Below are 57,671 nucleotides of genomic sequence, written 5' to 3' on the forward strand. Positions count from 1 at the left end.
CCCATGGTATCGATTCCAGGCGGCGAGCCCCTGATACACAAGGAAATGCCCGAAATCGTCGCCGGCATCGTGGCACGGAAGAAGTATGTCTATTTGTGTACAAATGCGCTGCTTTTGAAGAAAAAGATTGACGATTATACGCCATCCCCTTTTCTGACTTTTTCCGTTCATCTGGATGGCCTGAAAGAGAGGCACGATGCCTCGGTTTGCCAGGACGGCGTTTTTGATCGGGCGGTTGAGGCTATAAAAGTAGCAGTATCGAAAGGATTCCGGGTTACCGTAAACTGTACCCTGTTTCAAGGTGAAACCCCGGAGGATGTCGCTGAGTTTCTCGATTATGCAATGGAACTGGGTGTGGAAGGCGCGACCATTGCACCGGGATTCAGCTATGAGCGTGCTCCGAGACAAGACATCTTCATTAAGGGAAAGGATACCAAGAATTTATTTCGAGATATTTTCAAGCTTGGCAAGACCCGCAACTGGAAATTAAACCATTCCTCGCTTTACTTAGATTTTTTGGCCGGCAACCAGAATTATCAGTGCACGCCCTGGGGTAACCCAACCCGTAACATATTTGGCTGGCAAAAACCCTGCTATTTGTTGACGGATGAAGGCTATGCGGCAACATTCCAGGAGCTGTTGGATGATACGCCTTGGGAAAAATACGGCAACAGCAGCAATCCTAAGTGTGCCCAATGCATGGCTCACTGCGGCTATGAGGCGACCGCGGTTGAAGATATGTTACAGCATCCGATAAAGGCTTTTATCACCTCCATCAGGGGGCCGAAAACGACCGGTCCCATGGTAGCCGAGCCGACCCCAAAATGGGCGACCGAGCAACTAAAACCCCGAAAGACGATTGGTGGTATTCCAGTCAAGGTAGAGCGATAATTATACTGCCAGGATATCCTCTATGAGCCGGCCGCCCGGTACGTCATCCAAGCCTATGCTGTTTGATGGCGTACCGCGGAGCAGCTGGTTCCGCTCCAGAATACTCAACATGTGAAATTATTCATTGCGGAGCAAGAATCTGAGGCCCCCTGGTCGCCGGTTGCGCTAGCAGTGAATCGAATTTGAAATAAAAAACTTTCCAGCATTAAAGCTCGATGCTGGCCTCTGACACATCAGCTAGTTCTGCACAAATTTGTACCCTGTGGCTGAGCCGTTCGGTTTAGGCAAGATAAATACACTTGGTTAAGGTTGTCGAGATGAGAGTCCTGCACAGAATGAAGTCCTTATTGCAATTCCAGATTATCGGGGTCATGGTGCTGATCGCGCCCTGCACTTGGGCGGAAGCGCCGGATGCCCGTGGTCCGGAACAGGTGGTGAATTATTTGCATGACTCACTTATCAAGGCAATGCGTGAAGGCGAAAAACTCGGCTATCGCGGCCGTTTTGATTTGCTGGCTCCTGTTGTTGATCAAACTCACGATCTCGATTTCATTGCACGCACTACCCTGGGGGCCAATTGGGCTCAATTGGATGCCGAGCAACAGCGCACTTTTTCAGATATCTTCCGCAAACTGAGCATTGGGACGTATGCGGGATGGTTTAAGGGTTACGGGGGGGAGCGTTTCGAATTTCTGGAGCGACAAGCCATGCCACGAGATCAGGTTATGGTGCGCAGCAGGCTGGTCCAGCCAAGCGGCGAAGTCGTACGTTTCGATTACATCCTACGGCAGGGGAAAGATGGCTGGCGCATCATCAATATCCTGGCGGACGGAGTCAGCGACCTCGCGCTGAAACGCGTCGAATACCGCGCCATTCTTCAACGCGATGGGTTTCCCACACTCATCGACATGCTCAAGAAAAAAATCGTCCTGACCGAGCAAGGCTAAGAAAACAACCGTCTAGCAGCAGGGACTGTTTGTCCAAAATTGCTTCCCAGAAGGATGACTCCTCCACCCCACGCTTCTTCTCATAGCCGCACCTACGAGCTCTTTGCCCACTGGTCAGTTATTTCGTACCGTTATGGCGGCTGGGTCCTTCTTATCGCTTTGCTGGTCGCCGCGGGATGCGGCATATACGTCTCGCGCCACCTCGGTATGAATACGGACACGACGGACATGCTCTCCGAGCACTTGCCGTTCCGCGTCAATATGAAGCACTACAATAAAACGTTCCCTCAGGACGTGGACACGATGCTAGCGGTACTGGAAGCACCCACGCCCGAGCAGGCTCAAATTGCGACAAAGCGTCTTGTAACCCGCCTAAAGCAGGACACCTTAAACTTCCACGATATCTATCCGCCCAAGGTTGACGATTTTTTTTCACGCAATGCCTTGCTTTACGAGAGCATCCCAGAACTGGAACGCATCACGGATCGTCTGGCAGCGGCCCAGCCGCTCATTGCACATATCGCACGAGACCCGAGCTTGCAGGCGCTTGCTGCTGTAATCAGCGGAGCAGTCGAGGAATTACGGAAAGGCCGCACCATGGAACTTCGCCCGGTGCTAGCGGGCGTGAGCGCAACAGTGGATGCGCGCCTCGCCGGTTCGCCCCGAGAATTGTCGTGGCAGACGCTATTTCAGGGTGAGCCCCAAAAAAGGAAATACCAGGAATTGATCGTAATAAAGCCCAGGCTTGATTATTCTCAACTATTCCCGGCTGAGCAATCCATTTCGGCACTTCGTGCCGCAGCAAGAGAAACCGGCGTAACAGATGACAGTCCCGTGCGGCTGCGCATAACCGGCGAGGTTGCATTAGCCGATGATGAACTCAACAGTTCGTTACGCGGCATGGAATTCGCGGGAGTTCTCACATTTGTTTTGGTCGGCGTGGTGCTCTACTTCGCGATGCGTACTGGGGGACTGATACTCAATGTACTCGTTTGTCTGACGATGGGCCTGATTCTCACCGCGGCGTTCGCTACTGCTGTCGTCGGTCACCTGAATCTGATTTCCATCGCATTTGCCGTGCTGTACATCGGTTTGGGGGCGGACTTTGCTATCCACTTTCTGCTACGGTACAGAGAGGTTCTTGAGGGCAGGGCTCTGCCGGCCGAGGCCATGCGCATGTCGGGCGGCGATGCGGGCGCCGCGTTGACCGCGTGCACAATCACCAACGCCATTGGTTTCTACGCGTTCATACCCACCGATTACAAAGGGGTAGCGGAGTTAGGGATTATCTCGGGTACAGGCATGATCATCAGTTTGCTGGTGACGCTAACCATAGGCCCTGCCCTGCTACGCTTTCTACCGAAACGGTTCCCAACGAAATCGGTTAATGGGAAGAGCCCGGTAGGGAAAGTGCTCGAGCTGTCTTTGAGGTGGCATAAGTTGACCTATGCCGTTACATTGGCGGCTTCAATTGCTGCGCTTGCGATGCTGCCTCAGGTTAGGTTTGACTATAACCTGCTGAATATGCAGGATCAGAACGGAGAAGCGATAAAGACGTTTCGGGAACTTCTTTCAGAACCAGACCATTCGCCTTGGCATGCGTTTACGTTGGCTAAAGACCGCAACGAAGCTGCACATTTGGCTCAGCGCCTGGCGGAACTTCCGGAAGTGAATAAAGTGGTCACCCTTCTTGACTTTGTGCCAAAGGATCAGGATGAAAAACTCATGCTGATCGAGGAAATGGCGCTCACGATGGGGCCGATTACCCTATCGACGGGGAAACGCGTGGCGGGCGAACATATATCGGCGCAACAGCGCAAGGCACTGAATGAACTGGCTGCCTCGCTGGATCAGCTGATAGCCGATCATCCTCACCATCCCGCTGCCGAGGCGGCACGTGCCCTCAGGGTCTCCCTCGGCAAGCTTTTTGCCCAACTTGATGCCGCTAACCCTGCCGAGAGAAATAATCTGCTGCGCTCGGTGGAGGAAGATCTGCTGGCGACGTTGCCTACCGCCCTGGAGAACCTCCGTGCTGCTACCAACGCTGCCCCGTTTGGTGAGCAGGATCTTCCGGAATCGTTAAGCCAACGCTGGCGCAGCCAATCGGGCGAGTATCGGTTGGCCATCTATCCAGCGGAAGATCTTAACGACAATGAAGCGTTACGCCGCTTTGTGCATGCAGTGCAGCGTGTGGCGCCGAACGCTACTGGCGCGCCCATGGTCAGTCTTGAGGCAGGAGAGGCCGTGGTACAGGCATTCATTCAGGCATTTCTGTTAGCTCTGGCAGGCATTATCGTGGCGTTATTGATAGTGTTGCGCAGCTTTAAATACGCATTGCTCGTATTGATTCCACTGCTGTTATCCAGCTTGTTCACCGCCGCATTCACTGTTTTGCTGGGTGTACCGTTCAACTTCGCAAATATTATTGCCTTGCCGCTGTTGCTTGGTCTTGGTATCGACAGCAGTCTGCACATGGTGCATCGAAGCCTTAACAATGAACTGGTCAGCGAAGTTCTGATTCATACAAGTACCGCCCGCGCAATTTTCTACAGCGCCTTGACTGCCCTGGTTGATTTTGCAAGCCTCATGCTTTCCTCGCATCAAGGCACTGCCAGCATGGGAATATTGCTTACGGTCGGCCTGACTTTTACCCTGATATGTACTCTTGTGATACTTCCGGTACTACTGCGGGCGCCCACCCGAAGTATCGGCGCGGGAAATTCCGAAGAAGCGAGGTCAAGGTCATGAGTTTGACTTTGGAAAGATTGAGCATGCCAAGCCTTCCGCCGGCTTTTTCAGTAACAGATAAAGTTATACGCGACTTGGGCAATTATTGTTTATAATTCGCACCTTGAGATAATTCAACCGGATTAAGAATTAAAAAGGATTAAAAAGAATTACGGGGGATCCAATACTATTAACAAGGTTGGCTCTGCGTCTTGCCTGATCATGAAAAGTACACCGATTCTCGCCTTATTGCTGGTATGTGCATCAGTGCTGGCAGGTTGTGCAACCATGCGCCCGAGCGACCCGAACATGGAGGCGCTCGAATCCCATGAGAGAATGGATTCCATTGACCCTAACGAGAAAACTAATCGTAAATTTTACGAATTTACCGATATGGTCGACCGGAATATTCTGGCGCCGGTTGCGGACGTGTATATAAAGTATGTGCCCAACCCCATGCAGCGTTCGATCGGCAATTTCTACGACAATGTCGCTTATCCAAACGTCATACTAAATGATTTTTTGCAGGGAAAGATACGTCAGGGGTTTCAGGACACTTTGCGTTTCGTCATAAACTCCACAATAGGCGGGGTGGGTCTTTTCGATGTGGCGGGGCCTATGGGACTGCCACAGCATGACGAGGACTTTGGCCAAACGCTCGGCGTTTGGGGGGTTGGCACGGGATCTTATCTTTTTGTTCCTCTGCTCGGCCCCAGCAGCTATCGGGACGCGCCCGGCATTCCGGTGAGTTTTTTCAGCAATATGCTGTTTGTCGCGGGAACATTCGCGAGTAGCGCCGTGATGGCGCCGATTTCCGTTCTAGGTATCATCGATAAGCGGGCCCGGTTATCGGGACCCATGCGTGTTCGCGACCAGGCAGCGCTGGATCCCTATCTATTTGTGCGTGAAGGGTTTTTACAACAGCGCAAGCATTTGATTTACGATGGCGACCCGCCACCCGAAAGCTATGATGATCCGATGAACCACGACATACCACCGAACGAGCCCGCAGCCGGAACTGTAGGCCAAACCATTAAACCGAGGCCGTAAGAGGTTCCAGATGGACATGACCCATTTGTATTAAGCGGCGACTCGTCTTTGCAGTTGGGATTTTCTCGCAAAACCATTTTCGTGATGATAGCAGCTACATATGACAATAATATGGATGCGTTGGGTAATTTGCGTAACCCGCTTGAGGGAGCATGGTAAAAACAAATGAAGATATTTAAAACCATAGCCAGATTGGCTTCGCACGATCGGTACGTCGGTTCGTCAAATACCAGTACGGATATAAAATCGCCAGAGGATGGGTTGGCTGCGGCGCGCAAGGCTCTGCTGTCTCTTCAAAAAGAAAACGGCCACTGGTGTTTTCCCCTGGAAGCGGACTGCACGATTCCGGCGGAATATGTGCTAATGATGCACTTCATGAATGAAGTGGATATAGGACTTGAAGGCAGAATTGCCCGGTTCATTCGTGAGAAGCAGGATCCCGAGCATGGCGGCTGGCCGTTGTTCTATGGCGGGCATTTTGATCTAAGCGGCACAGTCAAGGCATACTATGCCCTGAAAATTGCGGGCGACGCGCCGGAGGCCCCCCATATGGCGCGCGCCCGCGCGGCTATTCTGAATCATGGCGGCGCAGCCCGGGCGAATGTATTTACCCGCTTGATGCTTGCAATGTACGGCCAGATTCCCTGGCGAGGCGTTCCATTTGTACCGGTCGAGATCATACTGTTACCTCAATGGTTCCCGTTTCACTTGAGCAAGGTTTCGTATTGGTCTCGTACTGTGACGGTGCCGCTATCCATCCTTTGCAGCCTGAAAGCACGCGCAGCAAATCCTCGTAACGTCCATATTCGTGAGCTTTTCACGGTTGCCCCGGAACAAGAGCGAGATTATTTTCCCGTGCGCACTCGCCTCAACCGACTGCTCCTGCTCATCGAACGTACTGCTTCGCTATTTGAACCGTTCATCCCCCAGGCCTTGCGCCGTATCGCACTCCGTCGGGCAGAACGCTGGATAGTTGAGCGGCTTAATGGCGAATGCGGGCTGGGAGCAATTTTTCCGGCCATCGTAAACGCGAGCGAAGCACTTGCATTGTTGGGATATCCCTACGAACATCCTTATCGGGAACAGTGCCGCAAGGCACTACTCGGACTCGTGGTCGAAGAGGGGGAGCGCGCCTGGGTTCAGCCGTGCACCTCACCGGTATGGGATACCGTTCTGGCAACCCTTGCCTTACAGGAAGATCCCGACGTGGATCAGAAGCCTATAAGAAAGGCTCTTGATTGGCTGATTCCCAACCAGATACTTGACGCACCCGCGGATTGGCGGGGCGCTCATCCGGGATTGGCGGGGGGCGGCTGGGCGTTCCAATATGCAAATCCCCATTATCCGGATCTGGATGATACCGCTGCGGCAGCATGGGCGCTGCAGCAGGCAGATTCAGACGTTTATCGCGAGAATATAAAGCGAGCGGCAGACTGGCTTGCCGGCATGCAATCGAGTAATGGCGGCTTTGCGGCTTTCGATTCCGATAATACCTATTACTACCTCAATGAAATCCCTTTTGCAGATCATGGCGCATTGCTCGATCCGCCTACCAGCGATGTGACAGCTCGCTGCGCGGGCTTTCTGGCATTATATGGCGAACCCAGACACAAGCAGAACGTGGAACGGGGTCTTGAATACTTGTTCCGTGAGCAGGAACCCAGCGGTGCATGGTTTGGGCGCTGGGGGAGCAATTATATTTACGGCACCTGGTCGGTACTTGAAGCTTTCCGGCTAGCCCGCGTGGATATGAATCACCTCGCTGTTCGCCGGGCAGTACAATGGCTGAAGTCCGTGCAACGTGATGATGGCGGATGGGGTGAAGGCAATGACAGTTATTTCACACCGGCGCAGGCCGGACAGTTTAACCGAAGCACGTCCTTTCAGACAGGCTGGGCGGTGCTGGCTCTGATGGCGGCTGGCGAAGGGCATAGCCATGAGGTCCGCCGTGGTATCGAATACTTGTTATACGAGCAGGGCAGTGATGGCTTATGGCACGATCCATGGTTTACCGCCCCGGGTTTTCCCAAGGTTTTTTACCTGAAATATCATGGCTATGACAAATATTTCCCCGTGTGGGCCCTGGCCAGATTCCAATCACTGAGCCGCAAGACTTCTGTGTGAGAAAAATAGGAATTGTCACGGCAATGCGGATGGAGGCCCGCTGTATTACGCGGCGTCACTTGCCTTTTAACCAAAGAATCAGCCTGGGCCAGAGCGCGTCGATATGGCTCTGTGGTATGGGAGAAGAGGCGGCCCTGCAAGCAGCAGCAGGATTAAAGGCAGGCGGGGCGACTGCCCTGATGAGCTTCGGGTTTGCGGGGGCGCTGGATCCAAACTTGCGCCCCGGCGATCTGGTATTGCCAGAAGCTATTCATGCCGGCTATTCCATGCCCGTCGACTTAAGCTGGAGATCGCGTCTACGGCAGATGCTTCCCGCCTCCCTGAATGTCAGCGACGGTACATTGGCCACGAGCAGACTAGTGCTGAGTTCGGCAAGTGCAAAGCTCGAGTTGGCGCGCGCTACCGGGGCGTGCGCGGTAGACATGGAAAGTGGAGCAGTGGCAGAAGCTGCCGCTCATGCGGATTTGCCGTTCATGGCAGTGCGTGTGATCTCTGATGCGGTAGAGTTTTCGCCACCCGCTATTCTAATGGATGCGGTCCATCCGGATGGCAGCGCCAATCTCGCCCGTCTGCTGCTTTTGTTGTTACGAGGCTCTGTATCACTCTCAACTTTACTTCGTCTCGCGGTGGAGTCTCGTGCGGCGTGTTCCACTTTGTCCACCGTGGCGAAATATGCCGGCACGGAATTAGGGATCGCCTGAAGTCTCTGAACAGGTTGTCCCTCTATCAACGCAAGCGATAGCTTCGTTATTCAACCAGGCATCCACGGAAAACTTGTTCCGGGATTCCTTAACGAGTAGAATATCGCCCTTTCGCATCAGGCATTTAATGGAGAGCACATGCCAGTCACAACCGATCAAAAAGCACAGGTGGTGCGCGACTATCAGCGAGCCGCTGGAGATACGGGTTCCCCCGAAGTACAAGTCGCGTTATTGACGACGCGGATCAACGACTTAGCCAGTCATTTCAAAGCACACGTTAAGGATCATCATTCTCGTCGCGGCTTATTGCGCATGGTTAGCCGCCGCCGTAAATTGCTCGATTACCTGAAGCACAGCAGCACAGACCGATACCGCATGCTAATCGAGCGTCTAGGCCTGCGCAAGTGACATCTCTCTTCTGAAGGAGAGATAGCGAATTTGAATTGCTTTTTAAAAAGGCATTTTCAATAAGTCTGAGCTCCAAATGCTGGCCGAAACGACGAAATGATCTTATAGAAAGGGTACTAATTGAATTCGATAAAGAGAAGTATTGCCTACGGGGCTCATCAATTAACGCTGGAAACGGGCGAAATAGCAAGGCAATCGCACGGCGCTGTGATGGTTACCATGGACGACACCGTAGTTCTGGTTACCGTCGTAGGCGCAAAGACCGCTAAGCAGGGGCAAGACTTTTTTCCCTTGACTGTCGATTATCAGGAACGCACCTATGCCGCGGGTAAAATACCCGGCAGCTTTTTTAAACGTGAAGGCCGCCCCTCCGAAAAAGAAATTCTTACATCCCGCCTGATCGACCGCCCCATCCGTCCGCTGTTCCCTGAAAATTTTTATAATGAAGTGCAAATCGTCGCCACGGTTTTATCGTCTGATAACGAAGTGGACGCGGATATACCGGCCATGCTCGGCGCATCCGCAGCGCTCGTCCTTTCGGGCATACCATTTGATGGGCCTGTTGGCGCAGCCCGTGTCGGATACATCAACGGGGAGTATGTTCTAAATCCCACCACCACCGAATTAAAGCAAACGCAACTGAATTTAGTAGTCGCAGGAACCCAACAAGCTGTGCTGATGGTGGAATCCGAGGCAACAGAGCTGTCGGAAGACATAATGCTGGGCGCCATTACTTATGGTCATCAGCAAATGCAGGCGGCGATTGAGGCCATCAACGGCCTGGCTGACGAGGCCGGGGTTACCGCATGGGACTGGGTACCGCCTCAGAGGGATGGGGCCCTGGCTCAAAAAATTGCTGATTTGGCCGAAACGGATCTGCGTGCTGCGTTCCAATTGAAGCAGAAACAGGTGCGCTCCGAAACCATAGATAATATCTGGAGAAAAGTCTTTTCCGAGCTCGGCGTTGATGAAGAGGGTGGTCCTGATGCACAGGCTGTAAAGGAAGCATGCTTTGCCCTTGAATCACGAATCGTACGCTCCCAGATTCTGGATGGCGAACCCCGCATAGATGGACGGGATACTCGCACAGTCCGGCCTATTACCATACGCAACGGTCTGTTGCCGCGCACCCATGGCTCAGCCCTATTTACCCGTGGAGAAACCCAGGCACTGGTTGTCGCGACCCTCGGTACAGGAAGGGATGAACAAAAAATTGATGCGTTACAAGGAGATTACTCCGAGCGCTTCATGCTCCACTATAACATGCCCGCTTATGCTACCGGCGAAACTGGCCGTGTAGGCACACCCAAACGACGCGAAATTGGGCACGGGCGCCTTGCCAAACGAGCGCTCATTGCGGTATTGCCCACCCCCGAAGAATTTGGTTACTCGCTACGAGTTGTATCCGAGATTACTGAATCCAACGGTTCCAGCTCTATGGCTTCGGTTTGTGGCGGATGCCTGGCATTAATGGATGCGGGCGTGCCCTTAAAGTCGCATGTGGCGGGCATTGCCATGGGGCTCATCAAGGAGGGCAACCGGTTTGCGGTGCTGACCGATATTCTCGGCGATGAAGATCATCTGGGCGATATGGACTTCAAGGTTGCCGGTACCGAGAAAGGTATTACCGCACTTCAAATGGATATCAAGATTCAAGGCATTACGAAAGATATTCTGCAAGCCGCGCTGATCCAGGCAAAAGAAGGACGCATGCATATTCTCGGGATCATGAAAGAGGCTCTGCCGGCAACTCGAGCGGACATCTCCGAGCATGCACCGCGCATCATCAAGCTGAAAATCAACCCCGAAAAAATCCGTGATGTAATCGGAAAGGGTGGCGCAGTGATCCGGGCACTTACGGAGGAGACCGGCACCACCATCGATATCACTGATGACGGCACCGTTATGATAGCTTGCATTAATGCCGAAGGTGGCGAACTGGCAAGAAAGCGCATCGAAGATATTACTGCCGAGGTAGAGGTGGGAAAAACATATGACGGTACCGTATTGAAGCTTTTAGATTTTGGTGCGATCGTCAGTGTGCTGCCTGGCAAAGATGGTTTGCTGCATATTTCGCAAATTGCCAACGAACGTGTCAATAACGTAGCCGATCATCTCAAGGAAGGCCAGGTGGTCCGCGTGAAAGTCCTGGAAGCCGATGACAAGGGACGTTTGCGTCTCAGTATGAAAGCCGTTGCGGCTGATGCCACAGATAACGCGGTTTCCTAGGCGAGCCCTGCTTTAAAAAATACTTCTAGGAAACAACACCCCCCAGTCTGAAACTGGGGCTGTTGTTTGAATATCTAGCTTAAACGTGTAAGGATTGAAAAAAATGGATAGAAGAGAAGATAGCAGAGTGCTTATTTGGCTATCTGTTTTTCTCTTATTTCATCAAGCGTTTTACAATCAATGCAGAGGGTAGCAGTAGGACGGGCTTCGAGACGTTTCAGGCCGATTTCCACCCCACAACTTTCGCAATAACCATAATCTCCGGTATCTATTTTTGCGATCGTTTCATCAATTTTCTTGATCAGCTTGCGCTCACGATCACGATTTCGTAATTCCAGCGCCATGTCAGACTCTTGACTGGCCCGGTCATTAGGATCGGCGAAAATCGTCGCTTCATCCTGCATGGTGTGCACTGTGCGATCGATATCGTGCCCCAACTCAACCTTAATGCCTTCCAGTATATTGCGAAAATGCATAAGCTGCTTGGAACTCATGTAACTTTCTCCCTTCTTCGGCTTATAAGGAGCGATTTGTTTTTGCAGTTCTTGCGGCATATTAATATTCCTTCATTCCTGGTATGGTATAAAGACCTCAAAATATTATATAGCAACTAAGCTTTTGTTCGCCTGGGCGTCCCGTAAAGCGCCGTTACGCCTCTACCGTCCCAACTCATAAGGTTTAGCGGTTTCCAGCCCATGCAAGGCAGCACGAATTCTTGCAGAATTCTCATCGCTTGAATACCCCTGAAGAAAAAATAAATAGATCATTTTCATTATTAGAAGCAGGCTTGCGCTGATCTCTCCCACCCAGATGCCATGTGCCGCCAGAACCTGTGCACATAAATGGTGATCTACCTGTGCCATAGTGAATGTTTCCCAAATCGGCTTGCCGCTATATGACTAGGGCAGGAAACCGGCCGCCCGGCGCTTGGGAATTGTGACATAATATTTCCCCTCAAATTCAGGAGACAATTATGCGCAACAAGAAATCTCTCATTTCAATCGCAATGGGCTCTGCCTTTGCCAGCAGCTTAGGCATCACACCCGCTTGTGCGGCTGATGACCTTTTCGCGTTGCAAACATTGGATAAGGGCTATATGCTTGCCTATGCTGACAGGGTCGACCCAAATAAATATGGTGGAGCAAAACCCGGATCTGGTGGAGCAAAATCCGCGGAAGGCCGATGTGGCATGTCAATGGTGGACGCCAATAAAGACGGCAAGGTTACCAAGGAGGAATTTCTCAAGCACCACGAAGCCATATTCGACAGTATCGATGCCAACAAGGATGGCGCGGTCGATCAGCCAGAGGCCGATGGTTACTCGGGCAAGTCCAATGCGGCGTCCCCGAACACAGCGCCACACGGCGCGATGAAAAAATAATTCCGAAATAATTCATTCGTGTTCTTCATGTGGTAGCTCCGGTTATTTCAGGTGCAGGCGTGGGTCTTCGGCGGGAGTTAATTCCCGCTCTAAAAACCTGCGTTCCCGCCACCATTGATTTTTTCGAAATTGCCCCCGAAAACTGGATCGACCTCGGCGGCCCATTGGGCCGGGATTTACGGGTATTTACAGAGCGCTACCCCTTCGTTTGCCATGGCCTCTCGCTCTCGATCGGCAGCCCGGCGCCTCTGAATGAAGAGTTATTGCGAAAGGTTCGGCAATTTCTTGAACAGCATGGGATCAACCTCTATACCGAGCACCTGTCCTACTGCTCGGACGAGGGGTATTTATATGATCTGCTTCCGATACCCTTCACCGAGGAAGCGGTAAAGTATGTTGCAGGGCGCGTCCGCCGTGTCCAGGATATTCTGGAGCGCCGCATTGCGCTTGAAAATGCTTCGTATTACGTGCAGGCACCCATTACGGAAATGAGTGAAGCGGATTTTATCCGCTTCGTGCTGGTCGAGGCGAACTGTGACTTGCACCTTGACGTGAATAATGTGTATGTTAATAGCATTAACCATGCTTATGATCCTCTCGAATTCATCCGCGCCATGCCTTCCGAACGCATTGTCTACATGCATATGGCCGGGCATTACAACGAAGCGGAGAATCTGATCATAGACACGCACGGCACCAACATCATAGATCCCGTGTGGTCATTGTTGGAAGACACCTATCGCATTCATGGAATTGCACCCACGCTGCTGGAACGCGATTTTAATATTCCACCCCTTCATGAACTGATGCATGAAGTAGAACGTATTGCGCTGATTCAGGCCCGGCATATCAATGCAAGTCATGGCTAGATTGCTACCTGAGTTTCAGCGCTTCCAATACGCTTTTACTTCGCATATACGTAACCCCAGGGCAAACCCCTGCCCGCCGGGGATTGAAGCCCGGCGCATGCGAATATACCGGAGCCTGGTTTACAAAAATCTGGAGAGCTTTCTGCTGAATTGTTTTCCGGTCCTTCGGAAAGTGCTGGGAGAGCGGCGATGGGCACGGCTCGTGCGCGACTTTCTTGCCGACCACCACAGCTGTTCGCCTCTTTTTCACGAGATACCCCAGGAATTCATGCGGTTCCTGCAAACGGATGGGGCCGTGCCTGCAACTTATCCGAAATTTGTGCTGGAACTGGGGCATTATGAATGGATAGAGCTGGTACTTTTCACTTCATCCGATACACCGGACTGGGAAGTAATCGACCCGGCAGGCAACCTGCTTGAAAAGCGTCCTGTTTTGAATCCGGTGCTCGCTAACCTGCGTTATAGCTGGCCCGTGCATCGCATTGCTCCGCGCATCAAGATCTTACCGGCTGAAACATATTTACTTGTATTTCGCGATGCCGGCGACCAGGTTCAATTTACAGAAATTAATGCGTTTACCTCGCGCCTGCTCCATCTTCTGGAGTCTGCGGACTACACGGGGCAAACGGCGCTTGAAATCATCGCTACGGAAAGTCAGCACCCTTCGCCTGAGGTCGTGATTCAGGGTGGCGTTAAAATTATGCGTGATTTACGGATGCGTGGCGCTTTCCTGGGCACTACTTCATGTGAATAAATTTAATTGTTGTATCGGCTCTTGGCTACGCCCCGGTTTGAGCTTCAGATATGCCTGATAGGGTATGACCCCTATATCTACCCATCCGGAGAATCTTCATCAAGTTCAATCCGCTGGACCTCAAGAAAATTTCCCGTCTGACGGTTGCACACTACAACGAACGCGCCGCAGCTTTTTGGCAAGGGACGAGAAATCATGACGTCAGGCAAAACATCGCCGCGTTGCTACAGAACATCGAGTGCGATCCGCCCTGTAAAATACTCGATTTTGGCTGTGGGCCGGGACGCGATCTCAAGGTTTTCAAGGAGCTTGGCCATCTCGCGGTGGGACTGGAAGGTGCCGAGCGTTTTGTCGAAATGGCTCGCAGCTACAGTGGTTGCGATGTGTGGTTCCAGGATTTTCTAAGCCTCGATCTGCCGAGCGAATACTTCGATGGCATATTTGCCAATGCTTCGCTATTTCATGTCCCTGGCTGTGAAGTGCCTCGTGTATTGAAGGAGCTCCGGGCCACGCTGAAACCGGGCGGTATACTATTCAGCTCCAATCCGCGCGGCAGCAATGAGGAGTGCTGGAACCAGGATCGTTATGGTATGTATCATGATATTGAAGGCTGGCGGCGCTACATGACCGCGGCGGAGTTCGTTGAAATGACTCACTACTACCGCCCGGCGGGTCTTCCGCGCGAACAGCAGCCGTGGCTGGCCAGTGTGTGGCGCAAACCGGACATATTGTGCTGAGCAGGGATAGACCGCTTGCAACTCATTGATATGTCGGTAAAGGATGTCGTCGTGATAGGGGCGGGGGCGGCAGGTATGATGTGTGCAATCGAAGCGGGCAAGCGCGGGCGCTCGGTATTGCTGCTGGATCACGCGAGCAAGCTCGCCGAAAAAATTCGCGTATCCGGCGGCGGGCGGTGCAATTTTACAAACCGCTACACCAGGCCGGAAAATTTCATTTCACACAACCCACATTTCTGCCGGTCGGCACTGGCGCGTTTCACCCCCCAAGACTTTATCTCGCTCGTCGAAAAGCATGGCATCCGTTATCACGAAAAGAAGCTGGGGCAATTATTTTGCGATGGCAGTTCCCAGCAAATCATAGACCTGCTGCGGCATGAGTGCGATGCTGCGGGTGTTGAATGGCAGATGCCGTGCCGCGTCAGTAATGTAGAACGAATCAGCGCCAGCGATGCCCGATTCATGCTGGAGACCGGGCGTGGCCTAGTGAGCACGCGCGCACTGGTGATTGCAACGGGCGGCCTTTCCATCCCACAAATCGGCGCAACGTCTTTCGGCTATCGCGTGGCGGAACAATTCGATATCAACGTGACACGGCTGCGGCCAGCATTGGTTCCGCTGATCTTTGCCCCGGAACAACTGACCAGTTTTTCGCAACTTCCAGGAATTGCAATGGAGGCGACGGTGAGTTGTGATGGAGCAAAGTTTCGCGAAAATTTATTGATCACACATCGGGGCTTGAGCGGACCGGCAATATTGCAGATCTCTTCCTACTGGAAGCCAGGTTTTCCCATTTATATTGATTTGCTACCGGATATCGACGCTGCGGGATGGCTGCTCGATCACCGAAATAGTCCTGCACTGTTGCCAAACCTGCTGACACAATATCTGCCGAAGCGTTTCGCACAGGCATGGACCGAAGCAATCTCGGGCGGGCAGCCAGCCAAGCCAGTAAATCAATACGATGAAAAGAGTTTGAGGAACATTGCGGCACAATTACATGGCTGGCAAATCACCCCGTGCGGCACTGCGGGTTATAGAAAGGCGGAAGTGACACTGGGGGGGATCGATACGCGCGAATTGTCATCTAAAACCATGGAAGCGAAGAAAGTCCCTGGTCTTTATTTTATTGGCGAAGTGTTGGATGTCACGGGGCATCTGGGTGGATTTAATTTCCAGTGGGCCTGGGCATCCGGTCACGCGGCCGGGCGGGCTGCGTAAGCCGAGTGAATTCTACGGGAACTTATCGGATCCCGATCCCCGGGTCCTTTATTATCAAACGTTAAATTTATAATGCCATTTACTATGTGCGTGAGCAGGTTTGCGGTAAAACTTGAACTGTGCTGCTAAAAAGAATTCTGTTAGCCGAAATGGTGAACAGATGCCCAGAGAGTCGTTTGACTCTCATGTTGCCGAAACGATTCAGCAAACGGCCAAACTGCGCGGTTTTCTTCTCAATCTCCGCGACTGAGATCTCCGAGAAGCGGTGATCATGATATGAAAGCCTGTTGGGGGCCGGGGCGACGCATATTCAAGTTCGTGACGGAAGCGTTCAGCTTGGCGAGTGCCCATCCCCGGGCATATGCTAAGGCCGGGGTTGCGGGCGGCTGCTTTCTACCATAATAGCCACTTTCCTCCAGATACAACTACTTATTATCGGATTGACGCAAGGTACAAGGTAAATCATCCTTACGTACACGACATCAGTGCTAGAAAACATCGCGAAGTAGGCACGGCAATGCCAATTACGAATCGTCATATTTAGAGCCCACATTGATGCATATCCTGATTATTGAAGACGAAAAAAAGACTTCCGCCTTTCTCAGAAAAGGGTTGGCCGAGTCAGGATATATTGTCGATGCTACGGAAAATGGCGACGAGGGTCTGCTACTCGCTCTTCATATCAATTACGATTTGATCATCCTGGACGTCATGCTTCCAAGTCGGGATGGTTGGTCCATTCTCGCAACGCTGCGTCAGGCGGGCAAACAGATGCCTGTGCTGTTCCTTACGGCTCGAGATGACGTGCAAGATAGAGTAAAGGGACTGGAACTCGGAGCCGACGACTATCTGATTAAGCCATTCGCATTTTCCGAATTGCTGGCCAGGGTCCGCTTGCTGTTGCGGCGCGCGCCAGCACGGCATAGTGAAACCCTGAAAATTGCCGATATGGAAATTGAATTCGCACGCCAGAAAGCGACTCGCAGCGGCCGGCGTCTTGATCTCACTTCGAAAGAGTTTGCGCTTCTGTCATTGCTGATGCGACGCGCCGGGGAAGTTTTATCTCGAACGTTAATTGCCGAACAGGTCTGGGATATTAACTTCGACAGCGATACAAATGTTATCGATGTGGCGATACGCCGGTTGCGCAGTAAAGTCGATGACCCATTTGAAAAGAAACTGATCAATACAGTGCGTGGCGTGGGGTACGTGTTTGAAACGAGATAGTGCCGAGGTTACAGCTGCGTCCAGTTCTCCGCGCTGGTCGATTACTAAACAGCTCGCGTGGCTGTATACGTTATCGGCCGCCATCATGCTCATCTTCACTTCGGGATTTCTGTACTGGGTCCTCATCACTACCCTAGAACAGGAAGACGAGCAAATTCTCAATAGCCGGCTTCAAGTTCTCGACCTTATTTTGCGGGCCGGCAACATTGAAGCTCTTGAGCGTGAAATAGCCGAGGAAAACGTAGGATTCCCAGGCTCCCAGTATCTTACCTACAGCCGTGTATTGGACGAATCCGGTCATACGCTTTATGAAGCTCCCGGTATGAACCGAGAGATCCCGCCCGCTGTATTTCCCGATTCGGGCGCGTCAACAGGCAAAACAAAAGAATGGCGCTCTGCCACTAATAGGAGTTATCTCCTTGTCGCCAGACAGACCGGGGGTGGCGATACCCGCACGCTAAAGCGGCAAATTCAGGTGGCATTGGATGAAACAAGCGAGGAAATGCTGATCAGCCGATATGAGCAGTATTTAATTGGCGTGCTATTGGCCGTTATTCTGGGAGCTGCGGCCATAGGGATTATCACGGCGCGGCGCGGCATGAAACCGTTGGAGGATCTCACCTGGGCCGCCGAGCGCATAACCGCCAGCCAACTGCACGAGCGCATTGATGTCGCACACTGGCCCAGGGAACTGGTTTCACTGGCGCGGGCATTCGATGGGATGCTTGTTCGGTTGGAAGATTCCTTTAATCGTCTTTCCCAGTTTTCGGCTGATCTGGCGCATGAGTTGCGTACACCCATCAATAATTTACGCGGAGAAGCAGAAGTGGCGCTATCCAGACCGCGCGAGGCAAAAGAATACCGCGAAATACTCGCGTCGAGCCTGGAAGAATATGGCCGGTTATCGCGCATGATAGACAGCTTGTTATTTCTAGCCAAAGCCGACAGTGTGCAGGCCACGGTTACTTGTTTACCACTCGATGCGCGCGCCGAAATCGAGAAGGTGATCGCCTTTTATGAAGCGCTGGCCGCAGAGCAGGATGTCCGGGTAATTTGTGAAGGAAACGGGACAATAATGGCCGATCCAATTCTGTTCAGAAGGGTTATCAGCAATCTGCTTTCAAACGCCCTGCATTACACTCCCGCCGGCGGCAAGATCTCTTTTTCTGTCCATTGCATTGATGGGGGCATGGAGGTCATCTGCTGCGACAGCGGAACGGGGATCGTGCAAGAACACTTGCCAAAAATATTTGACCGTTTTTATCGGGTTAGCCCATCCCGCAGCTCTACGGCAGAAGGTGCGGGGCTGGGATTGGCTATAGTAAAATCGATTGTCGGCCTCCACCGTGGCAAGATTGCGGTGCAAAGCGCCGTGGGTAAAGGTACCTCCGTCCGGATTTTCTTCCCGGCGCAACCTATACCGTCATAGCTTTGGCCCCAGCGTACGAGCAGGCTCTTCCGTCCGCTCGCACAGCATTCATACCTGTATATCGGTCCGCGCCCTTCCCTGAACATTACAGATTTGTAATGACTTCGACATCTATGCGTCAGGATTTCCTCCCTATAATTTCCGCGGTAAAATTTCGAAATATCGCGTCGAAAAACGTGCATAGGCTTCTGAAATCGATACAGTAATAAAAGGAGCCGATCTGACGCTAATTGTCCATCCAGGTATTGCTGGGGGCCGTCTTAGTAGCCGCCTGCATAGTCGCTGACTGCGAATGCCCTACTAAAGCCATAGTTGCTGCGCGAATTATCATCCAAAACCATGGAAAGCAAAAAAGTGCCCAGCCTTTATTTTACTGGCAAAGTGGTAGATATAACGGGACATCTGGGCGGATTTAATTTCCAGTCGGCCTGGGCATCCGGTAACGCGGCGGGGCAGTTTATATAGCCGAATGTGATCGATGATGAAACATCGGATGCGTCCGCTCCCTGATCCTTTATCAGCTAACGTCAGATTTCCCGCCCACCTTGAGCTTCATTCTGCAACTTCCTATTTAAGTGTATGAGTGCTGGGTATTGTCTGTCATATTCTGCTAATTCATAATCATTGATAAGGCGCTTCCTGTACACGATACCCGCATGCGAGTGTGCACCCGATCGCTCCTCCTTTTGCGCTTCAGTCGACCTAAAATTGATAGCTTGCGAAAATGCTGTGAAAGTTTTTATCCGTTTATGTCGGCCTTACCGGAAATGAAGAACGCCTTGATAAACATAATTCGTGTCATATCCGCCGCCTTTCTGTTAGGCCTGCTTCTTAATGCTCCGGTTTCAGCAGAAGCGGAAAGGCAGCCAAAAATCGAAAAAACCTCAGCCGTGAATCTGGTCGAGCAAAATAATGAGCATCACGACAGGGAGATTGAGGTCAGCGTACAGAACAATGGTGAGCGCATTGTCATTTACGTAACCTTTCTTGCTCCTGTTGTGGCGCAACAGGCGTGGTCAGTATTGACGGACTTCGATAACTTCTCGAACTTTCTTTCCGGTGTCCAGTCCAGCAAAGTCATTAACGGAACAGGTGATACGTTGAAAGTCTCCCAAAGGGGGATCATAAAATATGGTTTCTTTACCTATACAATTGACTCGTTAGGAGAAGTTACCCTGTCTCCCATCAAAAGGATTCACGAACGCATGATCACCGGCAACATGCGTAAAATGGAGGAGACTACGCTCGTATTGCCGGAGGGCAACCAAACACGTATCAACTATTATGCAGATATTGTTCCCGGGCATTGGATGCTTAGATTCGTAGGGCAACCTTTCATCGAGAATGATGCACGAGAGCGATTTCAGCAAATGAAAAATGAGATGATCAGAAGAGGGAAAATGCTCGCTGGTCCCGCTAAGATTAGTTAACCATGCGGCAAACGATATATCTTGACAGGTCGTTGCGTGACCTTCCGGCCCAATTCAGGATGACTTTAGGTGTTCGACCTGCGATGATGAGTTTGAGTACAAAAGTGAACTATGACGATGATAAACAATAGCATCTTGGACAAGACACTTGAAGGGGATCAGATGGATTTATCCATTGAGTTGCCCCCCAGGGCGGAAGATTACCTTAAGATCCCTATAGGAAGGGTGAGAATTGTGCAATCCGTGCCGGATTCACTCGATCGCTCCTGGGAAGAGAGCTACGCCGGTAACTATCTTAAACATTCCTATTATCGGTTGCTCCAGGACACCCTTGGGGAACAGTTTGATCACTATTTTCTGATTTTGGAAAAAAGTGATGGGAGGCCGCATGTGCAGCCTCTCTTCCTGGTGAGGCAGAGTATTTTGAAAGGTCTTCCGGCTTCGCTAAGACAGGGATTGGAAAAGTGGATGCAGCGCTGGTTTCCATCCGTGTGCGAGGTCCGGACGCTGATGGTCGGGTGCTCAGCGGGGGAAGGGGCGCTGGGTGGAAGAGAATGCGATCAAGACGAGGTTTCGAGGATCTTGCACGAAACCCTTCCCGAGGTAGCTCGACGGTTGAACGCATCTTTGATCGTGCTCAAGGATTTTCCCTCGAGTTATCGTACGGTATTAAAGTATTTTCCTTCGAACGGCTATGCGCGAATTCCGAGCTTTCCGTCTTGCAGGATCGACTTGGCTTATCGGGATTTTGACGATTACATGGAGCGGGCCTTGAGCTACAAGACCCGGAAAAATCTCCGCCGGAAATTCCGGGATGCCGATCGTTTGGACAAATATTCAATGGAGGTTCTGTCGGATCTTACGCCCGTACTGGACGAAATTTATCCTTTGTATCACCAGGTAATAAGCCGCTCGCAGTTTCAATTCGAAGTGCTGACAAGGGAATATTTTTCCGGACTTGGAGCGGCATTGGAAGGGAGTGGCCGTTTCTTTGTCTGGCGAGATTCCCGTGGGAAAATCGTCGCGTTTAATATTTGCGTGTTATATGGAAAAATCCTTCGCGATTGTTACATAGGCCTGGACTATGAAATTGCCTTGAGTGCGCATCTCTATTTTGTGTCGCTTCGCGATATTTTTTCCTGGGCCATGGAAAATAACGTCGAGCAATATTACACCAGTGCTCTGAACTATTCCCCCAAGTTGCACCTGAAACTCGAACTCGCGCCCCTCGATCTTTATATTCGGCATGTCTCCCCGGTGATCAATTTCTTTTTCCGGCATCTGATCCCCTTTTTGGAACCGACGCGATATGATCCAGTTTTATCCAAGTTCCCTAATTTTCCGGATTTACGATGAACCCAACTTCATCCTCTGGGGGTGCGAAGGGCAGCCGCCTGCCTTATTGGGGAGTGCTCTGCTGTGCCCTTTTTGTTACAGCGTCGGAAGTTTGCTTGAAGAAGGGGGCGGACAGTACACAGAATTTATCGAACGCGCTGAGCTGGCTAGAAACTCAAGCGCTTGTTTCGGGTTGGATTTGGACGGGAATCCTGTTTTATATCGTTAGCTTTGTCTTCTGGTTGAGAGTACTTCAGATTCTTCCCCTCAATATTGCTTTTAATCTGGTTAATATCGAACATATTTTTGTCCCCCTGGCCAGTTACCTTTTCCTGGGAGAAGTGATTAGTCCGATGCGCGCTGCCGGGATTGGCATCGTCCTCTTGGGGGTCTGGGTGATTGCGGAATCTTATTGCCGGGTCGAAGAGCGAGCATGACTGAAGGGTTTCTGGTTCTTGTTGTCCTGTCCCAAGCCTTCATGGTGGGGGGACAGATTTTTCTCAAGCATGCGTTGAATAAGACTGAGGTAGGGTCAGAAACCGCCGCGTGGACGAGGGCTGCGCCGTTTGTGTATGGTATTGGTCTGATGACGCTCTGGTTCTTCCTATGGCTTTGGTTACTATCGAAAGTCGAGTTGAGTTATCTCTACCCGTTCGACGCGCTGAGTCCACTTTTCATGGCATTCGGGGCCAGCGTGGCACTTAAGGAAAGGATGACGCCCCGTCTGTGGTGCGGGGTCTTACTGATTGTCAGCGGACTCTTAATCGTTGGTGCCAGCCAATAATGGCCACAGCTTAAGAATTGCCTTGTGATTGTTTTTAATGGCTTCGGAAATAGAAGAGGCGGGCAGCTGGGGGTGATCGAACGTGGACGCGATGCGCTGCGTCAAACGGGAATACGCAGGGGCCGAATAAGCGCCGCACATGTCTCCTCCGATCAGAGTGGTATTCTGTCGGACTTGCATAATGGCCCAAGCAAGGTCATCCACCGTGAAGAGGCCGTGCTCCCAGTTGCTGCGGAATTCCTCGGCGTTAAGACAATCCAGATCTATGGTGATATATACGGAGCGCCTTTGCCAGCGAGAGAGGTGCTGTAAAAATGTGTCGCGCCAGTTCTCACGAGAGATGGACCCTTCGCGGCAGAGGGAGAGCTTTGGATAGCGCTCTCGCCATGAGAAAATCTGGAGCCGTCCAGACTGGAGCGAGTTCCGGGGGGCAAAGAGGTTATGAGGCCAGTTGAGCTCAAAATTGCCGCATCCCCAGACTTGGGCTGCCTCAACCCAGGGGGACTCCAGCGCGCGATTAACCCATCCGCCGCAACCCCAGCGGGGAGGACGGATATCCCAGTCGGGATGATTATCAAATGAGAGCAACGAAACGGGCTCCCGAATTCGCCGCATCCAGATAGCGCTCAGGTGATGAAAATCACCTGAGCCATAAAGAGTAAAAGGGCATAGATGGGGTGTAATCTCCGCTTGGAAGCGCTCAATTTCATCGACGGTCGTAGAAAAACGGAGCCGCGGTCCCCAGTTTCGCAGATTTATCGAAGGAAGCTGAAGCGTGGCAGCAGTGGCGGTGAGTTCTCCATCAAGGTCAAGGTGAATTTGATCGGAGCGTCCGTTTGCCATGGATAAAGAATCTCGGAGAAGCTAAGCTATAATGGAGCTTGGTTGGGGTCGCGACCGGATCCTCCAGGATAGGTTACCTGTATCGCTCATATCCAACAGTAGGAATTAAAGTACGTACCGGGCCAAATCCTCGCTCTGGGATAAACTGTTGAGCCGCGCATTCACGTATTCTGCATCAATCGCGACGTTGGTTCCATGGTGTTTTTCGGCATCGAAGGAAACCTCCTCCAGAAGCTTTTCCATTGCGGTATAAAGGCGCCTCGCCCCAATATTCTCGGTTTTTTCATTGACCGCAAAAGCAATCTCCGCCAGACGTCTCACTGCCCCAGGCGTAAATTCCAACTTGATTCCTTCAGTTTCCAGAAGGGCCTCGTATTGCCGTGTCAGGCAAGCATCCGTATTCGTAAGGATTTGCACAAAATCGTCTGCACTGAGGCTTGTCAGTTCGACGCGAATGGGGAAGCGCCCCTGCAATTCGGGAATCAGATCGGACGGCTTAGCCAGATGAAAGGCACCGCTGGCAATAAACAGAATGTGATCGGTTTTGATCATGCCATATTTGGTAGAGACGGTAGTACCTTCCACCAAGGGCAACAAATCCCGTTGAACGCCTTGGCGGGAAACGTCCGCACCGGAAGTTTCGGAACGGCTGGTAATTTTGTCGATTTCGTCCAGGAACACGATGCCGTTCTGTTCTACGTTCTGCACCGAACGAAGCTTCAGCTCCTCGTCGTTGATGAGCTTGGACGCCTCTTCATCGGTAATAAACTTAATTGCTTCGCGAATTTTCAGTTTGCGCGTTTTTTTTCTTTCGCCCCCCAGATTCTGAAACATGCCCTGAATTTGGGTAGTGAGCTCCTCCATTCCGGGTGGAGCAAATATTTCCATATGGGTATGCGCGGAAGCCACCTCGATTTCAATCTCTTTATCGTTGAGCTCGCCTTCGCGCAATTTCTTGCGGAATTTCTGACGCGTGGCGCTTTCCCCTTCCTCGGTTTCCGCTGCTGAGCCCATCTCTCTTGCGGCCGGAAGCAACACATCGAGAATGCGCTCTTCGGCATTATCTTGCGCCCGAGACCGCATTTTTTGCGTTTCCTGCTCGCGGGCCTGTTTGATAGCGGACTCTACCAGATCGCGTATGATGGAATCCACATCGCGTCCGACATATCCCACTTCGGTGAATTTGGTTGCTTCCACCTTTATAAAGGGTGCATCGGCAAGCTTAGCCAAACGGCGAGCGATTTCCGTTTTACCCACTCCGGTTGGCCCAATCATCAGAATATTCTTCGGTGTGATTTCCTGGCGCAACGGATCCATGACCTGCTGTCTGCGCCAACGATTCCTGAGTGCAATGGCCACGGAACGCTTGGCGGCATCCTGGCCAATGATGTGTTTGTCCAATTCCTGAACGATTTCCCGCGGAGTCAGTTGAGACATGATTACGGATCAGTGATTAATACAACAGATAAAAAACCGGGAGCGAGAAACCATCGATATGAGTGTTTTTGAGGTTACTCCAGAACCTCGATTACATGGTTCTGATTGGTATAAATGCACAGATCGCCCGCGATGGCCAGTGATTTCTTGACGATTTCCGGCGGCGTCAGACTTGTATTCTCCAGAAGCGCGCGCGCGGCCGAGTGAGCATAAGACCCGCCGCTGCCAATCGCCGCAAGTCCAAGCTCGGGCTCGATCACATCCCCCGCCCCCGTGATGATAAGGGTAACCCCGGGATCGGCCACGACCAGCATCGCTTCCAGCCGACGCAAGATGCGGTCGGTTCGCCAGTCCTTCGCCAGCTCCACTGCTGAACGCATGAGGTGCCCCTGATGTTTTTCAAGCTTGCCTTCAAAACGCTCAAACAGCGTAAAAGCATCGGCTGTACCCCCCGCAAATCCAGCGAGTATTTTGTCATGGTAGAGTCTGCGAACCTTCCGCGCACTTGCCTTGGCGACTACCGCACCCAGAGTCACCTGGCCATCGCCTCCAAGCGCGACCTGGGCGCCACGCCGTGCCGAGAGTATGGTGGTACCGTGAAATACTGGCATTGAACGAGAACGAGATGATAGAGAGCAACGATTATACCGCTGATTTAACAAATGCAATCGTCGGAATGCTTATACCGGGGCTCCGCCGTTCTTTTTCGCTCTTGGATGAGCCGCGTCGTAGACTTTGGCTAAATGTTGGAAATCAAGATGGGTATAGACCTGCGTGGTGCTGATGCTGCTATGTCCCAGCATCTCCTGAACTGCCCGCAAATCGCCGCTGGATTGCAGCACGTGCGAGGCGAATGAATGCCGCAGTACATGCGGATGGACAGTGGTGCTGATACCTTGACGCGATGCCTGAATTTTCAGCCGCTGGCCAATTGAACGATGGCTGATATTCTTGCCGTACCGGGATAGAAACAATGCGGATTCGCCGTGTCTGACCAGGATCTCGCGCTGTTTTATCCATTCTTTCAACACGTCCGCAGCCCTGCTGCCGACGGGTACGATGCGTGTTTTGCCGCCTTTACCTGTAACACGTGCGGTGCCTTCGGAAAAATTCAAATCCTCGGGTTTCAAGCTGGCGAGCTCCGCCAGCCGCAATCCGGAAGAATAGCACAGCTCGAACATGGCTTTATCGCGTAAAGCCATCAAATCATTGTCGACCGGAAACTCCAGCAGCTTCGCTGCCTCATCAGGTGAAAGCGTACGCGGCAACGCTTTCGTCGCCTTTGGCGGACGTACTCCCGCACAGGGATTGGACGCATGGCCGTGATCCCGGGTCAGGTATTTATAAAAGCCACGCCAGGCTGACAAGGTTCTGGCCAGACTTCTGCCTGAAAATCCCTTTCCATGAAGCTGCGCGATAAAGCGCCGAATGTGATGGACTTGAAGTTGCTCGAGGGATGTTGTTTCCGCAAGTTTCAGCAAAACAGCAATATCCTTCGCGTAACTTTGACACGTAAGAGGAGACAGCCGCCGTTCTCCGGCGAGATGGTCAACATACGAAGAGGCGAGCCCGGCCTGATTGTTACTGGATATCATGCAGATCACTGGCGGGTTGAGCATTGTTGGACGATGCATCAGCCAGCGTGAATCGCCCCAATGCGGCACTTATAAGTTGACCCAGCTGCGCCAGATAAATTGTTCCCATCTCAGGATAAAATCGTTGTGGATCCTCGCTTCCCATTACCATGAGGCCAAACACAGTCGACCTGGCCCGCAGACCCACCATCGCAAATGAGCGTAGCCGGACCGCATCGTCGCCGAACCAACTTTTGATCTCGTCCAGGACATGAAGTCCACAATAAGGATGCAGCAGGCTTTCGGCCAGAATGCGAATATCCTTGCTCGTTTGAGAAAATTCTGACAGTACGGTATCGTCGCTGGTTATGTTCCATAGCCGTAGCGCCATGTGAGGTATTGAGAAGTCCTCGCGCAGATTGAAATGCAATCCATCCAGCGAATCATTTAGATTTGTGAAGGTGAGCAGCGCAACCGCCAGGCGATGTATTTTTTCGGTAAGCGCACCGTTCTCTTCACCAAATCTGATCAATTCACTCAGCTTTTCCTGCAATATACGGTTTTTGTCCCGAAGCGCAACGATCTGGCGCTCGCTGATGGGAATGGCTCTTCCGCCGTGAGGATGAGGCACCTGAATATCCGCCAGCATATCTGCATATTCCTCGAAAAATTGAGGGTGTTTACGCAGGTATTGGGCTATTTCATCCGAACTAAATTTCATGCCTTTCCATCTGACCTTTTAGCTCGATTTCTCCATCGAACACGGTAACTGCGGGTCCAGTCATCCAGACCGGTTGATTTTCACCCTCCCAGCGCACAAATAAATCTCCGCGTCGAAAGCTCACTTTGACCCCGTGCTCCAACAGTCCACGCTGGATTCCTGATACCACCGCGGCACAAGCACCGGTTCCACAGGACAGTGTTTCGCCCGCCCCGCGCTCGTATACCCGTAGTTTGATATGGCGGCGATCCAGTACCTGCATATATCCGGCGTTCACCCTGTGGGGAAAGCGTGGATGACTTTCAATCAGCGGGCCCTCGGTTAATACCGAAGCATGATTCACGTCCTCCACCACTTGCACCGCGTGAGGATTACCCATAGAGACCACGCTGATTTTGACCTGTTTATTGCTGATATCGAGCGAATAAGTCAACGCACGTTTTTCAGCCATAAAAGGAATTCTCGATGGCTCAAATTTTGGTATACCCATGTTGACACTGATCTGGCCGTCCGAGCCAAGTCTCGGAATGATCAGCCCGCCACGTGTCTCGACGCGTATTTCCGTTTTCGCGGTCAATCCTCGATCATACACATAGCGAACGAAGCAGCGCGCGCCATTGCCGCATTGTTCCACTTCGCCGCCGTCAGCGTTGAAGATGCGATACCGGAAGTCAGCCTCCCCCTGCGCCGTTTCGATCAACAGGACCTGATCGCAACCAATTCCATAACGGCGATCAGCGAGCTGGCGCAACTGTTCCGAACTCAGCGATACGGCTTGATTGATGCCATCAATGACAACAAAATCATTGCCGAGACCGTGCATTTTGGTGAACTTGAGCTTCATTCGCAGACTTCCCTGATTCAGCCTGATGGCCAGCATTAGCTTTGAATCGGATTTAGCATTTATTATTGTTTATCTTCTTAATGTAAAAATTATTTGGTATTCTACAGTTCTTTCAAGATCAATAATCGCGGAGGCACCATGAGCGACTACCTTTTTACTTCCGAATCCGTATCGGAGGGCCATCCCGACAAGGTGGCGGATCAGATTTCCGATTCAATCCTGGATGCCATCCTGGCGCAGGATCCCAACTCGCGAGTCGCCTGTGAAACACTTTGCAGTACCGGCTTGATCGTAATGTCTGGTGAAATCACTACAGAGGCCAACGTTGACTATATGCAGGTTGCACGTGCAGCCGTCAAGCGTATCGGTTACGACAGCTCGGATATCGGTTTTGATTATCGCACATGCGCTGTGCTAACCGCTTTCAATAAACAGTCCCCCGATATCGCCCAGGGAGTCAACCGCTCCAAGGAAGAGGAAATGGATCAGGGCGCCGGCGATCAGGGGCTCATGTTTGGCTTTGCCTGCGATGAAACGCCGCAATTGATGCCGATGCCCATCTATTACGCGCATCGTCTGATGGAGCGCCAGGCGGAACTTAGAAAAGATGGGCGTCTGCCGTGGCTGCGTCCTGATGCAAAGTCGCAAGTGTCCGTGCGCTATCTGAATGGCAAGCCGCAGCGTATCGAAACCGTTGTGATATCAACTCAGCATCATCCGGACATTTCTCATGCACAACTGAGCGAAGCCGTAATTGAAGAAGTCATTAAACCGGTGCTTCCAAAGAAAATGTTGAGTGGAGAAACGCGCTATCTTGTTAATCCTACGGGACGCTTCGTGGTGGGGGGACCCATGGGGGATTGCGGGTTGACCGGGCGCAAGATCATCGTGGATAGCTATGGAGGAACGGCTCACCATGGAGGAGGCGCTTTCTCAGGCAAGGATCCCTCCAAGGTCGATCGTTCGGCGGCTTATGCAGGACGTTATGTAGCCAAGAACATTGTTGCCGCCGGCCTCGCCAGCAAATGCGAGGTACAGGTAGCCTATGCGATAGGTGTGGCGCATCCGGTGTCACTGATGGTCGATACTTTCGGAACCGGAAAGATTTCCGACGACAAGATCGTCAGGTTGATTGAGCGTCACTTCGATCTCCGTCCACGCGCTATTATTCATGCGCTCAACCTGCTTCGACCAATTTATCACAAAACCGCCGCCTATGGCCATTTTGGCCGGGATGAGCCGGAATTCACCTGGGAAGCCACCGACAAGGCTGCGCGGCTGCGCGCCGATGCAGGGCTGAAAGTCGCGGTAGAAGCATAAGCGATAACAAGTTCTCAGGTTGTTTTCAAGTTAGCCTCAATCCCTTCCCGGCTGAGGAGCGCTGCAACGGGCCTAGTCCCGCGAGGCTCGGCGGAGGAAGGATCGCAACAACGGCGCTCGTTCATTCTTCAGGAGATATTTTATGAACGCTGTGCTCAGTTCTGCATCCGCATCTGCTTCGATCCCAGCTACCCCGACCTCTACGGGTAGTGAATTTTCCGATTACAAAGTGGCCGATATGTCCCTGGCGCAATGGGGACGCAAGGAAATAGCCATTGCCGAAACCGAGATGCCCGGTTTAATGGCGCTACGTGAAGAATATGCTAGCGCAAAGCCTCTGGCGGGCGCACGTATTGCCGGTTCCCTGCATATGACTATTCAGACAGCGGTACTTATCGAAACGCTGATCAAGTTAGGCGCTCAGGTTCGCTGGGCTTCCTGCAATATCTTTTCAACTCAGGATCATGCTGCGGCCGCCATCGCGGCGGAGGGCATTCCCGTGTTTGCCTATAAGGGCGAGTCGCTGGATGACTATTGGGAATATACGCATCGTATTTTAGAATGGCCCGGTGACAAGACTGCAGGCTCAAATGGCCCCAACATGATTCTGGATGATGGTGGCGACGCAACGCTGCTGGTTATTTTGGGCAGCAAGGCGGAACAAGACCCATCGGTAATAGCTCATCCGACTAATGAAGAAGAGCAGTCCTTGTTTGCCGCGATCCAGAAAAAATTGAGCACCGCTCCCGGTTGGTATTCCAGCAAACTCGCCAATATTCGCGGCGTGACGGAGGAAACCACTACCGGTGTCCATCGTTTATATGAAATGCAGAAAAAAGGCGAGCTGCCGTTTCCGGCATTCAACGTCAACGATTCGGTCACCAAGTCAAAATTCGATAACCTCTATGGTTGCCGCGAGTCGCTGGTGGACGGAATCAAACGGGCTACCGATGTGATGATAGCGGGCAAAATCGCCCTGGTGTGCGGCTACGGGGATGTGGGCAAAGGTTGCGCCCAGTCCCTGCGTGGTCTGGGCGCAACGGTCTGGATTACGGAGATAGACCCGATTTGCGCGCTGCAAGCGGCAATGGAGGGCTACCGTGTAGTAACCATGGACGAGGTCTGCGATCAGGCCGACATTTTCGTCACGGCGACCGGGAATCTGCGCGTCATTACCCACGATCACATGCTGAGGATGAAAGATCAGGCTATCGTTTGCAACATCGGCCATTTTGATTCGGAGATAGATATTGCTTCCGTTCAAAAATATCAGTGGGATAACATTAAGCCACAGGTGGATCACGTCATTTTCCCAACAGGCCGCCGCATCATCGTGCTGGCAAAAGGACGGCTAGTGAATCTGGGTTGTGCCACCGGTCATCCTTCATTTGTAATGTCCAGCTCGTTTACCAATCAGGTACTGGCGCAAATGGAGCTGTGGCAAAACGGCACGAGCTATTCAAAGAATGTCTATGTGCTGCCCAAGCACCTGGATGAAAAAGTGGCACGGCTGCATCTGGGCAAGCTCGGTGTCAAGCTCACCGAATTGAGCGAGGAGCAGGCGAACTACCTGAATCTGGACAAAAACGGACCGTACAAGCCGGCAATGTACCGGTACTGATTTTCGGATCAAGGATCCGGGGAAAGATACAAGCTGGCAAGCTCTTCATCTTTCCCCAACCGCGCTTAGCAGAAGATGGAATCCCAAAAAAGGTTTGCGCCTACCTTTAGTTTCGAATTTTTTCCACCGCAAACAGCGGAAGGGATGGAGAAGTTGCGCGCGACGCGCAGACAACTGGCTCAGCTCAACCCGAAATTCTTTTCAGTAACCTTTGGCGCAGGTGGATCGACTCGCGACCGCACACTTGAGGCTGCGCTGGAGATCCAGGCAGAGGGCCATAAGGCTGCACCCCATCTTTCCTGCATTGGCTCGACCAGCGAAAACATCCGTACGATGTTGGAAAAATACCGCGATGGCGGTATTCGCCATATCGTTGCCCTGAGAGGCGACTTACCTTCGGGCATGGCGCAGGGGGGCGAGTTCCGCTATGCCAATGAACTTGTAGCGTTCATCCGCAAGGAGTTTGATGATACCTTTCATATAGAGGTTGCGTCGTATCCCGAATATCATCCACAGGCAAATTCTGCACATGAGGATTTGCTGAACTTCAAACGCAAGGTGGATGCCGGTGCGGACTCGGTCATCACGCAGTATTTTTTCAATGCAGATGCCTACTTCAACTTTATTGATGCATGTGAAGCGATGGGTATCGAAGTCCCTATCGTGCCCGGCATCATGCCTATCAATAAATTTTCACAATTGGCGCGCTTTTCGGACGCATGTGGCGCTGAAATTCCCCGCTGGATTAGGAAAAGATTGGAAGGTTACGGGGATGACAGCGCATCAATCCGCGCTTTTGGATTGGATATTGTGACCGATTTATGCGATCGGCTTCTGAGCGCCGGCGCGCCGGGTCTGCATTTTTACACGCTGAACTCGGCAGGATTAACGACTACGATCTGGCAGAGGCTGGGGTTGTAATTCATTCCATTCCAGATCAAGCCCTCAGTTTGTCGCCTTCTTCGCACACTCCTCGCCGTGTTCTATATGCACTGTCTTCGTCGTTCGCTCATTGGCTTCGCGGATCATCTTGATCTGGAAATGGAATGGTGAAGCGAAGGTTTAAAAGTATGGGGCCTGATGCGCCTCGCGCATCAGGCCCGACCATTCAGACTTCTTTTCGGCAGTTATGCTGCCTTGGCCACACTCTTGCTTTCCACGGGCAATGGATTAGCCGCATAGGCGTGATGTGCTGCGGATTCCGCCGCGCCGGGCTCGATCTTCATTCCCATATCGGACAATACGGTCTCCAGAGCGCCCAAACATAGCATGACATTTTCGATTCTGCTCGAATAACCCATCAAACCGAAGCGCCAGATTTTGCCCGCCAGATCGCCCAGCCCCGCGCCGATTTCGAGGTCATAGTCGGCAAGCAGCCTGCGGCGTACCTCTTTTTCGTCGACGCCTTCCGGCACATGTACAGAGTTGAGCTGCGGCAGGCGCGATTTCTCTTCTACCAGATACTCGATGCCTAGGGTTTGCAGGCCTGCTTTTAGCGCCGTGTGGTTACGCTGGTGTCGGGCCCATGAATGCTCCAACCCCTCCTCATACAGCATTACCAGAGCTTCGTGCAATGCATAGAGCGCATTCGTTGGCGCCGTGTGATGGTAGGTACGGGTGGTTCCCCAATACCCGAGCAGCAGGTTCAAGTCCATGAACCAGCTTTGCACCTTTCCTTTACGGTTCTTGACCAGTTCCACCACGCGTTCGGAAAAGCTGACAGGCGACAAACCGGGCGGGCACGACAGGCATTTTTGGCTGCCCGAGTATATCGCATCGATCTTCCACTCATCTACCTTGACGGGAGAGCCTCCCAACGAGGTGACGGTATCCACGATGGTAAGGCAATTATGACGCTGAGCGATTTCGCAAAGCGTTTTTGCATCTGATAGCGCCCCGGTCGATGTCTCCGCATGAACAAAGGCAACAATCCTCGCATCGGGATTCTGTTTCAATGCATCTTCAACTTTTTGTGGATCGACCGGCGCGCCCCACTTATCATCCACCACCACAGCCGTACCACCGCAACGTTGCACGTTTTCAATCATACGCCCGCCGAATACGCCATTGCGGCACACAATTACCTTATCACCGGGGTTGACCATATTGACGAAACACATTTCCATCCCGACCGAGCCAGGGCCCGAAACCGGAAAAGTCAACAGATTGGATGTTTGGAAAATGTAGCGCAGCAGACTCTTCAATTCCTCCATCATATCGGTGAATACCGGATCAAGATGACCCAGGGTCGGACGGGCCATGGCGGACAGCACGCGCGGATGGGTATCGGATGGACCCGGCCCCATCAGTGTTCGTTGCGGCGGGTAAAACGTGCTGATCTTTTTGGCAGGATAAAAATTTTTAGTGGTCATGGATGATCCTGAGTAAAGTGACGGGTTACTTAATAGAAGAAGATAGGTCCGATTTTATCAAGCAAGCAGGGTTTTGGCTATCAGCGCTACAGGAACACAAGGGCCCCCTGACACAAGAAAAAGAGGAAACACGGCGACCCGGTGAGAATAAAGCACCGTTATCGCACGAGCAGCATGGGCTTGACGGAAAGGCTTTGGGCAATTTTTTCTGCCGCCTGTCTGGCTACCGCCCGATCGGGGTACGGACCGGCATGAACTTTGAACATGCCGTCTTTTGCCACGATGCCTAGATTATTGATCAATGAGGGAACCTCAGCGCGTATGCGAGCAAGAAAATTATCGGCATTATCGTAGGCGCTGAACGCGCCCAGTTGCAGGTAAATCCCCCCTGTATCCGCATTGATGAGAGCACCGGAGTTACTTTGAACGGATGCGCCACCGTCCCCCGGCGCGTATGCAACCTGGAAGAGGTCTGGCTTGACCTCCTCATTTTGCCCCCCTGCACCGAGCGGAGCCGAGCGCTTTTCCTTGTCCTGAACGGCGACTTGCATAAGGATGGGCGCGGGCGCCGCGGCAACACGCATATCCGGAGCCATGCCAGGAAGAATATTTTCCACCTCCACCCAGGCGCTGCCGCCATTGAGCACGTCGAGCTTGTAAGCTGCGGTGTAGGAAAGATCGATCAGGCGATCCGAGAGAAAAGGCCCACGATCGTTCACGCGCACCACGATGGACTTGCCATTCGCGATATTCGTGACGCGAACATAGCTGGGCAGCGGCAGGGTAGTATGCGCCGCAGTCATGCCGTACATGTCATAAATTTCCCCGGACGCTGTTTTCTGCCCATGATAACGGCGGCCGTACCAGGAGGCTATTCCACGCTCCCTGTAGGATTCATGGCTGGTCTTGGGTGTATAGGATTTTCCCAGCGCGACGTAGGGACGCATGTTGGCCGGGCGTAGAGGCTCATCGCGAGGTACTGCGTCTGGGACGGAATCCAAGTCTATAGGAGGATTATCGCCTGGGCCATCGTCCAGATAATAACCGCCGCCCTTCCGGGTCACGCTACCGGATCCTGCCGATGCCGCAGTAGAGCCCTTCCCCGGCATATTCCATTTTGGAGTACTGCCGCATCCTGCAATAAACACCACAACAGACATGGCGATAACCCGGAGACCGGCCGGAGTGATCAAAAATGAAAGATTCGGCATGCTATGAGACGGCAATTTATTGCTTACGTTTTCACGAGCTTGGGATGCGTCTGTATACTCATCAAAATACCAAATCCCAACAGCATTGTCACCATTGACGTGCCGCCATAGCTTATCAGCGGCAGCGGTACGCCAACTACGGGCAGAATGCCGATTACCATGCCCATGTTGACAAAAATGTAGGTAAAAAATGTCAAAGTGATCGACCCGGCGATAAGACGCGTAAACTGCGTGGAAGCATTCGCGGCGATAACCATGCCACGGGCTATAACGGCCAAGTAAAGCAGCAACAATAAAGAATTGCCGATCAATCCGAATTCTTCCGAAAATACTGCGAAGATGAAATCGGTGCTTTTCTCGGGAAGGAAATCGAGGTGTGTCTGAGTCCCATGCTGCCAGCCCTTGCCGAGAACGCCTCCGGAGCCGATAGCGATGGTCGATTGGATGGTGTGATAGCCCGCCCCCAATGCGTCCTGTGTGGGATCAAGCAGCGTCATGACACGCCTGCGCTGGTAATCGTGCATCATTGACCACAGCAACGGAAGACTTCCTGCTCCAGCGACGAACAGTGTGGCAATGATGCGCCATGACAAGCCGGTTAGAAACAGAACATAAAAACCGCTGGCGGCAATCAACAAGGCGGTACCCAGATCCGGCTGCCGCAAGATCATTATAACCGGCAGCAAGAGCAATAGCGCGGCGACAATGTAGTCGCGCAGCCGCAGAGTAGCTTCGTGTTTGTCAAAGTACCAGGCCAACATCAGCGGCACGGCGATTTTCATCAGTTCGGAAGGCTGGATGCGAGTGATTCCAATGTTCAGCCAGCGCCGCGCGCCATTGTTGATTTCACCGAACAGCATCACGCCTAGCAGCAAAAGAAGCCCGGTTGCATAGATCGGCAACGCAATGCGCATAATGTGCTGTAGCGGAATATTGGCGACAAGCCACATGATGCCAAGCGCCACCAGCATATTGGTGGCCTGATTGGTCACGCGGGCGAGGTTCGCGTCCGTAGCACTATATAGCGTAACCAGGCCAGTCAGCATCAGCAGCAAAATCCCCGACAGAAGCAACCCGTCTACATATCGTGTAAGGTAATGCCACAAGCGCAGGAGCTTAATCATGCGTATGCAGTTCCGCTGGCGTTTCTTCTTCCTCGTCTCCGCTCTGGTCGACGGCCTTTGCGGCCGATTCTTCAGGCAGTTTGCCAAGGAGGAAATAATCCATCACCAGCCTGGCGATGGGTGCCGCGGTAGAACCGCCATGGCCGCCATTTTCCACCAGTACTGATAGCGCAATTTTGGGGGTTTCCGCCGGGGCATACGCAACGAACAAGGCATGATCACGATGGCGCTCCTGAATCTTGTTCTCGACGTACTTTTCGCCTTGCTTCATGCCAACCACTTGTGAAGTACCCGTCTTGCCGGCAAAGGTATAGGCGGCGCCGGCGCCCGCCACGGCAGCAGTACCCCCGGCCCGGGTTACATCGATGAGGGCGTTCCGCACTGTGGCAAGATTGGCGGCATTGAGATTGAGCGTATACAGCGGCTGCGTGACGATCTCACGCAGCACCTCATTGTTGTTGTCCAGAACCTTCTTAACCAGATGTGGGCGGTAGGCAGTCCCGTTTCCGGCCAATATCGCTGTAGCAAAAGCCAGTTGCAGCGGTGTAGCCAGATTGTAGCCCTGGCCTATTCCGACCGAAATGGTGTCGCCCGCGTACCATTTCTGCTTATGCCGTTTCATTTTCCATTCCTGCGACGGCAGCAGGCCGGCCACTTCACCTTCAATATCGATTCCAGTTTTCTTTCCCAGTCCGAACTGGCTGGTAAAACTGAAAATATTGTCAATACCGAGGTCGTTGGCGAGCCCGTAATAGTAAGTATCGCACGACACCACCAGTGACTTGTGCAGGTCCACAATGCCGTGTCCCCCGGCCTTCCAGTCTCGAAAGCGATGGGTGCTGCCGGGAAGGCTGAAGTATCCGGAATCGTTGATGGCTTGCTGGGGCCAGCGCTTTTTCAATTCCAGTCCGGCCAGTGCCATGAAAGGCTTGAACGTAGAGCCCGGCGGATACATGCCGCGCAGTGCGCGGTTGTTCAGTGGCCTGTCGATCGAATTATTCAGCAGATCCCAATTCTCGGAGTCAATGCCATCAACAAAAAGATTGGGGTCGAAGCCCGGTTTGCTGACAAAGGCCAATATGTCGCCGGAGGAAGGCTCAATCGCCACCAGCGCACCTCGGCGGTCCCCAAATGCCTTTTCCGCAACCTCTTGCAGTTTGGCATCCAGCGACAGCATCAGATTGTTGCCGGAAACCGGTGGAGTGCGAGATATCACCCTTATTACCCGACCTGCAGCATCGGTTTCCATTTCCTCGAAGCCGGTGATACCATGCAGCTCCGTCTCGTAACTTTGTTCAATACCGATTTTGCCCATGGATTGCGAGCCTCGGTAATTCGAGAGATCTCCGTTGACCTCCAGCTGCTCCAGGTCCTTGTCATTGATGCGTCCGATATAACCGACCACGTGAGAGGCACTTTCGCCTTTTGGATACTGACGGAACAAGCGTGCCTTGATTTCGACTCCGGGGAAACGATATCGGTTAGCAGCGAAGCGCGCTACCTCGACATCGGATAAGCGGGTTCGGATAGGCAAGCTTTCAAATCGCTTGCTTTCTTCCATAAGCTTCTTGAAACGCTTGCGGTCCCGGGGCGCTATGTCGATGACAGTGGACAGCTCATTGATGAGGGTTTCAAGGTTGTCAACCTTGCTCGGCACAATTTCGAGGGTATAGGCGGAATAGTTGTGCGCCAGCACCTCTCCGTTGCGGTCGAAAATCAGGCCCCGATTCGGCACAATAGGTGCAATGGATATACGGTTTGCTTCCGCGAGCGTGTGATAGTGCTCGCGCTGTATTACCTGAAGGTAATAAAAGCGCGAAAATAATAAAAGAAGCAGCACCAACACGAACCCGGCGCTAATGACGAGCCGCAGCCGGAAGTTATGCAGTTCACGCAGGTGATTACGAAGCTCTACTGTGCGGTTCATCCTGCATCGGAATCAGACCGGGGCTTCTGCGGTATTCCGAGCAGTGAAGAGACCAGCGGCCACAACAGCATGCCGATCACACTGATCAGAAAAAAGTCCCATCCGGGAAAATCGGATCCAGCCAATAGACCTGCCAGAAGTATGACAAATTGCCCTGTAAGCAATATCAGCCCTATCTGTGGAGCCTGCTTCAGCAGCCCAAAAATACTCAAACGCCGCTGAAATATCAGCGCGATGAAAGCCATTATGCTGTATGCAAGGGCATGCTGGCCGAGCGCGCTGGCGTCGCCAATATCCATTAAAAGTCCCATTCCGAAAGCCATGCTTATGCCGGCACGCTGCGGTTGGTTGATGCACCAATAAAGCGCTACTAACGCAACGAAGTCCGGCCATAACGATAATGCCACGCCTTTCAGCGGCAATAGATTCAGCAAAAGCGCGAAAAACAAGCTGAAGGCGATGAAGGAGCCTTTGGCAGGCAACAGGATTTCCTGTCTGGGATAATTAACGAACGCCAACTTTTTCTCGCTTCTTTTTCTCGGGCTTGATTTCCAGGACTTCCGCAGGAATTTCGACAACAGGTGTCAGCAAAGATAATATCAATAGCTGCCGGTTGTTTCCCACTCCGGCAGCAGGTGTGCAGGTCACGCGGGCAAAGACATAAGTGGAATTGCGCTCGATTCGGGAAACCACCGCGACAGGCAGCCCAGGCGGATAGACACCATCTATCCCCGAAGTCGCCAGCAAATCGCCCTCCTGAATGTCCGTATTCACCGCTACATAGCGTAATTCCAGCGCCCCATCCTTTCCGGTACCCGATACCACCGAGCGCAGGCCGTTGCGCACAACATGAACCGGCACCGAGTGATCCTTGTCCGTAATAAGCGTTACTTCGGACATCCATGGATAGATACGGGTTATTTGTCCTACTACGCCAGCATCATCCACCACCACTTGGCCCGGCTGAACCCCGCCTTGACTGCCCTTATCCAGCATGACCTTGCGATTAAATGGATCGCGGGGGACATGCAGGATTTCAGCCATTACCGCTTGACCGTCCATTCGCTGCGCCGTTTGCAGAAGATTACGCAACTGCGCATTTTCAGCTTGCAATGCGTGCAATCGTTGAAGCTGTCCGCTGTCGATGAGGTGCTGCTGCTTGAGATGCTCATTCTCTTCTACAAGACCATGGCTAAGGAAAAATTCACTTGCCCGGCCGTATACGGTTGAGGGTACGTTGGCGAGTTTTTGTATCGGGTAAATCGCTGTAGAGAAAGCCTGGCGAATTTCGGCGAGATATTTAAATCGGGTATCGATTGCCATCAGCACCAACGACAGCACTACAAAAAAAATCAGGCGTGTCAGCAGGCTGGGGCCTTGCCTGAAAAACCTCGGGGCCATTTCCATTACCCGCGCGGTTTCCCGATTCCCAATTCAGGGAGCGCTCGATCAGCACTCGATCGAAATGGTCGAGGAATCCATTTAGTCACTGGCGAATATGCCAACCAATTGGTCCATATTCTCCAGCGCGATGCCTGATCCACGTACAACGCAGGTGAGCGGGTCTTCCGCGATTATTACCGACAGTCCGGTTTCTTCCATCAGCAAACGGTCAATGTCGCGGAGCAATGCACCGCCACCGGTCAACACCATGCCTTTTTCAGCAATATCTGCGCCCAGTTCCGGCAGTGTGTGTTCCAGCGCGGATTTGACCGCGCTGACAATACTGTTCAACGGATCGGTCAGTGCTTCGAGAATCTCGTTGCTGGAGATGGTGAAACTGCGCGGGATGCCTTCCGCCAGATTTCGACCTTTCACCTCCATCTCACGCACTTCCGATCCGGGAAAAGCAGATCCAATTTCCTTCTTGATCAGTTCGGCGGTAACCTCGCCAATCAGCATGCCATAGTTGCGGCGAATATAATTGATGATGGCTTCGTCGAACTTGTCCCCGCCTACGCGAACCGAGTTTGAATAAACTATACCGCCCAATGAAATGACGCCCACCTCGGTGGTGCCGCCGCCGATATCGACCACCATCGAGCCAGTGGCCTCTTCGACCGGCAAATTGGCGCCGATGGCTGCAGCCATCGGTTCCTCGATCAATTCCACTTTGCGTGCACCGGCGCCATAAGCCGCTTCGCGAATTGCACGGCGCTCCACCTGAGTGGAGCCATAAGGAACACAAATGACAATGCGGGGATTAGCGGAAAACAGCCGGGGTGGGTTCACCTTCTTGATGAAATGCTTCAGCATCTGTTCGGTAACGGTAAAGTCGGCGATGACACCATCCTTCATTGGCCGGATCGCGGTGATATTACCGGGGGTACGCCCCAGCATTTGCTTTGCCGCCAGCCCTACCTGCTGAATGACTTTCTTGCCGTTAGGTCCCCCATCTTGACGAATCGCCACCACCGAGGGTTCATTCAACACGATGCCCTGGCCCCGAACGTAGATCAAGGTATTGGCCGTTCCCAGATCTATCGCCATATCGGTCGAAAAATATCCCCTCAATACGTTGTTGTTTATAAAGTTAAGCATGGTTTACGGAATCCGTCGCAGGTGCCGATGACAAGGCCGATGGTAAAAGCGGGTGAAAAGAATGCGTCATTCAGGCGGGCTATGATACTCTATTAGCTATTTGAATATAAGGGTTATAAGGGTATTGGCCGAGAATGTCACTGTCTCTGGATGATGTAACACGTATTGCAAACCTTGCCCGCATTGAACTGAGCGAGGATGAGGTACATACGGCGCTGGCGCAGTTGTCGAATATCTTTGGCCTGATTCAGCAGATGCAGGCGGTTGACACGTCAGCAATAAATCCAATGTCTCACGCTCAGGATGTGGCGCAGCGCCTGCGCGACGATGCCGTGACGGAGACCGATCAGCACGCGCTATTTCAGGCTATAGCGCCCCAGGTAGAGGCGGGACTTTACCTGGTACCAAAAGTCATTGAATAAACCTCGGGCGCAGTCTCGGCGTTTGTCACACCGGCCCTCTGCATTTTCCACGTTTTTTTTGCTAATCCATGTTGAACTTCAGCCTCAAGCAACTATCGACGCTGCTCACGACGAAAAGAATTTCCAGCACCGAGTTGACCGGTGAGTTTCTTAAGCGTTCACGCGCGCTGAACGCCGACTATAACGCTTTCATTACGATCGATGAAGAGACAAGCCTCGCCCAGGCGCGTGCGGCCGATGCGATGATAGCATCCGGGCAGGCTGGCCCGTTAACCGGCATTCCTGTCGCCCAGAAGGATATTTTTTGTACCAAAGGATGGCTCACCACCTGCGGATCGAAGATGCTGTCAAACTTTGTTTCACCTTACGATGCCCATGTGGTGGAGCGTTTTAATGCCATTGGCGCAGTGAATATTGGAAAGACCAATATGGACGAATTCGCCATGGGGTCCAGTAACGAAACCTCTTTTTACGGGCCGGTGAAGAATCCTTGGGATATTACGGCTGTGCCAGGCGGAAGTTCCGGTGGCTCAGCTTGCGCGGTTGCCGCACGCATGGCACCCGCCGCAACAGGTACGGATACCGGCGGCTCCATCCGCCAGCCAGCGGCGCTATGCGGTATTTCCGGTCTCAAACCCACTTATGGGCTCGTATCGCGTTATGGCATGGTCGCGTTCGCTTCCAGCCTGGACCAAGGCGGGCCGATGGCAAAGTCAGCGGAAGACCTCGCACTGATGCTGAATGTCATGGCGGGGTTTGACGCCCGTGATTCAACCAGCCTGATGCGTGAGCCAGAGGATTACGCGCGCGACCTGGAAAGGCCCCTGGAGGGTCTGCGTATTGGCTTGCCACGGGAATATTTCGTTAAGGAAATTAACGATGACGTGGCGCGTGCGGTGGAAAACGCCATTGCGGAATATCACAAGCTTGGGGCAGAAACCGTTGAAGTATCTCTTCCCAATACGAAATTGTCAGTTCCTGTTTACTACGTGCTCGCACCCGCGGAAGCGTCCAGCAACCTCTCGCGTTTCGATGGGGTACGTTATGGTTATCGCGCTCCCGAATATGCCGACCTCAACGACATGTACTGCAAAAGCCGCGCCCAGGGTTTTGGCGCGGAGGTGAAGCGCCGCATTCTGATCGGCACGTACGTACTGTCGCATGGGTATTACGATGCATACTACGTTCAGGCTCAGAAATTGCGCCGCCTTGTGGCGCAGGACTTCGCTGAAGCATTCAAGCAATGCGACGTTATCATGGGGCCGACTTCTCCCACGGTAGCATTCGATCTGGGAGAGCGGATCAGCGACCCCGTGCAGATGTATTTGTCAGATGCCTATACCATTGCGGTCAATCTGGCCGGTTTGCCCGGCATGTCCATTCCCGCAGGTTTCGGCAATAAGGGCAGGCCGGTAGGATTGCACATCGTCGGCAATTATTTTGCGGAAGCGAAAATGCTGAACGTGGCGCATCAGTACCAGAAAACCACGGATTGGCATATGAGCATGCCTAATTCATGAATTCTACTGTTCCGCCGGCCGACCCAATGATTGTCTTTTCGTACCCGGAATAACCTCAAACAACAAACAAAGGTTTTCGTAATGCAATGGGAAATCGTTATCGGTCTTGAGGTACATACCCAGCTCTCGACTCAATCGAAAATATTCTCAGGCGCCTCGACCGCATTCGGAGCGGCGCCCAACGCCGAGGCCTGCGCGGTGGACCTTGCATTGCCGGGAGTGTTGCCGGTATTGAACCGCGGAGCTGTCGACCGGGCAATCAGGTTCGGGCTTGCCGTAGGGGCAAAAGTCAATTCGCCATCCATCTTCGCACGCAAAAATTATTTCTACCCCGACCTCCCCAAAGGCTACCAGATCAGTCAATACGAGTTACCCGTGGTGGAAGGCGGCACCGTAACGATTCATGTGGGCGAAATGGAAAAAACCATCCGTCTTGTCAGGGCGCATCTGGAGGAAGATGCGGGCAAGTCCTTGCATGAGGACTTCCATGGCATGACGGGTATCGATCTCAACCGGGCGGGTACGCCGTTGCTCGAGATCGTTTCCGAGCCGGACATGCGCAGCAGCCAGGAAGCCGTTACCTATGCAAAAATGGTGCATTCACTGGTGCGCTGGATTGGCATCTGCGATGGCAACATGCAGGAAGGCTCTTTTCGCTGCGATGCCAACGTATCGGTGCGCCCGCATGGATCGGAACGGCTCGGCACCCGCTGCGAAATAAAAAATCTAAATTCGTTTCGCTTTCTTGAGAAGGCCATCGATTATGAGGCCAGGCGGCAGATAGAGATTCTGGAAGATGGCGGAACCATACAGCAGCAAACCCGCCTCTATGATCCCGACAAAGATGAAACCCGCGCCATGCGAAGCAAGGAGGATGCGCAGGACTACCGCTATTTTCCAGACCCGGATCTGCTGCCGCTTGAAATCGCGGAGAGCTGGATCGCGAAAGCAAAAAGCGGGTTGCCCGAGTTGCCGGAGCAAATGCGCGTCCGTCTTGAGCGCGAGTATGGGCTTTCCTCTTATGACACGTCCGCCTTGACTGCCGACCGGGAGATCGCGGAATACTACGATGCGACTGTCGCTAAACTTCCATCCGACCCCAAACTTTGCGCGAACTGGATAATGGGCGAACTGCCCGCTTATCTCAACGATGAAGCCAAATCCTTCGATAGCTGTCCGCTATCCCCGGTACAGCTTGCGCAGCTTTTAATGCGCATCAAGGATGGTACGATTTCCGGAAAGATTGCAAAAGAAGTATTCAAGCAGATGTGGTCCAAGGCCGCTCAGACAGCTACGGCATGGAAGAACCGGGATTCCAAACTGGATGACAACCTCGCCGATCAGATTATCGAGTCTCAAGGGCTGAAACAGATTTCCGATTCAGGCGAACTGGAAAGCTTGATTGACGGGGTCATCGCCGCCAATGTCAAATCAGTGGAAGAATTCAAGGCAGGTAAGGAAAAAGCCTTTAATGCCCTCGTCGGGCAGGTAATGAAGGCGGCCAGGGGCAAGGCCAATCCAGCGCAGGTGAACGAAATAATGAGAAGGAAATTAGAAGCATAAAATAATACTGAGATGGCGCCCCCAACCCCAACATTGAAGCTCCTCACGTGATAACTCAGAAGCAGGTGTCGCCGTTCGTCTGCGTTTGCACGATCCCGCTCCAGACATTTGTCGGGTTGCAGCAGTTCATAGACTTCCACCTTTACCCTGCCGACGAAAAGCGTCCGGGCATGGATACTCGAGCTTCACATTATTGATGGCTCCTGTGCTGTCCGTCGTGACTTCGCCAATCTTGGCCGGTGGTACGCCTGTATAGATTCTACGCCATACTGATGGTTCATAGGAAGATTGCCACCATTCAACAGAACGCGCCTTCGGTTTGCAACGCTGATCTGGCCGGGGAAACGGAGAGTGACGGAATTCTCAGCGGCGTACGCCGCATGAACCAGGAAAGTTTTTTTATAAATCGAGTGGAAGGCGTCAATTCTCTCCAAATGTAGGCGCCACCCGAGGGGCAAACCCTTGCTTAATGTTCTTCAGCCGGCTATTGAGCTTGTCCGTTGAAATGTATGGCGCGCTGAGCAGCTATCGCTTACCACATACAGGTGCTTTGCTATAAATTCACGCTCCGCCCGCCGTCCACCGCAATGATTTGACCGGTAATGTAGGGCGCATCTGCAATCAGGAAAGCGACTGTTCGTGCAATGTCGTCGGGCTCACCCATGCGTTTCAGCAGAGTTCTGTTGATGATGTGCTGGCGCGAAGTTTCGTCCATCCATTCGCCCGCCTCTGGCCACAGAATGGGGCCGGGCGATATGCCGTTTACCCTGACCTCCGGCGCAAGCTCCAGCGCCAGCGACCGGGTAAGCGAAGCCAGGCCCCCTTTGGCGGCGTTGTACACGACATACCGTTTCAGTGGCCACTCGGAATGGATATCCACGATATTGACGATGCAGCCGTGTTGCTTCTTCAGATGCGGCGCTGCGGCCTGGGATAGAAACAGAGGCGCCTTCAAGTTACTGCCGATCAGGTCTTCCCACATAGCTTCGGTAACTTCTCCCAGCGGCGTGGGAAAAAAGCTGGAAGCATTGTTGACAAGGGCATCGAGTTTTCCAAAATGCATCACCGCTTCATCGATCAGGTATGGCAGCCGTGGAATGTCCAACAGGTCCGCCTGTGCCAGCGCAACTGAGCCAGGCCGGGCCTGATTGAGTTCCGCTTGCAATGAGAGTGCCTCCTGCTCCGACGCATGGTAGTGGATGACCAGATTGGCGCCCTGCCCGTGCAGTTTACGGCCGGTGGTCGCCCCCACGCGCCGGGCTCCCCCGGTGACAAGTACCACTTTTCCCTGCATCGCTATCTCCTCTACACTTGCGTATCGACTCGATTTTAACTTAAGGGGCCTATTACCAATGAGTTTAGAGTACCCTCTGGATTTTCGCTGTCGCGGAAAAGCCAATATCCAGTTTGATTAAACCGTATAGTACAACCTAGCACTGAGCCCATGCAGCCATCACCGCTCTCACCGCCATTGCCTCCACCAGGCGAGGCAGCTCTTCAGCAAAGCCGCGCGCTAACAGCGTTGATCCATAGGGAAATTGCCGCGGCCGGCGGCTGGATTTCATTTGAGCATTATATGAGGCTGGCGTTGTACGCTCCGGGTTTGGGATATTACAGCGGCGGAGCGGCTAAATTCGGTCAGGAGGGGGATTTTGTGACTGCGCCGGAAATATCTCCGCTATTCGGCAGGGCTGTGGCACGGCAGGCAGCGCAAGTGCTTGAGGTCGTGGAAAGCGGCGATATTCTTGAATTCGGCGCGGGCACGGGCAAGCTCGCATTTGATTTATTGCTTGAACTGGAAAAACTCGGCAGTCTGCCAAAGCGGTATTTTATTCTTGAGGTCAGCGCGGAGCTGCAGCAACGGCAACGGTATTTATTTGAAAGGTCGACACCCCACCTCCTGCCGCGTATCACTTGGCTGGAGAATCTGCCTCCCAAATTCAACGGCCTTATACTTGCCAATGAGGTACTTGATGCACTGCCCGTGCATCTGGTTGTTTGGCGCGGCCCTGATCTGTTCGAGCGTGGCGTAGCTTCGAGGAATGATGAATTCGTCTGGAGCGAACGTCCGCTTACAAAAGGACAGGGGAAGGGAAAGGGGGAGGGGGGGCTATTCGAGGCCGCGCATGAATTATGTCCACAGATTAACCCCGGCAATGGCGATGGCAACCATTCCGGCGAATATTTCGGTGAATATATTAGCGAAATCAATCTCTCCGCGCGGCATCTCATGCATAGCCTCGCAAATATGCTCGAAAATGGACTGATTCTGTTGATCGATTACGGTTTCGGGCAGAGCGAGTATTATCATCCGCAACGTAAGCATGGCACCCTGATGTGCCACTATCGCCAGCTTGTCCATGACAATCCGTTCTATCTTCCCGGCTTGCAGGACATCACCACCCATGTTGATTTCAGTGCTATGGCCAGGGCTGCCGCCAGTGCGGGAACGGAGTTGATGGGTTATACCACCCAGGCATATTTCCTCATCAATTGTGGCGTAACCGAAATTCTGGCGCAAACTCCGGCGGAAAACGTAAGGGACTACCTGCCGCTGGCAAATCAGTTGCAAAAACTGGTGAGCCCGGCGGAAATGGGCGAATTGTTCAAGGCCATAGCCTTTGGCAAGAATATCAGTGAACCTCTAACTGGCTTTGCGGACGGGGATAAAAGTCGTCTGCTGTAGCTCATCCACTCATGTGCTTGCAGCGACCTTTTTACTGACGTGCTATGATTGGATGAATCCGGTAAACAAGCTTTGAAAATTCCAAACTGATACTGAGACGGGGGGTATCCGTGGCTACTGTAAGGCAATTGCTGCAAGGCAAGGGATACGAAGTAGCCTGCATCGAACCGGACAAATCAGTGTACGAGGCGATGCAATTGATGGCTGACAAGAACGTTGGCGCGCTACTGGTGCTGCAGGATGGAAAACTGGTCGGTATCATCACTGAAAGAGATTATGCGCGCAAAGCATATAGGCTGGATAAATCCGCAAAAGATATTCTTGTAAGGGAAATGATGACCACTCAGGTCGCATATGTAAATCCCGACTATTTGACGGAGGATTGCATGGCATTGGTTACCGAGATGCGGGTACGTCATTTGCCGGTGCTCGAAAACAATGAAGTGGTCGGCATTATTTCGATCGGCGACTTGGTCAAGGATGCCATTTCCGGACAGGAATTTGTCATTCATGAGCTGGAACGTTACATATATGGGGAATTCGCTAATCCAAATACGGCGGAATACGCGGCGAAATACAGATAATGGCGCCACAATCTCTTCCCGGCCATTGGAACATGTCAACGAGACGCTGCCCCACTAACCAACGTCCATATCCCCATCAGTAAAAACGAAGCTGCAGCCAGCCAGCGCACTCGCCTCATATCGACGCAGCCCGCAAGCGCTTTGCCAAGCCAGACCGCGGGCCCCGTTAGCCAGCATCATGCCGAGCGTAGTCCCAGCACAACCGCGATCAGCGCATCATAGCGCGCTGCCAATGCCACCGTTGCAAACTGCGTCTTGTCTCCCCATCTCTGCCACAAAGAAGGCGGTGAACGTCGTCAAGAATATTCCGGAAGCGAAAATACCTAATTCTTTGTCCAGCACGTCCGGCTTGAGCGCCCACAGGGCAAACCCGATAAAGGACAATCCGATGAGCCAATTGAAAAATTGAGGAGAGATCAGGCGGGCCAGCCATGCATCGGCCGTGGCGGCCAACGCGTGATTGAGCAATGTTGCGGCAGAATTCGGCCATGATGGGGTATGGGCGCCGCAGCTTTGCCGCCAGCCACAAAGGGGGTGGCGATTGTAGCGCGGTTTTATGTGTATCTTTACGGCATAAGCGGAGTTAGTCCGGGCTGCTCCCGCTTGCAAACACGCACTTTGTTATATTAAGGATTAAACTCTTCACATCCCTGGGGCTCTAACAGACGGGAGACCATGGCCTTTCTTCTCTTTCTTCGATTACGCAGATCCTCATGAAACCCGTTGATTTTCCGTCCGAGTTTTCAGGCCCCCTGAATTTGGATTCTTCTGATTCAGTCAGTGCCGAATTAAGCGCTGAGATAAGTGCGGAAGCCAATCGCTGTGTGGCGTGCGGCCTATGTCTGCCGCACTGTCCCACTTATCGGATTACGCAATCGGAAGCCGATTCCCCTCGCGGCCGTATCGCTCTGATGAGTGGCGTAACCAGTGGTCGAATCCCGATAAATGCGCGCTTCGCGCTACACATGGACCGCTGCCTTACCTGCCGTGCCTGTGAGGCCGTGTGCCCTAATAACGTGCGATTTGGACAGTTGATTGACAAAACCCGAGCGATGCTGGAGCCATCGCGGCTCGAAACCCTGAACGGTAAGGTAAGATTAAAACCATGGTTGCGGAAATTGTTGGAGCATGAACTGATCGCGAAACCGGAACGTATCGAAGCCTTGCGCCCCTTGTTGCGTTTTTATCAGAGAACCGGTCTGCAAAAATGGATGCGTAAATCTGGTTTACTGGGTAAATCCAAAGTCGCCCTGCTGGACGCTCAATTGCCGATCATTTATAAGCCTTGCTCTTTGCCCGGTGGCACGATGCCGGCACAGTCATGGCAAGAACGTTATCCATCCACAGGCGAGCAGCGCGGCGAGGTCGGCCTATTTCTCGGCTGCGTGGCCCGTCTGACGGACGCTGCAACGATTAATGCCGCCATAGTCGTACTCAATCGCCTGGGCTATACAGTACATGTGCCGCGCGAGCAAACCTGCTGCGGCGCACTGCACCAGCATGGCGGCGAGCTGGAAACAGCGCAAAAGCTGGCGAGGCAGAATATCAGGGTTTTCGGGGAATTGTCTTTCAGGGGACTGAATTTGCAGGCAATCATCAGTACGGCATCCGGTTGTGGGGCGCAATTAGCGGAGTATTTTTCCTTGCCCGCATTGGCGCCATCCGAAAATCGTTCTGCTGCGTCACGAAGAGCTGGAGATACCCACGCGGGCGGGCTTGCGCTAAGCAGCCAGGCCAGGAATTTTTCCGCGAAGGTTATGGACATCAATGCGTTCCTCGCAATAGCGGAAGGATGGCATGACATAAAGCTTAAGCCATTACCCTATAAAGTCGCGGTACATGAGCCATGCAGCCTGCGCAATGTGCTACGGGGGGCCGCCCATCCGTATAAACTGCTGACCCGCATTCCCGAAGCGCAGATTGTTCCGCTTTCGGGAAATAACCAGTGCTGCGGCGCTGCTGGAACATATTTTGCCGACCAACCGGAAATGGCACAGGTGCTGTTGCATGATAAGGTGGCCGCGCTGAATGCCAGCGGCGCACGTTATCTCGCCACATCGAACGTAGGCTGCGCGATGCATATGGGCAGCACATTGGGCGAACCAGGCTCAAAGGCAGGCTCACAGATCGAAGTCGTGCATCCAGTCACGCTTCTGGCACGGCAAATGGGCTAAAATAGTGCTCACCGTTAAATCGTTTATATCGCCACTTGGGATCACTGGGGATTTGCATGCCGAATATCGATAAATTCATCATCGGGTTTGACCGGGCACTGCGGACATTGCTCACTCCGGCGCAAACGCTGCGCACTGTGCCCGGTACTGAACTGCCGGAGGTCGAACTGAACGATTCGGAGAAACGTGACTCTACCGCGTTGATGCGTGTCAATCATGTCGGCGAAATCTGTGCGCAAGCGCTCTATCAGGGTCAGGCGCTTACTGCGCGTAATGCAGAAGTGCAGCGTACGCTGGAGCAGGCGGCACGTGAAGAAACCGAACATCTCGCCTGGACTGAACGGCGCATCGCGGAATTAAGCGGCCGCAAGAGCCTATTAAACCCGTTTTGGTATGGCGGGTCATTCGCCATAGGCGCATTTGCGGGCATGCTCGGCGATAAATGGAATCTGGGGTTTCTCGCGGAAACCGAGCGCCAGGTGGAAGCGCATCTCGCTGGGCACCTGAAGCGTCTTCCGCATCAGGACCAAAAAAGCCGCGCCATTGTCGCTCAAATGCAGATCGATGAAGCCGGCCATGCTACCACGGCCATGGTCCACGGTGGGGTGGACCTGCCCGTCCCGGTAAAACTCGCGATGAAGCTGGGATCCAAAGTTATGACGCAAACCGCGTACTGGGTTTAAGATTCACATTTCCACGATTTCAAAGTCGTGTGTCAATACCGCTGTTTTTGCAAGCATGATCGAAGCTGAGCAGTACTTCTCAGCTGAGAGCTTGATCGCCCGCTCGACATGCCGGGAATTCAGATTCTTCCCGGTAAGGATAAAATGGAAGTGAATGCGGGTGAACACCTTGGGTTCGTGCGGAGCTCGTTCCGCTTCGATCTCCACAGCGCAATCACTGATGTCCTGGCGACCCTTTTTCAGGATCAGTACCACATCGACGGCCGCACAACCGCCGGTTCCCATCAGCAGCATCTCCATCGGACGCGGACCCAGGTTCTTGCCGCCTGCTTCCGGCGGCCCATCCATCAGAACCGTGTGCCCGCTGCCGGATTCGGCGACGAAGCTCACTCCATCCCTCCATTTGATAAGCGTTTTCATCGGTTTGATTTTCCAAAATGTTCCGGTAGTTTAGTCCTGTTTCGCCCGGATAATAAATCAGCGGGAAAACTTGGGAGCAGCTCCAACATGTCAGGAAGCATGGCTGGTGTGTGGTTGTTCAGGTGGCGGCGTCAGCCAATACCACGCCAAGCCAATGACTTCGTGGAAGAAAAAACTGCTTTTCTGCAAGGCCCCGGCTGAGGGAACAAACGCGAACACGTCGGTTTTATATCGGGTGGTGTAAGCGGTGGCGGCAGGAGTCACCTTGAAACCTGCCCGCTCGAATTCCTTCGCGGCGCGCGGCATGTGCCATGCATGAGTGACCAGTGCAATACGCCTGATCCCGTCCTTTTTCAGTATTGCGAAGCTATTGTAGGCATTTTCACGGGTATTCACGGAAGCTTCTTCCGTCCACCTGACCGGGACATTAAATTCCTTTTCCAGCACGGCTTTCATCTGTAAAGCCTCAGACGAGCCTGTGCCTGGAGGTGAACCCCCCGTCGCCAGGATTGGTTTGCTCGTAAGGCGATGCAACCATGCGGCGTAACGTATACGCTCCAGCGCGAATCGGCTCACTGTGTGGCTGCCATATTCCGGCGCGTCAAAGTATGTACTGCTGCCCAGCACTACAATAGCTTGTATGCCATTATTGAAGGGGTCGGGTGGAGGCCGGGTTTCCAGTCTTTGCAGCATGGCTTCAGCAAAAAATGGGGTCGATAGCAGGTAGAGTAGAGTCAGAGCAGTCACCATTAAAAGCTTGCCCAACCGCGGCCGCCTTTTCAGCAGCGCGACCCCTATCGTGCCGGCCAGGATAAGATTCAATGGGGGGAGGAGAAACGCGCTTATCAGGTTAGTCGCGTACCAACTCATGATTTCAACTCTGGGATAATTAACCCAACAATTTCTTGCCCATCTTCATGGAATAAAAAAAGCCGGCACGTGCGCCGGCTTTTTTTATGACTCAACCCTGGCTTATTTGAGCGACAGAATCCATGTCACCAGGGTTTTGATATTCGCGTCACTGACGTTGGAATTCGGCGGCATCGGAACCGGGCCCCAGACTCCGTTGCTTCCTTTCTTCACTCTCTCTTCCAGGCGGGCTTGGGCGCCGGGGTCATCCTTATACTTGGCCGCGATATCCTTTAACGCAGGTCCGACCAGTTTTTTGTCAACGGTGTGACAATTCGTGCAGCCGCTGGCTTTCGCCAAGTCCGCGTTCGCTTGCGCGGTACCCACCATTACCAAGGCAGATGCTGCAATCATTCCCATCCAGACAGCTTTCATGCTTACTCCTTTTATCCGTTAATTATAGAAAGGGGATTCTATCTTACCTTGAATTTCGCAGACGCGCAGCAATTCCTGCAAGTCAGAGATTTCCGGTATGCACTTAACGCCCTGGCAAACCCAGGCGTTGACAGTATCATCTATCGGCGCCGGTTTACTCAGATTCGGCGGCAGTCCAACAAGTTCCGAGGGCAAAGCAAATACAAGAATGGAAGGAGCGCTGCGCCGCAACGCATCTTCCCATTTTGCCAGAGCCTGTGCCTTGCCTCGAAGAATAACCATTTGTGGAGGCGTCAGCGATTGCTCCAGTGCTACCAGCAGACTGCAACAGGAGCCGGCGTATCGGGACAGGGTGGAATAAAATACCTTCAAGGTGTGCTCCGCCGTCTGCAAATAACGGTGTTTGCCGAGCAGATGGCCCAGTCGCTGAAGCGCATACGCCGCTACGCCATTGCCGGAAGGCATCGCATTGTCATGAGCCGGCTTGGGCCGATGAATCAGTTTTTCATGATCAAGGCTGGTAAAGAAGAAGCCTCCCGACTGCCTGTCTTCGAATTGTTCCAGCAATACATTGGCCAACGCAATGGCAAAATCCAGATCAGTCTGGCGAAATTTGGCCTGCATCAGTTCCAGTAAACCATCAAGCAGGAACGCATAATCGTCGAGGTATGCGTTGAGATGTGCCTTGCCATCTTTATAAGTTGCGACCAGGCGGTTGTTTTTCCATAGGGTGGCACGAATAAAGTCCACCGCAAAAATAGCTGATTGCACCCAGTCATCGCGCGCAAATACCCGGCCCGCACGCGCCATTCCTTTAATCATGAGACCATTCCAACTGGTCAGGACTTTATCGTCCCGGCCCGGGTGGACGCGCAATTCGCGTTCGAGAAAAAGTTTTCTTGTCGCCGAAGTTAGCCTTTGCTGTGCTTCTTCCAGACTGATATGCTCCGCCTCGGCAACGTGCGCCAGCGGCTGGGCGATTTCAAGATGCCAATGCTTGTGCTCGAAATTCGGGGCGCGCTCAAGGCCATAATAAGAAGCAACAACCCCATATTCTTCAGGAGTCAGGACACGCGATGCCTGGCTACGATCCCAGACGTAGAATTTGCCTTCCTCATCTTCCGAATCAGCATCCAGTGCCGAGTAGTAGCCGCCTCCTGAGCCTGCGCCCCCGGGCGATTGCATTTCGCGCATCGCCCACCCGGCTGTTTGCTCGACGATGCGCTTGAATAACGAGTTGTCCGTTGCAACCCATGCGTCCGCATAAAGCACCAGCAGAGGCCCATTGTCATAAAGCATTTTTTCAAAATGCGGAATATGCCAGGACGGATCTGTGCTGTAACGGCAAAAACCACCCCCCAATTGGTCATAAATACCGCCCTCCGCCATTTTTTGCAGGGTGTGGGCTGCAATCCGCAATGTTTCGCCGTTGCCCTGGGTAAAATAACGGCGCAAGCAGAATTGCAGTTCGGCAGGGTGAAGGAACTTAGGTGCGTCGCCAAACCCCCCGTTCACGGGATCGAACCGATTCTTCAGCTCTGTAAGCGCATGCTCCAGCGGTTCTCGGGAAAATTCCAATGCGTCCGTGCCTTCGGACGGGAGCATATTGGCGAAGGATTTCAGCAGTGAAGCGCTCTGCTGTTCTATATCAGCGCCACGGGCATGATAAGCTTCGGCAACCCGCGGCAACAAATCGAGAAAACCCGGCAAACCGTGACGCGGCGTTTTCGGGAAATACACCCCGCCGAAGAATGGCTTCTGGTCAGAAGTCAGAAACAAGGTCAGCGGCCAACCGCCACTACGCTGGGTTAGCATGTAAAGCGCCATCTGATAAATCTGATCGAGGTCGGGGCGCTCCTCACGGTCTACCTTGATATTAATAAAACACTGGTTCATCATCGCGGCCACTTCCGCATCTTCAAAACATTCGTGCGCCATGACATGGCACCAGTGGCAGGCCGAATAACCGACAGAAAGCAGTATCGGCTTCTTCTGCACGCGGGCAAGTGTCAGCGCCTCTTCATCCCATGGATACCAATCCACCGGGTTCTCTGCGTGCTGGAGGAGGTAAGGACTGGTTTCGCCGGCCAGATGGTTGGGCATGATTTCGTAACTTGTCAGCGGTTACCAGTCAGTCAGTAACCGCTCCCCGGCTGGCGGTCGAAACCAGTTTCGCGTATTTTGCCAGCACGCCGCGCGTATACTGTGGTTGGGGCGGCGTCCATACGGCGCGGCGCCGTGCCAGCTCTTCTTCTGAAACATTGAGTTGCAGCAGCCGTTGTTCAGCGTCGATGGTGATGGAATCGCCCTCACGCACCAGTGCGATCGTACCGCCGACGAAAGCTTCAGGTGCGACATGGCCGACCACCATCCCGTACGTTCCCCCCGAAAAACGACCGTCTGTAATAAGACCGACCGAATCGCCGAGACCTTCGCCGATCAACGCTGAAGTGGGAGAGAGCATTTCGCGCATGCCGGGCCCGCCTTTGGGCCCTTCATAGCGGATGACGACCACATCGCCCGGTTGGATCTGACGCGCGAGGATGGCCGCCATGCAGGTTTCTTCCGATTCGAATACCCTTGCCGGACCGGTGATTTTCGGGGTTTTGACCCCGGTGATCTTCGCCACGCAGCCCTCGGTGGAAAGATTGCCCTTGAGTATGGCGAGATGGCCCTGGGCATACATGGGATTGTCCCATTGCCGGATTACGTCCTGATCCTTGCGCGGTGCCTGTGGCACATCCTTTAAAATCTCTGCCACGGTCTGACCGCTGATCGTCACGCAATCGCCGTGCAACAGGCCATGTTCGAGTAGCATCTTCATTACCTGCGGGATGCCTCCCGCTTTATGCAGATCAGTCGCGACATAGCGTCCCGAGGGCTTCAAATCGCATAGCACCGGAACTTTGCCGCGCATACGTTCGAAATCATCGATCGTCCATTCCACGTCCGCCGCGTGCGCAATGGCGAGGAAGTGCAATACGGCGTTGGTTGAGCCGCCGACCGCCATGATTACGGCAATTGCATTTTCAATGGATTTTCTCGTAATAATGTCACGGGGACGCAGCTGCTTTCCGATGGCTTCAACGAGTACTTCCGCGGAGCGGGCAGCACTCTCAGCCTTCTCATCATCCTCCGCTGCCATGGTTGAAGAGTATGGCAGGCTCATACCCATCGCCTCGAAGGCCGATGACATGCTATTCGCGGTGTACATGCCCCCGCACGAACCTGCACCTGGACAGGCATGACGCTCGACTTCGAGCAATTCCTTTTCATCTATCTTGTGCGCAGTATATTGCCCGACAGCCTCGAAGGCACTCACAATGGTCAGGTCTCTCCCTTTGTAATGGCCGGGCTTGATGGTCCCGCCATAGACAAAAATGGCGGGAACGTTCATTCGCGCCATAGCAATCATTGCGCCAGGCATGTTCTTGTCACAGCCTCCAATCGCTATCACGCCGTCCATGCTTTCGGCCTGTACTGCCGTTTCGATCGAGTCCGCGATCACTTCACGGGACACCAGCGAATACTTCATGCCCTCGGTACCCATGGAAATGCCATCGGAAACCGTGATAGTGCCAAACATTTGCGGCATCGCGCCCGACTTTTTCAGCGCGTGCTCGGCATTAACGGCCAGCTCGTTCAACCCTTTGTTGCAGGGGGTAATAGTGGAGAAGCCGTTGGCTACGCCGACAATGGGTTTGTCGAAATCCTTGTCATTGAAGCCTACCGCCCGCAACATTGCACGGTTGGGGGAACGCTGTGCGCCTTGGGTGATCGCTCGGCTGCGTTGGTTGTCTGGCATGGAAACTCCTCAAGAATAGTGTAAAAGCTTTGCGTCGTGGATGAGTGAAGGAAGCTTCACCTGGGACCGTAATTAAAAGAAGAGCCGCTGTCTTTTTCCACGTCCTCTGCGGTAAATGGCTTTGCCGTATGTATAATTCTGAATCCGCCAGTTGACCGCTTGTTTTTCAAATGACTCCTGATCCACAACAATTTTTGTGTCAGTCAACCTTAATCAATTTGGTGAGTTTGCTGCAGAGGTGGATTGCACGACTTTTTATGACCCATGGCCGCGTTGCAACTTCCGGGACAAATAATTATCTCGCGTCGTTACGCCTTGTCCTGTGCCCCACAAATTGCACACTTCACTCCGTCCAACTACCTGATTTGGGGTAATAATTTGTTCGGCACAAAAATACTGCGAGTTCGTTATTCGGCTTGACCCGGAACCTGAAGCAACAGTGAGGGACCGCGCTTTACGCGCCTATGGATATCGGCTGCCTATGGATATCGGCTTCTGCCGTATGACGTTATGGCATTGCTCGCGGATCACAACTATTTTACCTCAAAAAAGCAGGAACCCATGCTCGTCCATCCGCAATTCGACCCCATCGCCATCCATATCGGGCCTCTCGCCATACGGTGGTACGGCCTCATGTATCTCTTGGGATTCGCGCTGTTCATACTACTGGGGCGCTATCGCATCAAGCATAACCCAGGGGGATTCACCTATGCCATGCTGGACGATATGCTGTTTTACGGCGTGCTGGGGGTGATATTGGGCGGCCGCCTGGGCCATGTGCTATTTTATCAGTTCGGCTATTACCTGCAGCATCCGCTGGAAATATTTGCGGTATGGCAGGGCGGCATGTCCTTTCATGGCGGGTTTCTAGGTGTGATCACAGCGATGGCGCTGGTGGCCCGCAAATATAAACTGCCGTGGCTCGCCGTAACAGATTTCATCGCGCCGTTGGTTCCCTTGGGGTTGGGCGCAGGTCGCATCGGTAATTTCATCAATAGTGAGTTGTGGGGCCGCCCGACCAATGTACCCTGGGGGACGATATTCCCCGATGTGGATAACATTCCCCGCCATCCTTCCCAACTTTACGAGTTTGCGTTGGAAGGACTGGCATTTTTCCTGCTGTTATGGCTCTATTCGTCGAAGCCAAGGCCGGTGGGGGCGGTTTCCGGCATGTTTCTGATCGGCTATGGCGTCTTTCGCTCGTTTGCAGAATTTTTTCGCGAACCGGAAGATGGCTTCATGGGTATCATGACGCTGGGTATTAGCATGGGGCAATGGCTATCGCTGCCAATGATTATTGCAGGAGGATTGATGCTGAATTGGGCTTATCATCAGCAATCCACCCCATCCCGGCATGAGCCCCCGAAGCCAGACAAACCGGGCCGACCGGTTCCCCCCGTTCCCTCTGGGAAGCGAAATCGCCGATAGGGAAGTCTACATCCGGAGTTTCAAAGGCTCCTTTATGTCCTTGCGCCGTTCCTATACAGTTATTGCCCCGCTTTATGATGCGCTGCTCGCGACTGCGGGTGCCGGCCTGCGTGCTGCGAGCCTTGAGCAATTGCCGCAACAGGGAAACCAGAATATTCTTATCAGCGGAATCGGCACCGGCCTTGATATCCCCCATCTTCCATCGGGGCATACTTATACCGGCCTGGATCTTACCGCCGCCATGCTGGCGCGGGCAAAATCCCGCATAGGTGATCTTCACCTGAATCTTGTCCAGGGCGACAGCATGTCCCTGCCGTTTGCAAGCAAGTGTTTTCATCACGTCGTGCTGCATTTGATCCTTGCGATCGTTCCCGATGCATCCGCCTGCCTGCAAGAAACAGCACGCGTGCTGAAACCGGGTGGTAGCGTGCTGATACTGGACAAATTTCTCAAGCCCGGTGAGTCGGCTTGGTTCAGGCGAACGTTGAACGTGTTGTCGCAGCATATCGTTACCCGGCTCGATGTCGTATTCGAGGAAGTGCTTGCGAGTGTTCCACAATTGCAAGTGGAAGCGGATGTGCCGCTGTTGGGGGGAGGGTGGTTTCGTAGCATCCGCCTGGTAAAAAATTGATCAGATGCTGAGTGGAGGCCAAACTTGTTACTCAGCATCCAGCGCGTCAATCACAAATATTTTTGGAGTTCCATGCGCGGCCTTATTATCTTCGCTGTCGCCGCTGTGTTCGCAGCCTCATCCGCACAGGCACTTGATGTGAAAAGCCCAGGAGTGGACTGGACCGAGGCTTATCGCACCGATGAGCTTGTCATTTTTACCAAGGACGTAGGCAAAGATCGCAAAATTATTGCAACTGCCGAGGTGGAAGCTTCACCGAACGTTGTTTTCAAAGTTGTAAGCGATTTCGAGCACTACAGGGATTTTATGCCGTACGTGGAAGAGTCGCGGGTGCTTACCCGCAAAGGTGATAACGAGGCCGTAACTTACGCGCGGATTGCGCCGCCGTTCGTAAGCAAGCGCGACTATCCGCTCAAGGTCAGGATGACGCGCGGCTCACCCTCGAACGGCGGCGTATTCAAGGTCGAATGGACGGCGCATCCCGAGGCCGAGCCAGAGGTCGAGGGTGTGGTGCGCGTCAAGCTCAACGAAGGGTCATGGCTCGCGGCGCCGCTTAATGGCGGCAAGCGTACGCGGCTTACCTACACTCTACTGACGAATCCCGGAGGCCTGATTCCGGACTTTGTCGTTAACCTGTCAAATACGGTTGCGATCCCGGAACTTTTCGACGCCGTAAAAAAACGCTCAGTCGA

Annotated in this window: 56 protein-coding genes, 1 pseudogene and 1 riboswitch (2 of these 58 cut by a window edge); of the genes and pseudogenes, 33 read left to right on the plus strand and 24 right to left on the minus strand. The window is 52.9% G+C overall.

Going from position 1 to position 57,671, the window contains the following annotated elements:
* From hpnH to pnp, 8 genes are all read left to right on the plus strand, one after another.
* Window positions 1-891: the 3' portion of an adenosyl-hopene transferase HpnH gene (gene hpnH / locus BMX00_RS07395; RefSeq protein ID WP_090828375.1), read on the plus strand. The gene continues 219 nt to the left of window position 1, outside the view; 891 of the gene's 1,110 nt are visible here — the last part of the coding sequence; the start codon falls outside the window, past its left edge; the stop codon is at window positions 889-891.
* A 335-nt stretch (window positions 892-1,226) separates the two neighbouring features.
* Window positions 1,227-1,838, plus strand: a complete 612-nt coding sequence (locus BMX00_RS07400) for an HpnM family protein (protein WP_245727909.1) — start codon at window positions 1,227-1,229, stop codon at window positions 1,836-1,838.
* A 54-nt stretch (window positions 1,839-1,892) separates the two neighbouring features.
* On the plus strand, window positions 1,893-4,586 hold the full coding sequence (locus BMX00_RS07405) for an MMPL family transporter (RefSeq protein WP_090828377.1): 2,694 nt from the start codon (window positions 1,893-1,895) through the stop codon (window positions 4,584-4,586).
* Between the two features lie 201 nt (window positions 4,587-4,787).
* Window positions 4,788-5,615, plus strand: a complete 828-nt coding sequence (locus BMX00_RS07410) for an MlaA family lipoprotein (RefSeq protein ID WP_090828378.1) — start codon at window positions 4,788-4,790, stop codon at window positions 5,613-5,615.
* Between the two features lie 165 nt (window positions 5,616-5,780).
* Complete coding sequence (gene shc, locus BMX00_RS07415; protein ID WP_090828379.1) at window positions 5,781-7,739, plus strand: squalene--hopene cyclase; 1,959 nt, start codon at window positions 5,781-5,783, stop codon at window positions 7,737-7,739.
* Window positions 7,736-8,440 (plus strand): phosphorylase family protein, encoded by a 705-nt coding sequence (locus BMX00_RS07420; RefSeq protein WP_090828380.1) that lies wholly within the window; start codon window positions 7,736-7,738, stop codon window positions 8,438-8,440. The genes shc and BMX00_RS07420 overlap by 4 nt, the downstream gene beginning before the upstream one ends.
* A 138-nt stretch (window positions 8,441-8,578) precedes the next feature.
* Window positions 8,579-8,848, plus strand: coding sequence for a 30S ribosomal protein S15 (gene rpsO / locus BMX00_RS07425; protein ID WP_090828381.1), 270 nt, complete (start codon window positions 8,579-8,581; stop codon window positions 8,846-8,848).
* 120 nt (window positions 8,849-8,968) lie between these two features.
* Window positions 8,969-11,077, plus strand: a complete 2,109-nt coding sequence (gene pnp, locus BMX00_RS07430) for a polyribonucleotide nucleotidyltransferase (RefSeq protein WP_090828382.1) — start codon at window positions 8,969-8,971, stop codon at window positions 11,075-11,077.
* 131 nt (window positions 11,078-11,208) lie between these two features.
* On the opposite strand, the gene dksA is transcribed toward pnp, so the two are convergent.
* Both dksA and BMX00_RS07440 read right to left on the minus strand, forming a co-directional pair.
* Complete coding sequence (dksA, locus tag BMX00_RS07435) at window positions 11,209-11,631, minus strand: RNA polymerase-binding protein DksA (RefSeq protein ID WP_090828383.1); 423 nt, start codon at window positions 11,629-11,631, stop codon at window positions 11,209-11,211.
* A 102-nt stretch (window positions 11,632-11,733) separates the two neighbouring features.
* A complete protein-coding gene (locus BMX00_RS07440; protein WP_090828384.1) occupies window positions 11,734-11,940 on the minus strand; it encodes a hypothetical protein in 207 nt (68 codons plus the stop codon).
* A gap of 110 nt (window positions 11,941-12,050) precedes the next feature.
* On the opposite strand from BMX00_RS07440, the gene BMX00_RS07445 reads away from it, so the two are divergent.
* The 12 genes and pseudogenes from BMX00_RS07445 to BMX00_RS07505 all read left to right on the plus strand — a co-directional run bounded on the left by BMX00_RS07445 (window position 12,051) and on the right by BMX00_RS07505 (window position 22,244).
* The gene (locus BMX00_RS07445) at window positions 12,051-12,458 is read left to right on the plus strand and encodes an EF-hand domain-containing protein (RefSeq protein ID WP_090828385.1); all 408 of its coding nucleotides are present in this window, start codon (window positions 12,051-12,053) and stop codon (window positions 12,456-12,458) included.
* 59 nt (window positions 12,459-12,517) lie between these two features.
* Window positions 12,518-13,327 (plus strand): HvfB family MNIO-type RiPP peptide maturase, encoded by an 810-nt coding sequence (locus tag BMX00_RS07450; protein ID WP_245727911.1) that lies wholly within the window; start codon window positions 12,518-12,520, stop codon window positions 13,325-13,327.
* A complete protein-coding gene (locus tag BMX00_RS07455) occupies window positions 13,320-14,081 on the plus strand; it encodes an HvfC family RiPP maturation protein (RefSeq protein ID WP_090828465.1) in 762 nt (253 codons plus the stop codon). The genes BMX00_RS07450 and BMX00_RS07455 overlap by 8 nt, the downstream gene beginning before the upstream one ends.
* A 137-nt stretch (window positions 14,082-14,218) precedes the next feature.
* A complete protein-coding gene (locus tag BMX00_RS07460; protein WP_281245900.1) occupies window positions 14,219-14,818 on the plus strand; it encodes a class I SAM-dependent methyltransferase in 600 nt (199 codons plus the stop codon).
* 30 nt (window positions 14,819-14,848) lie between these two features.
* Complete coding sequence (locus tag BMX00_RS07465; protein ID WP_090828388.1) at window positions 14,849-16,039, plus strand: BaiN/RdsA family NAD(P)/FAD-dependent oxidoreductase; 1,191 nt, start codon at window positions 14,849-14,851, stop codon at window positions 16,037-16,039.
* Window positions 16,040-16,594: 555 nt separating this feature from the next.
* Window positions 16,595-17,266: a heavy metal response regulator transcription factor gene (locus tag BMX00_RS07475; RefSeq protein WP_090828389.1), complete on the plus strand. Its 672-nt coding sequence runs from the start codon at window positions 16,595-16,597 to the stop codon at window positions 17,264-17,266.
* Entirely contained in the window at window positions 17,253-18,695 is a 1,443-nt protein-coding gene (locus BMX00_RS07480; RefSeq protein WP_177171796.1) for a heavy metal sensor histidine kinase, read from the plus strand. The genes BMX00_RS07475 and BMX00_RS07480 overlap by 14 nt, the downstream gene beginning before the upstream one ends.
* Window positions 18,696-19,016: 321 nt before the next feature.
* Window positions 19,017-19,160, plus strand: a pseudogene (locus BMX00_RS07485) (NAD(P)/FAD-dependent oxidoreductase); the annotation flags it as partial.
* A gap of 314 nt (window positions 19,161-19,474) precedes the next feature.
* Complete coding sequence (locus tag BMX00_RS07490) at window positions 19,475-20,125, plus strand: SRPBCC family protein (RefSeq protein ID WP_177171797.1); 651 nt, start codon at window positions 19,475-19,477, stop codon at window positions 20,123-20,125.
* A 135-nt stretch (window positions 20,126-20,260) separates the two neighbouring features.
* Complete coding sequence (locus BMX00_RS07495; RefSeq protein ID WP_177171798.1) at window positions 20,261-21,481, plus strand: GNAT family N-acetyltransferase; 1,221 nt, start codon at window positions 20,261-20,263, stop codon at window positions 21,479-21,481.
* 95 nt (window positions 21,482-21,576) lie between these two features.
* Window positions 21,577-21,897 (plus strand): EamA family transporter, encoded by a 321-nt coding sequence (locus BMX00_RS07500; RefSeq protein WP_090828393.1) that lies wholly within the window; start codon window positions 21,577-21,579, stop codon window positions 21,895-21,897.
* Complete coding sequence (locus BMX00_RS07505; RefSeq protein ID WP_090828394.1) at window positions 21,894-22,244, plus strand: EamA family transporter; 351 nt, start codon at window positions 21,894-21,896, stop codon at window positions 22,242-22,244. The genes BMX00_RS07500 and BMX00_RS07505 overlap by 4 nt, the downstream gene beginning before the upstream one ends.
* Here BMX00_RS07505 and BMX00_RS07510 read toward each other — a convergent pair.
* From BMX00_RS07510 to dapF, 6 genes are all read right to left on the minus strand, one after another.
* Complete coding sequence (locus tag BMX00_RS07510) at window positions 22,221-23,087, minus strand: arginase family protein (RefSeq protein ID WP_090828395.1); 867 nt, start codon at window positions 23,085-23,087, stop codon at window positions 22,221-22,223. The two genes, BMX00_RS07505 and BMX00_RS07510, sit on opposite strands and share 24 nt — an antisense overlap.
* A gap of 105 nt (window positions 23,088-23,192) precedes the next feature.
* Complete coding sequence (gene hslU / locus BMX00_RS07515) at window positions 23,193-24,524, minus strand: ATP-dependent protease ATPase subunit HslU (RefSeq protein ID WP_090828396.1); 1,332 nt, start codon at window positions 24,522-24,524, stop codon at window positions 23,193-23,195.
* Between the two features lie 74 nt (window positions 24,525-24,598).
* Window positions 24,599-25,135, minus strand: a complete 537-nt coding sequence (hslV, locus tag BMX00_RS07520; protein WP_090828397.1) for an ATP-dependent protease subunit HslV — start codon at window positions 25,133-25,135, stop codon at window positions 24,599-24,601.
* 69 nt (window positions 25,136-25,204) lie between these two features.
* A complete protein-coding gene (gene xerC / locus BMX00_RS07525) occupies window positions 25,205-26,119 on the minus strand; it encodes a tyrosine recombinase XerC (RefSeq protein ID WP_090828398.1) in 915 nt (304 codons plus the stop codon).
* Window positions 26,106-26,819, minus strand: coding sequence for a DUF484 family protein (locus tag BMX00_RS07530; RefSeq protein WP_090828399.1), 714 nt, complete (start codon window positions 26,817-26,819; stop codon window positions 26,106-26,108). The genes xerC and BMX00_RS07530 overlap by 14 nt, the downstream gene beginning before the upstream one ends.
* Entirely contained in the window at window positions 26,809-27,663 is an 855-nt protein-coding gene (gene dapF, locus BMX00_RS07535) for a diaminopimelate epimerase (RefSeq protein ID WP_090828467.1), read from the minus strand. The genes BMX00_RS07530 and dapF overlap by 11 nt, the downstream gene beginning before the upstream one ends.
* Window positions 27,664-27,801: 138 nt before the next feature.
* Here dapF and metK point away from each other — a divergent pair, with 138 nt between their 5' ends.
* The 3 genes from metK (at window position 27,802) to metF (ending at window position 31,525) form a co-directional block, all read left to right on the plus strand.
* Window positions 27,802-28,983, plus strand: coding sequence for a methionine adenosyltransferase (gene metK / locus BMX00_RS07540; RefSeq protein WP_090828400.1), 1,182 nt, complete (start codon window positions 27,802-27,804; stop codon window positions 28,981-28,983).
* A 47-nt stretch (window positions 28,984-29,030) separates the two neighbouring features.
* Window positions 29,031-29,109, plus strand: a riboswitch (S-adenosyl-L-homocysteine riboswitch).
* 16 nt (window positions 29,110-29,125) lie between these two features.
* Window positions 29,126-30,604 (plus strand): adenosylhomocysteinase, encoded by a 1,479-nt coding sequence (gene ahcY, locus BMX00_RS07545; RefSeq protein WP_281245898.1) that lies wholly within the window; start codon window positions 29,126-29,128, stop codon window positions 30,602-30,604.
* 75 nt (window positions 30,605-30,679) lie between these two features.
* Window positions 30,680-31,525, plus strand: a complete 846-nt coding sequence (gene metF / locus BMX00_RS07550) for a methylenetetrahydrofolate reductase [NAD(P)H] (RefSeq protein ID WP_090828401.1) — start codon at window positions 30,680-30,682, stop codon at window positions 31,523-31,525.
* A gap of 206 nt (window positions 31,526-31,731) precedes the next feature.
* On the opposite strand, the gene BMX00_RS07555 is transcribed toward metF, so the two are convergent.
* From BMX00_RS07555 to BMX00_RS07585, 7 genes are all read right to left on the minus strand, one after another.
* Complete coding sequence (locus tag BMX00_RS07555; RefSeq protein ID WP_090828402.1) at window positions 31,732-32,976, minus strand: pyridoxal-phosphate-dependent aminotransferase family protein; 1,245 nt, start codon at window positions 32,974-32,976, stop codon at window positions 31,732-31,734.
* Between the two features lie 158 nt (window positions 32,977-33,134).
* Window positions 33,135-34,187, minus strand: a complete 1,053-nt coding sequence (locus tag BMX00_RS07560; RefSeq protein WP_090828403.1) for a septal ring lytic transglycosylase RlpA family protein — start codon at window positions 34,185-34,187, stop codon at window positions 33,135-33,137.
* Between the two features lie 23 nt (window positions 34,188-34,210).
* Complete coding sequence (gene rodA / locus BMX00_RS07565) at window positions 34,211-35,311, minus strand: rod shape-determining protein RodA (protein ID WP_090828404.1); 1,101 nt, start codon at window positions 35,309-35,311, stop codon at window positions 34,211-34,213.
* Window positions 35,304-37,238 carry a penicillin-binding protein 2 gene (gene mrdA / locus BMX00_RS07570; RefSeq protein ID WP_090828405.1) on the minus strand — a complete coding sequence of 645 codons (1,935 nt, stop codon included), beginning with the start codon at window positions 37,236-37,238 and terminating at the stop codon, window positions 35,304-35,306. Before mrdA ends, rodA begins: the two co-directional genes overlap by 8 nt.
* Window positions 37,235-37,756 carry a rod shape-determining protein MreD gene (gene mreD, locus BMX00_RS07575; RefSeq protein WP_090828406.1) on the minus strand — a complete coding sequence of 174 codons (522 nt, stop codon included), beginning with the start codon at window positions 37,754-37,756 and terminating at the stop codon, window positions 37,235-37,237. Before mreD ends, mrdA begins: the two co-directional genes overlap by 4 nt.
* Window positions 37,743-38,639, minus strand: a complete 897-nt coding sequence (gene mreC, locus BMX00_RS07580; RefSeq protein ID WP_342707147.1) for a rod shape-determining protein MreC — start codon at window positions 38,637-38,639, stop codon at window positions 37,743-37,745. The genes mreD and mreC overlap by 14 nt, the downstream gene beginning before the upstream one ends.
* Window positions 38,640-38,720: 81 nt before the next feature.
* Window positions 38,721-39,779, minus strand: a complete 1,059-nt coding sequence (locus BMX00_RS07585; RefSeq protein WP_090828408.1) for a rod shape-determining protein — start codon at window positions 39,777-39,779, stop codon at window positions 38,721-38,723.
* A gap of 134 nt (window positions 39,780-39,913) precedes the next feature.
* On the opposite strand from BMX00_RS07585, the gene gatC reads away from it, so the two are divergent.
* The 3 genes from gatC to gatB all read left to right on the plus strand — a co-directional run bounded on the left by gatC (window position 39,914) and on the right by gatB (window position 43,284).
* Window positions 39,914-40,201, plus strand: coding sequence for an Asp-tRNA(Asn)/Glu-tRNA(Gln) amidotransferase subunit GatC (gene gatC, locus BMX00_RS07590; protein WP_090828409.1), 288 nt, complete (start codon window positions 39,914-39,916; stop codon window positions 40,199-40,201).
* Between the two features lie 68 nt (window positions 40,202-40,269).
* A complete protein-coding gene (gatA, locus tag BMX00_RS07595) occupies window positions 40,270-41,721 on the plus strand; it encodes an Asp-tRNA(Asn)/Glu-tRNA(Gln) amidotransferase subunit GatA (protein ID WP_090828410.1) in 1,452 nt (483 codons plus the stop codon).
* 81 nt (window positions 41,722-41,802) lie between these two features.
* Window positions 41,803-43,284 (plus strand): Asp-tRNA(Asn)/Glu-tRNA(Gln) amidotransferase subunit GatB, encoded by a 1,482-nt coding sequence (gene gatB, locus BMX00_RS07600; protein WP_090828411.1) that lies wholly within the window; start codon window positions 41,803-41,805, stop codon window positions 43,282-43,284.
* Window positions 43,285-43,837: 553 nt separating this feature from the next.
* Here gatB and BMX00_RS07605 read toward each other — a convergent pair.
* Window positions 43,838-44,578: a pteridine reductase gene (locus tag BMX00_RS07605; RefSeq protein ID WP_090828412.1), complete on the minus strand. Its 741-nt coding sequence runs from the start codon at window positions 44,576-44,578 to the stop codon at window positions 43,838-43,840.
* A gap of 136 nt (window positions 44,579-44,714) precedes the next feature.
* Complete coding sequence (locus tag BMX00_RS14980) at window positions 44,715-44,849, minus strand: hypothetical protein (protein ID WP_281245899.1); 135 nt, start codon at window positions 44,847-44,849, stop codon at window positions 44,715-44,717.
* An 11-nt stretch (window positions 44,850-44,860) separates the two neighbouring features.
* On the opposite strand from BMX00_RS14980, the gene BMX00_RS07610 reads away from it, so the two are divergent.
* Both BMX00_RS07610 and BMX00_RS07615 read left to right on the plus strand, forming a co-directional pair.
* A complete protein-coding gene (locus BMX00_RS07610; protein ID WP_245727915.1) occupies window positions 44,861-45,970 on the plus strand; it encodes a class I SAM-dependent methyltransferase in 1,110 nt (369 codons plus the stop codon).
* Between the two features lie 110 nt (window positions 45,971-46,080).
* Complete coding sequence (locus BMX00_RS07615) at window positions 46,081-46,554, plus strand: CBS domain-containing protein (RefSeq protein ID WP_090828414.1); 474 nt, start codon at window positions 46,081-46,083, stop codon at window positions 46,552-46,554.
* A 176-nt stretch (window positions 46,555-46,730) separates the two neighbouring features.
* Here the strand turns inward: BMX00_RS07615 and BMX00_RS15100 are convergent, their stop codons facing one another.
* Window positions 46,731-46,793, minus strand: a complete 63-nt coding sequence (locus tag BMX00_RS15100) for a hypothetical protein (RefSeq protein WP_425433878.1) — start codon at window positions 46,791-46,793, stop codon at window positions 46,731-46,733.
* Window positions 46,771-47,163, minus strand: a complete 393-nt coding sequence (locus BMX00_RS14870; RefSeq protein WP_245727917.1) for a TMEM165/GDT1 family protein — start codon at window positions 47,161-47,163, stop codon at window positions 46,771-46,773. Before BMX00_RS14870 ends, BMX00_RS15100 begins: the two co-directional genes overlap by 23 nt.
* 104 nt (window positions 47,164-47,267) lie before the next feature.
* On the opposite strand from BMX00_RS14870, the gene BMX00_RS07625 reads away from it, so the two are divergent.
* Together BMX00_RS07625 and coq7 are read left to right on the plus strand one after the other, a co-directional pair.
* Window positions 47,268-48,728, plus strand: a complete 1,461-nt coding sequence (locus tag BMX00_RS07625; protein WP_090828416.1) for a (Fe-S)-binding protein — start codon at window positions 47,268-47,270, stop codon at window positions 48,726-48,728.
* A 56-nt stretch (window positions 48,729-48,784) separates the two neighbouring features.
* A complete protein-coding gene (coq7, locus tag BMX00_RS07630; protein ID WP_090828417.1) occupies window positions 48,785-49,411 on the plus strand; it encodes a 2-polyprenyl-3-methyl-6-methoxy-1,4-benzoquinone monooxygenase in 627 nt (208 codons plus the stop codon).
* Window positions 49,412-49,414: 3 nt separating this feature from the next.
* Here coq7 and BMX00_RS07635 read toward each other — a convergent pair whose 3' ends face one another.
* The 5 genes from BMX00_RS07635 to ilvD form a co-directional block, all read right to left on the minus strand.
* Window positions 49,415-49,831, minus strand: a complete 417-nt coding sequence (locus BMX00_RS07635) for an OsmC family protein (RefSeq protein WP_090828418.1) — start codon at window positions 49,829-49,831, stop codon at window positions 49,415-49,417.
* Window positions 49,832-49,921: 90 nt separating this feature from the next.
* Complete coding sequence (locus BMX00_RS07640; RefSeq protein WP_090828419.1) at window positions 49,922-50,701, minus strand: YdcF family protein; 780 nt, start codon at window positions 50,699-50,701, stop codon at window positions 49,922-49,924.
* Window positions 50,702-50,803: 102 nt separating this feature from the next.
* On the minus strand, window positions 50,804-51,115 hold the full coding sequence (locus tag BMX00_RS07645) for a c-type cytochrome (RefSeq protein WP_090828420.1): 312 nt from the start codon (window positions 51,113-51,115) through the stop codon (window positions 50,804-50,806).
* Window positions 51,116-51,133: 18 nt separating this feature from the next.
* Window positions 51,134-53,218, minus strand: coding sequence for a thioredoxin domain-containing protein (locus tag BMX00_RS07650; RefSeq protein WP_090828421.1), 2,085 nt, complete (start codon window positions 53,216-53,218; stop codon window positions 51,134-51,136).
* Window positions 53,219-53,246: 28 nt separating this feature from the next.
* The gene (ilvD, locus tag BMX00_RS07655) at window positions 53,247-54,920 is read right to left on the minus strand and encodes a dihydroxy-acid dehydratase (RefSeq protein WP_090828422.1); all 1,674 of its coding nucleotides are present in this window, start codon (window positions 54,918-54,920) and stop codon (window positions 53,247-53,249) included.
* A gap of 561 nt (window positions 54,921-55,481) precedes the next feature.
* Between ilvD and lgt the strand changes: the two genes are divergently transcribed.
* The 3 genes from lgt to BMX00_RS07670 all read left to right on the plus strand — a co-directional run.
* Window positions 55,482-56,348 carry a prolipoprotein diacylglyceryl transferase gene (gene lgt / locus BMX00_RS07660; RefSeq protein ID WP_090828469.1) on the plus strand — a complete coding sequence of 289 codons (867 nt, stop codon included), beginning with the start codon at window positions 55,482-55,484 and terminating at the stop codon, window positions 56,346-56,348.
* Between the two features lie 34 nt (window positions 56,349-56,382).
* Window positions 56,383-56,979, plus strand: a complete 597-nt coding sequence (locus tag BMX00_RS07665) for a class I SAM-dependent methyltransferase (RefSeq protein WP_090828423.1) — start codon at window positions 56,383-56,385, stop codon at window positions 56,977-56,979.
* A 72-nt stretch (window positions 56,980-57,051) separates the two neighbouring features.
* A protein-coding gene (locus BMX00_RS07670) for an SRPBCC family protein (RefSeq protein ID WP_090828470.1) crosses the window boundary here: on the plus strand, window positions 57,052-57,671 show its 5' portion. The gene runs 22 nt beyond the window's last position; 620 of the gene's 642 nt are visible here — the first part of the coding sequence; its start codon is at window positions 57,052-57,054; its stop codon lies beyond the right edge, outside the window.

The organism is Nitrosovibrio tenuis (assembly GCF_900109785.1).
GTDB classification, from domain to species: Bacteria; Pseudomonadota; Gammaproteobacteria; order Burkholderiales; family Nitrosomonadaceae; genus Nitrosospira; species Nitrosospira tenuis_A.

Excerpts from the sequence above, each read along its gene's own strand:
- lgt (WP_090828469.1), top strand. The coding sequence starts at position 55,482 with ATGCTCGTCCATCCGCAATTCGACCCCATCGCCATCCATATCGGGCCT.
- coq7 (WP_090828417.1), top strand. The coding sequence starts at position 48,785 with ATGCCGAATATCGATAAATTCATCATCGGGTTTGACCGGGCACTGCGG.
- BMX00_RS07400 (WP_245727909.1), top strand. The coding sequence starts at position 1,227 with ATGAAGTCCTTATTGCAATTCCAGATTATCGGGGTCATGGTGCTGATC.
- dapF (WP_090828467.1), bottom strand. The coding sequence starts at position 27,663 with ATGAAGCTCAAGTTCACCAAAATGCACGGTCTCGGCAATGATTTTGTT.
- BMX00_RS07530 (WP_090828399.1), bottom strand. The coding sequence starts at position 26,819 with ATGAAATTTAGTTCGGATGAAATAGCCCAATACCTGCGTAAACACCCT.
- BMX00_RS07640 (WP_090828419.1), bottom strand. The coding sequence starts at position 50,701 with ATGAGTTGGTACGCGACTAACCTGATAAGCGCGTTTCTCCTCCCCCCA.
- BMX00_RS07505 (WP_090828394.1), top strand. The coding sequence starts at position 21,894 with ATGACTGAAGGGTTTCTGGTTCTTGTTGTCCTGTCCCAAGCCTTCATG.
- BMX00_RS14980 (WP_281245899.1), bottom strand. The coding sequence starts at position 44,849 with ATGAAATCCAGCCGCCGGCCGCGGCAATTTCCCTATGGATCAACGCTG.
- mrdA (WP_090828405.1), bottom strand. The coding sequence starts at position 37,238 with ATGAACCGCACAGTAGAGCTTCGTAATCACCTGCGTGAACTGCATAAC.
- BMX00_RS07445 (WP_090828385.1), top strand. The coding sequence starts at position 12,051 with ATGCGCAACAAGAAATCTCTCATTTCAATCGCAATGGGCTCTGCCTTT.
- BMX00_RS07635 (WP_090828418.1), bottom strand. The coding sequence starts at position 49,831 with ATGAAAACGCTTATCAAATGGAGGGATGGAGTGAGCTTCGTCGCCGAA.
- BMX00_RS07625 (WP_090828416.1), top strand. The coding sequence starts at position 47,268 with ATGAAACCCGTTGATTTTCCGTCCGAGTTTTCAGGCCCCCTGAATTTG.
- BMX00_RS07665 (WP_090828423.1), top strand. The coding sequence starts at position 56,383 with ATGTCCTTGCGCCGTTCCTATACAGTTATTGCCCCGCTTTATGATGCG.
- rodA (WP_090828404.1), bottom strand. The coding sequence starts at position 35,311 with ATGATTAAGCTCCTGCGCTTGTGGCATTACCTTACACGATATGTAGAC.
- hslV (WP_090828397.1), bottom strand. The coding sequence starts at position 25,135 with ATGCCAGTATTTCACGGTACCACCATACTCTCGGCACGGCGTGGCGCC.
- dksA (WP_090828383.1), bottom strand. The coding sequence starts at position 11,631 with ATGCCGCAAGAACTGCAAAAACAAATCGCTCCTTATAAGCCGAAGAAG.
- BMX00_RS07440 (WP_090828384.1), bottom strand. The coding sequence starts at position 11,940 with ATGGCACAGGTAGATCACCATTTATGTGCACAGGTTCTGGCGGCACAT.
- gatA (WP_090828410.1), top strand. The coding sequence starts at position 40,270 with ATGTTGAACTTCAGCCTCAAGCAACTATCGACGCTGCTCACGACGAAA.
- BMX00_RS07605 (WP_090828412.1), bottom strand. The coding sequence starts at position 44,578 with ATGCAGGGAAAAGTGGTACTTGTCACCGGGGGAGCCCGGCGCGTGGGG.
- BMX00_RS07510 (WP_090828395.1), bottom strand. The coding sequence starts at position 23,087 with ATGGCAAACGGACGCTCCGATCAAATTCACCTTGACCTTGATGGAGAA.
- BMX00_RS07555 (WP_090828402.1), bottom strand. The coding sequence starts at position 32,976 with ATGACCACTAAAAATTTTTATCCTGCCAAAAAGATCAGCACGTTTTAC.
- shc (WP_090828379.1), top strand. The coding sequence starts at position 5,781 with ATGAAGATATTTAAAACCATAGCCAGATTGGCTTCGCACGATCGGTAC.
- BMX00_RS07455 (WP_090828465.1), top strand. The coding sequence starts at position 13,320 with ATGGCTAGATTGCTACCTGAGTTTCAGCGCTTCCAATACGCTTTTACT.
- BMX00_RS07465 (WP_090828388.1), top strand. The coding sequence starts at position 14,849 with ATGTCGGTAAAGGATGTCGTCGTGATAGGGGCGGGGGCGGCAGGTATG.
- rpsO (WP_090828381.1), top strand. The coding sequence starts at position 8,579 with ATGCCAGTCACAACCGATCAAAAAGCACAGGTGGTGCGCGACTATCAG.
- BMX00_RS07475 (WP_090828389.1), top strand. The coding sequence starts at position 16,595 with ATGCATATCCTGATTATTGAAGACGAAAAAAAGACTTCCGCCTTTCTC.
- gatB (WP_090828411.1), top strand. The coding sequence starts at position 41,803 with ATGCAATGGGAAATCGTTATCGGTCTTGAGGTACATACCCAGCTCTCG.
- BMX00_RS07410 (WP_090828378.1), top strand. The coding sequence starts at position 4,788 with ATGAAAAGTACACCGATTCTCGCCTTATTGCTGGTATGTGCATCAGTG.
- BMX00_RS07610 (WP_245727915.1), top strand. The coding sequence starts at position 44,861 with ATGAGGCTGGCGTTGTACGCTCCGGGTTTGGGATATTACAGCGGCGGA.
- metF (WP_090828401.1), top strand. The coding sequence starts at position 30,680 with ATGGAATCCCAAAAAAGGTTTGCGCCTACCTTTAGTTTCGAATTTTTT.
- hslU (WP_090828396.1), bottom strand. The coding sequence starts at position 24,524 with ATGTCTCAACTGACTCCGCGGGAAATCGTTCAGGAATTGGACAAACAC.
- metK (WP_090828400.1), top strand. The coding sequence starts at position 27,802 with ATGAGCGACTACCTTTTTACTTCCGAATCCGTATCGGAGGGCCATCCC.
- BMX00_RS07585 (WP_090828408.1), bottom strand. The coding sequence starts at position 39,779 with ATGCTTAACTTTATAAACAACAACGTATTGAGGGGATATTTTTCGACC.
- BMX00_RS07560 (WP_090828403.1), bottom strand. The coding sequence starts at position 34,187 with ATGCCGAATCTTTCATTTTTGATCACTCCGGCCGGTCTCCGGGTTATC.
- ahcY (WP_281245898.1), top strand. The coding sequence starts at position 29,126 with ATGAACGCTGTGCTCAGTTCTGCATCCGCATCTGCTTCGATCCCAGCT.
- ilvD (WP_090828422.1), bottom strand. The coding sequence starts at position 54,920 with ATGCCAGACAACCAACGCAGCCGAGCGATCACCCAAGGCGCACAGCGT.
- mreC (WP_342707147.1), bottom strand. The coding sequence starts at position 38,639 with ATGGCCCCGAGGTTTTTCAGGCAAGGCCCCAGCCTGCTGACACGCCTG.
- xerC (WP_090828398.1), bottom strand. The coding sequence starts at position 26,119 with ATGATATCCAGTAACAATCAGGCCGGGCTCGCCTCTTCGTATGTTGAC.
- BMX00_RS07645 (WP_090828420.1), bottom strand. The coding sequence starts at position 51,115 with ATGAAAGCTGTCTGGATGGGAATGATTGCAGCATCTGCCTTGGTAATG.
- gatC (WP_090828409.1), top strand. The coding sequence starts at position 39,914 with ATGTCACTGTCTCTGGATGATGTAACACGTATTGCAAACCTTGCCCGC.
- BMX00_RS07650 (WP_090828421.1), bottom strand. The coding sequence starts at position 53,218 with ATGCCCAACCATCTGGCCGGCGAAACCAGTCCTTACCTCCTCCAGCAC.
- BMX00_RS07405 (WP_090828377.1), top strand. The coding sequence starts at position 1,893 with ATGACTCCTCCACCCCACGCTTCTTCTCATAGCCGCACCTACGAGCTC.